This window comes from Massilia oculi, assembly GCF_017582745.1.
Classification (GTDB): domain Bacteria; phylum Pseudomonadota; class Gammaproteobacteria; order Burkholderiales; family Burkholderiaceae_D; genus Telluria; species Telluria oculi_A.
Map to the genome: position 1 here is coordinate 56,921 of NZ_JAFVIM010000019.1, position 57,671 is coordinate 114,591.

The 57,671-nt window shown below is 67.5% G+C and carries 44 protein-coding genes (3 of these 44 only partly in view); 25 read left to right on the plus strand and 19 right to left on the minus strand.

The genetic code is table 11. The features are described from left to right. On the plus strand, nucleotides 1-3 hold the final stretch of the coding sequence (locus J3U95_RS20025; protein WP_208280414.1) for a c-type cytochrome. 1,419 nt of this gene lie to the left of the window's left edge; the window shows 3 of its 1,422 coding nt (coding positions 1,420-1,422); its start codon lies beyond the left edge, outside the window; it ends in the stop codon at nucleotides 1-3. Then, nucleotides 1-506, plus strand: the 3' portion of a protein-coding gene (locus J3U95_RS20030) for a sugar dehydrogenase complex small subunit (RefSeq protein WP_208280415.1). Its footprint begins 1 nt before the window's first position; the window shows 506 of its 507 coding nt (coding positions 2-507); only part of the start codon is in view: it crosses the left edge, with 2 bases visible at nucleotides 1-2; the stop codon is at nucleotides 504-506. The genes J3U95_RS20025 and J3U95_RS20030 overlap by 4 nt, the downstream gene beginning before the upstream one ends. 25 nt (nucleotides 507-531) lie before the next feature. After that, entirely contained in the window at nucleotides 532-2,136 is a 1,605-nt protein-coding gene (locus tag J3U95_RS20035) for a GMC family oxidoreductase (protein ID WP_208280416.1), read from the plus strand. Next, on the plus strand, nucleotides 2,129-3,484 hold the full coding sequence (locus J3U95_RS20040; protein ID WP_208280417.1) for a cytochrome c: 1,356 nt from the start codon (nucleotides 2,129-2,131) through the stop codon (nucleotides 3,482-3,484). Before J3U95_RS20035 ends, J3U95_RS20040 begins: the two co-directional genes overlap by 8 nt. A 407-nt stretch (nucleotides 3,485-3,891) precedes the next feature. Beyond that, complete coding sequence (locus J3U95_RS20045) at nucleotides 3,892-7,080, plus strand: TonB-dependent receptor (RefSeq protein ID WP_208280418.1); 3,189 nt, start codon at nucleotides 3,892-3,894, stop codon at nucleotides 7,078-7,080. A gap of 142 nt (nucleotides 7,081-7,222) precedes the next feature. After that, on the plus strand, nucleotides 7,223-9,907 hold the full coding sequence (locus J3U95_RS20050; RefSeq protein ID WP_229519971.1) for a beta-mannosidase: 2,685 nt from the start codon (nucleotides 7,223-7,225) through the stop codon (nucleotides 9,905-9,907). Next, complete coding sequence (locus J3U95_RS20055) at nucleotides 9,904-13,374, plus strand: GH92 family glycosyl hydrolase (RefSeq protein WP_208280420.1); 3,471 nt, start codon at nucleotides 9,904-9,906, stop codon at nucleotides 13,372-13,374. The genes J3U95_RS20050 and J3U95_RS20055 overlap by 4 nt, the downstream gene beginning before the upstream one ends. A gap of 274 nt (nucleotides 13,375-13,648) precedes the next feature. Next, a complete protein-coding gene (locus J3U95_RS20060; RefSeq protein WP_208280421.1) occupies nucleotides 13,649-14,635 on the plus strand; it encodes a LacI family DNA-binding transcriptional regulator in 987 nt (328 codons plus the stop codon). Between the two features lie 21 nt (nucleotides 14,636-14,656). Then, nucleotides 14,657-15,874: an AGE family epimerase/isomerase gene (locus J3U95_RS20065; RefSeq protein WP_208280422.1), complete on the plus strand. Its 1,218-nt coding sequence runs from the start codon at nucleotides 14,657-14,659 to the stop codon at nucleotides 15,872-15,874. A gap of 10 nt (nucleotides 15,875-15,884) precedes the next feature. Further along, nucleotides 15,885-16,790 carry a carbohydrate kinase family protein gene (locus J3U95_RS20070; protein WP_208280471.1) on the plus strand — a complete coding sequence of 302 codons (906 nt, stop codon included), beginning with the start codon at nucleotides 15,885-15,887 and terminating at the stop codon, nucleotides 16,788-16,790. Further along, entirely contained in the window at nucleotides 16,787-19,261 is a 2,475-nt protein-coding gene (locus tag J3U95_RS20075) for a GH92 family glycosyl hydrolase (protein WP_370662092.1), read from the plus strand. Before J3U95_RS20070 ends, J3U95_RS20075 begins: the two co-directional genes overlap by 4 nt. 31 nt (nucleotides 19,262-19,292) lie before the next feature. After that, a complete protein-coding gene (locus J3U95_RS20080) occupies nucleotides 19,293-20,567 on the plus strand; it encodes a sugar MFS transporter (RefSeq protein ID WP_370662093.1) in 1,275 nt (424 codons plus the stop codon). A gap of 27 nt (nucleotides 20,568-20,594) precedes the next feature. Here the strand turns inward: J3U95_RS20080 and J3U95_RS20085 are convergent, their stop codons facing one another. Then, nucleotides 20,595-20,957, minus strand: coding sequence for a hypothetical protein (locus J3U95_RS20085; RefSeq protein ID WP_208280423.1), 363 nt, complete (start codon nucleotides 20,955-20,957; stop codon nucleotides 20,595-20,597). Between the two features lie 20 nt (nucleotides 20,958-20,977). Beyond that, nucleotides 20,978-23,758: a TonB-dependent receptor gene (locus J3U95_RS20090; protein ID WP_208280424.1), complete on the minus strand. Its 2,781-nt coding sequence runs from the start codon at nucleotides 23,756-23,758 to the stop codon at nucleotides 20,978-20,980. Between the two features lie 248 nt (nucleotides 23,759-24,006). Here J3U95_RS20090 and J3U95_RS20095 point away from each other — a divergent pair, with 248 nt between their 5' ends. From J3U95_RS20095 to J3U95_RS20110, 4 genes are all read left to right on the plus strand, one after another. Further along, entirely contained in the window at nucleotides 24,007-24,942 is a 936-nt protein-coding gene (locus J3U95_RS20095) for a pyridoxamine 5'-phosphate oxidase family protein (RefSeq protein ID WP_208280425.1), read from the plus strand. Further along, entirely contained in the window at nucleotides 24,935-25,882 is a 948-nt protein-coding gene (locus J3U95_RS20100; RefSeq protein WP_208280426.1) for a PDR/VanB family oxidoreductase, read from the plus strand. The genes J3U95_RS20095 and J3U95_RS20100 overlap by 8 nt, the downstream gene beginning before the upstream one ends. Nucleotides 25,883-25,917: 35 nt before the next feature. Next, complete coding sequence (locus J3U95_RS20105) at nucleotides 25,918-26,397, plus strand: nuclear transport factor 2 family protein (protein WP_208280427.1); 480 nt, start codon at nucleotides 25,918-25,920, stop codon at nucleotides 26,395-26,397. Nucleotides 26,398-26,579: 182 nt separating this feature from the next. Beyond that, nucleotides 26,580-26,924, plus strand: a complete 345-nt coding sequence (locus J3U95_RS20110; protein ID WP_208280428.1) for a winged helix-turn-helix domain-containing protein — start codon at nucleotides 26,580-26,582, stop codon at nucleotides 26,922-26,924. Between the two features lie 3 nt (nucleotides 26,925-26,927). On the opposite strand, the gene J3U95_RS20115 is transcribed toward J3U95_RS20110, so the two are convergent. Beyond that, entirely contained in the window at nucleotides 26,928-27,278 is a 351-nt protein-coding gene (locus J3U95_RS20115; protein ID WP_208280429.1) for a hypothetical protein, read from the minus strand. A 128-nt stretch (nucleotides 27,279-27,406) separates the two neighbouring features. Here J3U95_RS20115 and J3U95_RS20120 point away from each other — a divergent pair, with 128 nt between their 5' ends. The 3 genes from J3U95_RS20120 to J3U95_RS20130 all read left to right on the plus strand — a co-directional run bounded on the left by J3U95_RS20120 (nucleotide 27,407) and on the right by J3U95_RS20130 (nucleotide 30,246). Next, nucleotides 27,407-28,306 (plus strand): LysR family transcriptional regulator, encoded by a 900-nt coding sequence (locus J3U95_RS20120; RefSeq protein WP_208280430.1) that lies wholly within the window; start codon nucleotides 27,407-27,409, stop codon nucleotides 28,304-28,306. Between the two features lie 140 nt (nucleotides 28,307-28,446). Next, nucleotides 28,447-28,818 carry a DsrE family protein gene (locus J3U95_RS20125; RefSeq protein ID WP_208280431.1) on the plus strand — a complete coding sequence of 124 codons (372 nt, stop codon included), beginning with the start codon at nucleotides 28,447-28,449 and terminating at the stop codon, nucleotides 28,816-28,818. A gap of 93 nt (nucleotides 28,819-28,911) precedes the next feature. Then, the gene (locus J3U95_RS20130; protein WP_229519972.1) at nucleotides 28,912-30,246 is read left to right on the plus strand and encodes an MFS transporter; all 1,335 of its coding nucleotides are present in this window, start codon (nucleotides 28,912-28,914) and stop codon (nucleotides 30,244-30,246) included. Between the two features lie 3 nt (nucleotides 30,247-30,249). On the opposite strand, the gene J3U95_RS20135 is transcribed toward J3U95_RS20130, so the two are convergent. Then, a complete protein-coding gene (locus tag J3U95_RS20135; RefSeq protein WP_208280432.1) occupies nucleotides 30,250-31,410 on the minus strand; it encodes a sugar diacid recognition domain-containing protein in 1,161 nt (386 codons plus the stop codon). Nucleotides 31,411-31,625: 215 nt separating this feature from the next. Between J3U95_RS20135 and J3U95_RS20140 the strand changes: the two genes are divergently transcribed. Next, on the plus strand, nucleotides 31,626-32,960 hold the full coding sequence (locus J3U95_RS20140) for an MFS transporter (RefSeq protein ID WP_208280433.1): 1,335 nt from the start codon (nucleotides 31,626-31,628) through the stop codon (nucleotides 32,958-32,960). A gap of 11 nt (nucleotides 32,961-32,971) precedes the next feature. Further along, the gene (locus J3U95_RS20145; RefSeq protein ID WP_208280434.1) at nucleotides 32,972-34,117 is read left to right on the plus strand and encodes a glycerate kinase; all 1,146 of its coding nucleotides are present in this window, start codon (nucleotides 32,972-32,974) and stop codon (nucleotides 34,115-34,117) included. Here J3U95_RS20145 and J3U95_RS20150 read toward each other — a convergent pair. Next, nucleotides 34,114-34,590 (minus strand): Lrp/AsnC family transcriptional regulator, encoded by a 477-nt coding sequence (locus J3U95_RS20150; RefSeq protein ID WP_208280435.1) that lies wholly within the window; start codon nucleotides 34,588-34,590, stop codon nucleotides 34,114-34,116. The genes J3U95_RS20145 and J3U95_RS20150 overlap by 4 nt on opposite strands. An 86-nt stretch (nucleotides 34,591-34,676) precedes the next feature. Here J3U95_RS20150 and ilvB point away from each other — a divergent pair, with 86 nt between their 5' ends. The 3 genes from ilvB to J3U95_RS20165 all read left to right on the plus strand — a co-directional run bounded on the left by ilvB (nucleotide 34,677) and on the right by J3U95_RS20165 (nucleotide 41,010). Beyond that, the gene (gene ilvB, locus J3U95_RS20155; RefSeq protein WP_208280436.1) at nucleotides 34,677-36,434 is read left to right on the plus strand and encodes a biosynthetic-type acetolactate synthase large subunit; all 1,758 of its coding nucleotides are present in this window, start codon (nucleotides 34,677-34,679) and stop codon (nucleotides 36,432-36,434) included. 167 nt (nucleotides 36,435-36,601) lie between these two features. Continuing rightward, nucleotides 36,602-38,608, plus strand: a complete 2,007-nt coding sequence (locus tag J3U95_RS20160; RefSeq protein ID WP_229519973.1) for a TonB-dependent siderophore receptor — start codon at nucleotides 36,602-36,604, stop codon at nucleotides 38,606-38,608. After that, complete coding sequence (locus J3U95_RS20165) at nucleotides 38,605-41,010, plus strand: PepSY domain-containing protein (RefSeq protein WP_370662094.1); 2,406 nt, start codon at nucleotides 38,605-38,607, stop codon at nucleotides 41,008-41,010. The genes J3U95_RS20160 and J3U95_RS20165 overlap by 4 nt, the downstream gene beginning before the upstream one ends. A 7-nt stretch (nucleotides 41,011-41,017) precedes the next feature. Here J3U95_RS20165 and J3U95_RS20170 read toward each other — a convergent pair whose 3' ends face one another. Next, nucleotides 41,018-41,815 (minus strand): cysteine hydrolase family protein, encoded by a 798-nt coding sequence (locus J3U95_RS20170; RefSeq protein ID WP_208280438.1) that lies wholly within the window; start codon nucleotides 41,813-41,815, stop codon nucleotides 41,018-41,020. Between the two features lie 266 nt (nucleotides 41,816-42,081). Between J3U95_RS20170 and J3U95_RS20175 the strand changes: the two genes are divergently transcribed. Beyond that, nucleotides 42,082-42,672 carry a nitroreductase family protein gene (locus J3U95_RS20175; protein ID WP_208280439.1) on the plus strand — a complete coding sequence of 197 codons (591 nt, stop codon included), beginning with the start codon at nucleotides 42,082-42,084 and terminating at the stop codon, nucleotides 42,670-42,672. 12 nt (nucleotides 42,673-42,684) lie between these two features. Here the strand turns inward: J3U95_RS20175 and J3U95_RS20180 are convergent, their stop codons facing one another. The 13 genes from J3U95_RS20180 to J3U95_RS20240 form a co-directional block, all read right to left on the minus strand. After that, on the minus strand, nucleotides 42,685-42,930 hold the full coding sequence (locus J3U95_RS20180) for a hypothetical protein (protein ID WP_208280440.1): 246 nt from the start codon (nucleotides 42,928-42,930) through the stop codon (nucleotides 42,685-42,687). A gap of 29 nt (nucleotides 42,931-42,959) precedes the next feature. Continuing rightward, on the minus strand, nucleotides 42,960-45,446 hold the full coding sequence (locus J3U95_RS20185; RefSeq protein WP_208280441.1) for an adenosylcobalamin-dependent ribonucleoside-diphosphate reductase: 2,487 nt from the start codon (nucleotides 45,444-45,446) through the stop codon (nucleotides 42,960-42,962). A 98-nt stretch (nucleotides 45,447-45,544) separates the two neighbouring features. Continuing rightward, nucleotides 45,545-46,000: a ubiquinone anaerobic biosynthesis accessory factor UbiT gene (ubiT, locus tag J3U95_RS20190; protein WP_208280442.1), complete on the minus strand. Its 456-nt coding sequence runs from the start codon at nucleotides 45,998-46,000 to the stop codon at nucleotides 45,545-45,547. A gap of 20 nt (nucleotides 46,001-46,020) precedes the next feature. Further along, complete coding sequence (locus tag J3U95_RS20195; protein ID WP_208280443.1) at nucleotides 46,021-46,908, minus strand: U32 family peptidase; 888 nt, start codon at nucleotides 46,906-46,908, stop codon at nucleotides 46,021-46,023. A gap of 5 nt (nucleotides 46,909-46,913) precedes the next feature. Then, nucleotides 46,914-47,906, minus strand: coding sequence for a ubiquinone anaerobic biosynthesis protein UbiU (gene ubiU, locus J3U95_RS20200; RefSeq protein ID WP_441295266.1), 993 nt, complete (start codon nucleotides 47,904-47,906; stop codon nucleotides 46,914-46,916). 143 nt (nucleotides 47,907-48,049) lie between these two features. Next, nucleotides 48,050-48,454: a ribonucleotide reductase subunit alpha gene (locus J3U95_RS20205; protein WP_208280445.1), complete on the minus strand. Its 405-nt coding sequence runs from the start codon at nucleotides 48,452-48,454 to the stop codon at nucleotides 48,050-48,052. 30 nt (nucleotides 48,455-48,484) lie between these two features. Continuing rightward, nucleotides 48,485-49,063 carry a DUF6198 family protein gene (locus J3U95_RS20210; RefSeq protein WP_229519974.1) on the minus strand — a complete coding sequence of 193 codons (579 nt, stop codon included), beginning with the start codon at nucleotides 49,061-49,063 and terminating at the stop codon, nucleotides 48,485-48,487. A gap of 131 nt (nucleotides 49,064-49,194) precedes the next feature. Beyond that, nucleotides 49,195-49,947 carry a peptidylprolyl isomerase gene (locus J3U95_RS20215; protein WP_208280447.1) on the minus strand — a complete coding sequence of 251 codons (753 nt, stop codon included), beginning with the start codon at nucleotides 49,945-49,947 and terminating at the stop codon, nucleotides 49,195-49,197. 11 nt (nucleotides 49,948-49,958) lie between these two features. After that, the gene (narI, locus tag J3U95_RS20220; protein ID WP_208280448.1) at nucleotides 49,959-50,642 is read right to left on the minus strand and encodes a respiratory nitrate reductase subunit gamma; all 684 of its coding nucleotides are present in this window, start codon (nucleotides 50,640-50,642) and stop codon (nucleotides 49,959-49,961) included. A 20-nt stretch (nucleotides 50,643-50,662) separates the two neighbouring features. Further along, nucleotides 50,663-51,316, minus strand: coding sequence for a nitrate reductase molybdenum cofactor assembly chaperone (gene narJ / locus J3U95_RS20225; protein WP_208280449.1), 654 nt, complete (start codon nucleotides 51,314-51,316; stop codon nucleotides 50,663-50,665). Nucleotides 51,317-51,330: 14 nt separating this feature from the next. Then, on the minus strand, nucleotides 51,331-52,887 hold the full coding sequence (gene narH, locus J3U95_RS20230; RefSeq protein WP_208280450.1) for a nitrate reductase subunit beta: 1,557 nt from the start codon (nucleotides 52,885-52,887) through the stop codon (nucleotides 51,331-51,333). Nucleotides 52,888-52,905: 18 nt separating this feature from the next. Beyond that, complete coding sequence (locus J3U95_RS20235) at nucleotides 52,906-56,610, minus strand: nitrate reductase subunit alpha (RefSeq protein ID WP_208280451.1); 3,705 nt, start codon at nucleotides 56,608-56,610, stop codon at nucleotides 52,906-52,908. A 129-nt stretch (nucleotides 56,611-56,739) separates the two neighbouring features. Continuing rightward, nucleotides 56,740-57,671 carry the 3' portion of a NarK family nitrate/nitrite MFS transporter gene (locus J3U95_RS20240; protein ID WP_208280452.1) on the minus strand. It continues 445 nt past the right edge of the window, so 932 of the gene's 1,377 nt are visible here — the last part of the coding sequence; its start codon lies off the right edge, out of view; the stop codon is at nucleotides 56,740-56,742.

Below are 57,671 nucleotides of genomic sequence, written 5' to 3' on the forward strand. Positions count from 1 at the left end.
TGAAGCGCGCGTCATTCCCGCGCCGGCGCGCGCTGCAGGTGCTGGGCACTGCCGTGCTGGCCGGTTCGGCTGGCCGCCTGCTGTCGGCGACCCGCAACCAGGCCCTGATCGAAAACGGCGGTCCCGTGCTGGCCGACTTCACGGCCGTCTCGAGCATCCTGACCGGCAAGGCCGGCGCCGATCCGGCCCTGGCGCTGGCCCTGTACCACGCGCTGCGCCGGGCGACGCCCGGCTTCGACGTCGCTTTGCCTGCCCTCAGGGCTGCGCTGGAACAAGGCACGGCCCCCGGCATGGACGGCAAGCTGGCGTTCGGGGAGGAGGGCAAGCCGCAGCTGGCGCTGAGCCAGGCCATCCTGCAAGCCTGGTTCCTGGGCGTGGCCGGCAAGGGCGCCAAGGCGACCTGCGTCGCCTACGTCGATGCCCTGGCCAACCGCGCCGTCGGCGCCACGCTGGTGCCGCCGAGTTACTCCTATGGCGCGCTGGGCACCTGGCAAGCCAGGCCCTGAATCACAAAGAGAACCTATTCATTCCATGACTACCAACCTTTCTGCCGACATCGTCGTGATCGGCGCGGGCATCTGCGGCTCGCTCCTGGCGCGCAAGCTGGCCCTGGGCGGCCATTCGGTGCTGATGCTGGAATCCGGCCCGCGCGTCAAGCGCGCCGAGCTGGTCGAGCGCTACCGCCATTCTCCGTTCAAGTCCGATTTCATGTCGCCGTATCCGTATTCGGACAAGGCGCCGCATCCCACCTTCACCCCGGAACCGAACCGCTATATCGAGCAGGCCGGCCCGCATCCGTTCGCGGCCCAGTACATCCGCATGCTGGGCGGCACCAGCTGGCACTGGGCGGCCCAGATGTGGCGCTACCTGCCGAGCGACTTCCGCACCCGGACCCTGTACGGTGTGGGCAAGGACTGGCCGCTCGGTTACGACGAGCTCGAACCCTATTACTACGAGGCCGAGGCGATCACCGGCGTGGGCGGCTCGATGGAGACCGGCTCTCCGCGCGCCAAGCCGTATCCGATGGAGCGCGTCCCGGCCTCGTGGTTCCAGCAGCGCATCACCGAGCGCCTGGCGCCGCAGTTCAAGGTGATCGACGACTCCACCGCGCGCAACAGCCGCAGCTTCGACGGCCGCCCGGCCTGCTGCGGCAACAACAACTGCATGCCGGTGTGCCCGATCGACGCCCAGTACCACGGCGGCATCGCCGCCGCCAGCGCCGAACAGGCCGGGGTGCAGGTGATCACCGAGGCCGTGGTCTACCGGCTCGAGCACGATGCGCGCGGCGCCATCGTCGCCGCCCACTACTATGACTGGAACAAAGTGTCCCACCGCGTCAGCGGCAAGACCTTCGTGCTGGCGGCGAACGCGATCGAATCGAGCCGGCTGCTGCTGCTCTCGAGCAGCAGCGCCTTCCCCACCGGGCTGGCCAACCGCAGCGACCAGGTGGGCCGCAATCTGTGCGACCACCCGGCGATCGGCGTCACCTTCGACGTCGACGAGCCGGTCTGGCCCGGCCGCGGCCCGGTCAGCCCGTGCTCGATCGGTCAGTTCCGCGACGGCGACTTCCGCGCCGACCATGCGCCGTTCCGGATCGACATCTCGAACGCCTCGCAGGTGGCGGCGGTGACCAGGGAACTGATCCAGGACGGCTATTACGGCGTCAAGCTCGAAGGGGCGATCCGCGACCGCGCGGCGCGCCGGGTGAGCATCAAGAACGCGCTCGAGCAGCTGCCGGACCCGGACAATCGCGTCACGCTCGGCGACGGCAAGGACGCGCTCGGGCTGCCGGTGCCGCGCATCTACTGGAATGTCGACGACTACGTGATCAAGGGCACCGCGGCCACGCGCCGGCGCTACGACGGGATCGCGGCGCGCCTGGGCGCGACCAACGTCAAGCACAGCAAGCCGGGCGTGTTCGGCAACCGCCAGCACATCACCGGCACGCTGTCGATGGGCAGCGATCCCGCCGCCAGCGTGACCGATCCCTACGGCCGTGCGCACGACCACCCGAACCTGTACATGGCGGGCACCGGCGTGATGCCGACGGTCGGGACCTGCAACGTTACCCTGACCGCGCTGGCGCTGGCACTGCGCACGGCGGACCGGATCGACGCGGAGATGCGCCATGCGTGACGCACTGCGAACCCTGTTGCGCCGCTTCGTCGGCGCCGGCGCCGCGCTGGCGCTGTCGAGCGGCCTGGCCCTGGCAACCGACGCGGCCAACGACGCCGCCCTGGTCGAGCGCGGCCGCTACCTGGCCGTGGCCGGCGATTGCGCGGCCTGCCATACGGCGCACGGCAAGGCCCCGTTCAGTGGCGGCCTCGCCATCGCCAGCCCGCTCGGCGCGATCTACTCGACCAATATCACGCCGTCGCGCAGCCACGGCATCGGCGCCTATACGCTGGAGCAGTTCAGCCGCGCCGTGCGCGCCGGCGTACGCGCCGACGGCAGTCACCTGTATCCTGCCATGCCGTACACCGCCTATGCGAAAGTAAGCGACGCGGATACGGCCGCGCTGTACGCGTACTTCATGCGCGGCGTGCAGGCGGTCGACACGGCGCCGCCGCCGACCCGCCTGCCGTTCCCGTTCAACGTCCGGCTGTCGATGGGGCTGTGGAACTGGCTGTACCTCGACAGCCGGCCGTTCGTGGCCGACCCGGCCCGCTCGGCCGAGTGGAACCGCGGCGCCTACCTGGCCCAGGGCCTGGCCCATTGCACCACCTGCCATACGCCGCGCAACTTCCTGATGGCCGAAAAGCCGGCGCTGTACCTGCAGGGCGCCTCGCTCGGGACCTGGTATGCGCCGGACATCACGCCGGGCAAGCCGGGCTGGGACCACGCTGCCATGGCGAGCTATCTGCGCACCGGGCACGCCGCCAATGGCGCCACCGCGGGCGGCCCGATGCGCGAAGCGATCGACCTGAGCTTCTCGAAGATGGCGCCAGCGGACCTGGCGGCGATCGCGACCTACCTGCAGGAGCTGCCGGCGCCTTCGATGCCAGCCGCGCCAGCCGCGGTGAGCAAGGTCGTCACCAGCGACGTCACGGAAATGGCGGGCGGCCTCGCGGATGGCGAGCGGCTGTACCGCAACAACTGCGCTTCCTGCCACCAGGTCGATGGCGACGGGCTGCGCGGCCTGCCCGCGCTGCGCAACCACCCGATGCTGCGCCACCAGAGCGCCGACAACGTCGGCATGGCCATCCTGGACGGCGTCTGGCCGGAACACGGACAGGGCATGCCCGGATTCAGGGAAGAGCTCGACGACCGGGAGGTTGCGGCGATCGGCAACTACGTGATGACGGCGTTTGGGGGCAGCGCGGTCGGCATCACGCAGCAGCGCGTGGCAGTGTTGCGCGCGGGCGGCGAGTCGTCGCCCCTGTTGTTGCTGGCGCGGGTGGGCATCGTGCTCGCAATCGGGCTCGTCTGCATACTGGCCGGGTTGCTGTGGCGGCGCTGGCGGCGCCGTCGCGGGCTGGCATGATCCCTTGCCCGGGAACGCGTAAGCGCCTCGGGCAACTCTGCATTCCGCGCAGAAAATCTCGTGACTGTCGTTTACTAAACATCGCTAAACTTCACGTAAATATGTGAACTTTGTTGAGTGCTTGTAATTTCCTTTGTATAAATTCGCTTTGTTGGAATGCGAAGTGTCCGATATGCAAGCGGCATCAGGCGTTTAGTAAATTCTGTGAACGCTATCATTTCCGGTCTTGCAGGCATGTGGCCACTTCGCATCGAAAAGGTGGATCGTCGTCGCCGGTGGAAGCAACGGACGGTGCGGCATCCAGGCCACTTCGCGGCGCAGCGCGGGGGGCCGGCGTCCATGGGCGTCCGGAACCTGCTGCCGTCATAAAAGAAAGCCCGCCACAGGGCACGACCAGGAGACACACGATGACTTCAAGAACCCAATCCGCTTCCCGGCAGCAGCGCTGCCGCGTTACGCCCATCGCCATGGCGGTCGGCGTTGCGCTGATGTCGCTTTCCAGCGCCTATGCGCAAACCGAGACCGCGCCGGCGCCGCCGGCCGACCAGCCGGTCCAGCCCGCGGTCCAGTCGCCGGCCGATACCGCACTGCCGACCCCGGCCCAGCAGAATGCCGCCAGCCCGGCGGCGACCGTCCAGGTGACCGGCTATCGCTACGCGATCGAGAAAAGCCTCGACCAGAAACGCGACGCCAATTCGATCGTCGAGGTGGTCACCGCCGAAGACGTCGGCAAATTCCCGGACAAGAACGTGGCCGACGCCCTGCAGCGGGTGCCGGGCGTGGTGGTCACCCGCAGCGGCGGTGAGGGCAAGAACGTCTCGGTACGGGGCCTGTCGTCGGAACTGACGCTGACCCAGTTGAACGGCAACTACGTCGCCACCGCCGAATCGAACGGCGACCCGTCCCGTTCGTTCAACTACACGCTGATGCCGTCGAATATGCTGGCCAGCGCCGAACTGTACAAGACGTCGGAAGCACGCTTCGACGAAGGCGGCATCGGCGGCACCGTGATCCTGCGCACCCGCCGTCCGCTCGACGTGAAATCGGGTTCCGGTTTCCTGAACGCCGAAGGCACCTGGTCCGACACCACCAAGAAGACCGACCCGCAGATCTCGGGCCAGTATGCCTGGCACGACGAGAGCAACCGCATCGGCGTCCTGATCGGCTACACCCAGCAGAAGCGCACCATTCGCACCATGGGCGGCAGCACCTCGAACTGGCAGTGGTACAGCGACAGCCGCGCCACCAATCCGTCGGTCGACGTCAACGGCCAGCCGAACGGCCTGAACTCGTACTGGTGGGGCGAATCGGGCTTCTACACCCAGGATGGCGATTACTACACCAACTTCGCGCTGCCGACCTCGGTCAACCTGGACGTGGTGAACAATGAACGCGAGCGCAAGGGCGGCCAGCTGACGCTGCAGTTCAAGCCCCTGCGCAACCTGAACATGACGGCCAACTATTTCCGCTTCGACTTGAAGCAGAATACGCAGACCAATTCGCTGAAGATCCCGGAATGGAGCATCGCCCGCTACAACGGCGACGGCAATTATCCGGGCGGCCGCATGCTCGACGGGTTCACCTTCGACCCGAGCGGCACCATCGTCACCGGCGCCCAGTACAGCGCGCGTCCGGGCAAGGACTATTACTGCAGCTCGGCGCAGGCCGGGGCGGCAGGGCTGACCAATACCGGCGGCTTCGGTCCCGACGACTGCACTATTCCGACGCCTCAGATCGCCGGCAACATCAGCCGCGAAAAAGCCTTGTCGCAGACCGCCGACTTCGAACTCGAATGGAAGGGCGAATCGCTCGACGCCAACATCAAGCTTGGCCGTACCTGGGCCGAGGGCGGTCCCGAAATGACGCTCGGCATGCCGATCAAGCCGCGCCGCCAGAACGCCGACGGCAGCTGGAGCCTGGGCAACCACTATTCGGCGTGGGACCTGACCGGGACCCCGACCATGAACTTCTCGCCGGAACTGATGGCCAACCTGCGCAACGGCGTCGGCGAGATCGACCTCGGCTCGACCAGCTCGTCGTGGACCCGCAACAAGACCGACCAGAACTACGCCCAGGCCGACCTGACCTGGCACGTCGACAACAGCAGCTGGCTCGATACGGTCCAGTTCGGCGCCAAGTACCGCGACGGCGGCACCAACCGCCGTACCGGCAACAACTACTGGGTTTGCCAGGGCGCCGATCCGGGCGACTACGACAGCCGCTTCCAGAACGGTTGCGACGTCAATGCCAACAAGTTCCGTCCCGACTTCCTCTACAGCGAAGAGCTGGGCAACCTGACCAACGGGCTGAAAGCCAGCGCCTTCCCGGCCATTAATTACCCGGCCTATATCGCGCACCTGAACAGCACCTACGGCCCGATGCAGACCCGTAACGAGGATAACTTCGTCTACAACGTCGACGAGAAAATCACGTCGATGTACGTCCAGGCCAATATCAAGACCGACCGCCTGCGCGGCAATCTCGGCATGCGCGTGGTGCGCACCCGCCAGCACGCCGATTCGACGGATCAGGTCGATTACTACAACGATTACTTCTTCGACGGTCCCGACGGCAACCCGGCGCCATGCCTGCCGGGCGGCGCGCCGGCCGCCGGTGCACCGGCCGGTTCGGGCTGCACCAGCGGCTTCACTGTGCTGCCGGACAGCCAGACCAATCCGGCCAGCGGCCACATCTCGACCTTCGTGGTGAGCGCGCTCGACCGCACCTACACCGATTACCTGCCGAGCCTGAACCTGGCCTTCGACCTCACCGACACCCTGCTGCTGCGCGGCGCGGCGTCGAAGGTGGTGGCGCGTCCGAGCTACAACTCGATCGCCGCACCGGGCAGCCTGCGCAACTTCGGCCAGGAATACGTCGACGACCGCCGCCTGATCGGCGGCGGCGACCAGGTCGGCTGGTTCGGTTCGGGCAGCAACAAGGAACTGGACGCCTACAAGGCCGCCCAGTACGACCTGGGCCTCGAGTGGTACTTCACGCGCGGTTCGGTGCTGGGCGCGGCCGTGTTCCGCAAGAACGTGAGCAACTTCGCGGTGCCGGTGGTGCGTGACGTGACGCTGGACATCGGCGGATCGCCAGTCGCGGTGCAGAACTACAGCACCAGCGCCGGCGGCCGCGATGCGGTGTCCAAGGGCATCGAACTGTACGCCCAGCACACCTTCAGCTCGGGCTTCGGCTTCCAGGCCAACTACACCTACAACAAGACCAACCAGGCTGCGATCACGCTGTCGGACGGCACCGAGATCGGCACCTCGCCGCTGGTGGGCAGCGCCAAGAACCAGGCCAACCTGACCGTGTTCTACTCGGACGACAAGATGATGCTGCGTGCGTCGTACAACCGCCGCGGCGAAGTGGTCAACGGCCTGGTCAACGGCTTGAACGTGTATGACGAGCCGTACAGCCAGGTCGACCTGAACGCCGCCTACAACTTCACCAAGGAACTCAGCCTGACCGCGTCGGTGCTGAACCTGACCGAGGAAGAGTCGCGTTCCCGCCTGGGCAACGACACCAAGGCGCGCTACTACTCGAGCGGCTACGCCGGCCGCGTGGCATACGTGGGCCTGAACTACAAGTTCTGAGTCCCGGCGTCGCGCCTCCCCGCACCTCGACCAGGAGGCGGGGAGGCGTTCATACGGCCTTGTCCGCGTGCCGGACAGGGCCGCCAGGAATGGATTGCCGTTGCTGGAAGGCTCACCTCCCATGATTTCCATGTATTCACTCATGTCGTCCACGCGTCTGCTGCTCGGACTGGTCATGGCGCTGTTCGCCGGCGCCGTCCAGGCCGAGGCGCCGCTGCAGTTCACCATCGACCAGGGCTGGACCTTCCGCATGGTGCCGGGCGACGCCCAGGCCGGCGCCTATCCGGAAGCGGCGCCGTCGCGCGCGGCCACGGTGCCGGGCACCGTGCACACCGACCTGATGGCGCACGGCTTGATTCCCGATCCGTACGTCGGCGCGCCCGAGGCGGGCCTGCAATGGATCGGCCTGGCCGACTGGGAATACCGCGTCGAATTCGATGCCCCGCGCGCGGCCCTGCGCAACGCGCGCAGCGACCTGTTGTTCGAAGGACTGGACACCTTCGCCGAAGTCTGGCTGAACGGCCACAAGGTGCTCGACGCCGACAACGCCCACCGCACCTGGCGGGTGCCGGTCGAGGGCCGGTTGCGCGCGAGCGGCAATATCCTGCGCATCGTGCTGCGTTCGCCGATCGCGCGGATGCTGCCGCAGGTCGCGGCGATGCCGCACAAAATCGCCGGCAACTATCCGTCGCCCTACGGCGACGAGCCGAAGGACGCCATGACCGCCAACTTCGTGCGCAAACCCGGCTATCACTACGGTTGGGACTGGGGGCCGCGCTACGTCGGCGCCGGCATCACGAAGCCGGTCGTGCTGCAAAGCTGGGACGTGCTGCGCATCGACGACCTGCAACTGCGCCAGGACCGCGTCGATGCCACGCGCGCTGAGCTGGCCGCGATCGCCTCGCTCGACGCGGTGCGCGCCGGCGCGGTCGAGCTGCGCCTGTGGCAGACCGCGCCCGATGGCGCGCGCACGCTGGCTGTCCGCCAGCGCGCCGATCTGCGCGCCGGCGCCAACCGCATCGCGCTGCCGGTGACGGTCGACGGGCCGCAGCGCTGGTTCCCGAACGGCTACGGCAAGCAGCCGCTGTACCGCTATGAGCTCGAGGTGATCGACACGGCTGGCGACAATGCCCGGCTGGCGAGCGTGTCCGCCCGCACCGGGCTGCGCAGCGTCGAACTGCGCCGCGACCGCGACCGGCGCGGCACGGCCTTCTATTTCGTCGTCAACGGCATCCCGGTGTTCGCCAAGGGCGCCAACACGATCCCGTTCGACATGTTCCAACCGCGCGTCAAGAAGGCGCAGCTGCGCCGCGCGCTGCAACTGGCGCGCGATGCCAATATGAACATGCTGCGCAGCTGGGGCGGCGGCTACTACGAAGGGCGCGACTTCTATGACCTGGCCGACGAGCTGGGCCTGCTGGTCTGGCAGGACTTCATGTTCGGCGGCGGCATGCAGCCGGCCTATGACCCGGCCTTCCGCGCGAACGTCGTGCACGAGGCGCGCGACCAGGTGCGGCGCCTGCGCAACCATCCCAGCGTGGTGCTCTGGTGCGGCAATAATGAGCAAGAGATCGCCTGGAAATACTGGGGCCACGGCAAGACGCTGAAGGCGGCCGATCCGGCTTTCGCCGACCAGGTGTGGAAGGGCTATGTGCAGCTGTTCGGCGCCGACCTGCGCCAGGTGGTGCGGGAAGAGGGCGGCGGTATCGGCTATTGGTCCAGCTCACCGGGCGAAGACTTGCAGGAAGTCGCCAACACCGAAGCCAGCGGCGACATGCATTACTGGGAAGTGTGGGGCAATCCGGCTCATCCGGTCACCAAATACCTGGAGATCACGCCGCGTTTCATGTCCGAATATGGCCTGCAGGCTTGGCCGGTCCAGCGCACCATCGACGCATTCGCCCGGCGCGACCAGCAGCAGCTCGGCTCGCCCGTGATCGACGCCCATCAGAAATTCATGGCCGGCAAGGGCAACGAGCGCCTGATGAAGTACATCAATGACGAGTTCGGCGAGCCGCGCGACTTCGCCGGCTTTGTATACCTGAGCCAGGCGATGCAGGCCGAAGGCATCGCGCTGGCGGCGCTGCATCACCGGCGCAGCCGACCTTATACGATGGGCTCGCTGTACTGGCAGCTCAACGACGTCTGGCCGGGCGCTTCTTGGTCCAGCATCGACTGGTATGGCCGCCCGAAGGCGCTGCACTTCCACGCGCGCCGCTTCTTCGCGCCGGTGGCGCTGGCCGCGCTGCGCGACGCCAGGGGCGCGACCGGGGTCAGCCTGCTCAATGACCGCACCCGCCGCGTGCGCGGCGAGCTGCGTACCCGCGTGATGACGCTGGACGGCAAGGTGCTGCGCGACGAACGCAAGGCGGTCGAGATGGCGCCGCTGTCGGCGACCAGGGTGGCCGGTTACCGCGACGCCGAGCTGCTCGGCAAGGCCGATCCCGCGTCCACCGTCGCCGTGTTCGAGCTGCGGGCCGAGGGCGAACCGGCCGCGCGCGCGGTGGTGTACTTCGCGCCGGCCAAGCGCATTACGTGGAAAGACGCCGGCCTGCGCGCCGAACTGCGCCGCGATCCCAATCTGGCCGGTGTCTACCTGCTCGACGTCTCCGCCTCCAGCCTAGCGCGCGCGGTGTGGATCGATTTCGGCGACCTCGATGCCGACCTGTCCGACAACGCCTTGACCCTGCTGCCCGGCGAGCGCATCACGCTGGGCTTGACGTCCGACGCCAGCGAAGACGCCTTGCGCGCCGCCCTTCAACTCCGCACGCTGGCCGATGTCGTGCCAGCCACCCTTCCACAGACCAGGAGCCCTTCCGCACCATGACGCAGAAAGCAACCGCTCACGATTCCCGCAGCGCCGCCTTGCTGTCCGACCAACCACGCAGCGCTGGCCCGCGCCTGCGCGCCATCGCCGCCCAGGTCGCCGCCGCCGCGCTGCTGCTCGGCTGCGCCAGCGCCACGCCCGACACCCTGGGCCCCGCCAATGGAGCGACCCGGTTCTCGAGCTCGTTCGAGGCCAACGACCCCATGCCCGCAGGCCAGTCCGCTGCCGGCGCCGGCGTGCGCGTCGAACCCGGTGCGGGCCCGGAGCGTCCCTACACCGCCAAAGCCAAGGCCGGCTACACGGGTCTGCGCGCGCTGCGCTACCAGGCCGAAGGCAGCGGCGGCAGCATGCAGCTGTTCCCGGTCGACATCGCCATCGATGCCGACACCACGCTGTCCTGGAAAGTGCTGCCCGAAATCGTCGACGGCGACACGATCGCCTCGACCGGCGTGTCGCTCGACCTGGTGCTGGACGACGGCAGCCGTCTCTCCAGCCTGGGCATCCTCGACCACCACGGCGTACGCGTCGGCGCCGCCTCCCAGGCCGAATCGAACACCCTGTACCCGCAGCAGTGGGCGAACAAGTCGGTGCGCCTGGGCCAGCTGAAGGGCCGCCGCATCAAATCGATCGAACTCGAAGTGCGGCCGGCCGGTGGCAATGCAGGCAAGGCCGTCGGCTGGCTGGACGACATCGTCATCGCCGATCAGGCCCCGCTGGCCGTTACGCGCGTGTCGGACTACGTGCGGGCCACGCGTGGTACCCAGGCCAATGGCACCTTCTCACGCGGCAACAACATCCCGGCCACGGCGATGCCGCACGGCTTCAACTTCTGGACTCCGGTCACCGACGCCGGCACGCTCAGCTTCATGTACAGCTGGAACGAGAAGAACGGTCCCGACAACCGGCCGCGCCTGCAGGCGCTGTCGCTCAGCCACCAGCCTAGCCCGTGGATGGGAGACCGCCAGACCTTCCAGGTGATGCCGTCGGCCGCCAGCGGCCAGCCCGACCCCGACCGCCAGCGCCGCGCGTTGTCGTTCTCGCACGAGCAGGAAGAGGCGCGCGCGCATGGCTACCGCGTCGACTTCGACAACGGCATCCGCGCCGAGATCGCGCCGACCGAGCGCGCTGCCGTATTCCGCTTCCGTTTCCCTCGCGACGGCGACGCCAATCTCCTGTTCGACAACGTCGACGCGCGTGGCGGCCTGACGCTGGACGCGGCGACCCAGACCCTGCGCGGCTATACCGACACCCGCAGCGGCCTGTCGAACGGCGCCTCGCGCATGTTCGTGTTCGCGCGCTTCGACCAGCCATGGACCTCCAGCGGCGCGCTCGAGACCGGACGCCCGACCGGCTACGTCAAGTTCAAGCCCGATGCCAACGGCGAGGTGCGCATGCGCATCGCCACCTCGCTGATCTCGCTCGAGCAGGCGCGGCGCAACCTGGAGATGGAAGTCGGCGACGCCGGTTTCGAGGCCGTGCGCGAGCGCGCCCAGGTCGCATGGGACGCGGAACTGGGCCGGGTCAACGTGCAGGGCGCCAGCGAAGACCAGCTGGTGACCGTGTACTCGAACCTGTACCGCCTGTTCCTGTATCCGAACATGGCCCACGAAAACGTCGGCACGGCCGAGCGGCCGGACTGGCGCCATGCCGACCAGAGCGGCTGGTCCAAGGACAATGCCGGCGGCGACGCCGCCAGCACCTCGGCCCGGATCATCCCGGGCAAGAACTACGTCAACAACGGCTTCTGGGACACCTTCCGCACCACCTGGCCGGCCTATGCGCTGCTCACGCCGACGCGCGCCGGCGAGCTGGTCGACGGTTTCCTGCAGCAGTACCGCGACGGCGGCTGGATGGCGCGCTGGTCGTCGCCGGGCTATGCCGACCTGATGGTCGGCACCAGCTCGGACGTCGCGTTCGCCGACGCCTGGCTCAAGGGCGTGCGCGGTTTCGACGTGCACCAGGTCTACGAGGCGGGCCTGAAGAACGCGACGGTGGCGCCGCCGGTCTCGAACGTGGGCCGCAAGGGCCTGGGCAAGTCGATGTACCGCGGCTATGCCGACACCTCGGTGCACGAGGGCATGTCGTGGACGCTGGAAGGGGCGCTGAACGACTTCGGCCTGGCCAGGATGGGGCAGGCGCTGGCGATTGAAGAGGCCGGCAAGGGCAATTCGGCGCGCGCGCGCCGCTACCGTGAGGAGAGCGAATACTTCGCCTCCCGCGCCACCGACTACGTGCACCTGTTCGACCCGGCGACGAACTTCTTCCGCGGTCGTGACGCCAAGGGCCAGTGGCGCCAGCCGGCGGCCAGCTTCGAGCCGCGCCTGTGGGCGGCGGACTACACCGAAGCCAACGCCTGGACCTTCGCCTTCACCACGCCGCATGATGTCGAGGGGCTGGCCAGCCTGATGGGCGGACGCGACAAGCTGGCGGCGCGCCTGGACCAATTCTTCGCCACCCCGGAGACGGGCGAGGAAAAATTCTCGGGCCGTTACAAGCGGGTGATCCACGAGATGACCGAGGCGCGCGACGTGCGCATGGGCATGTATGCGCACAGCAACCAGCCCTCGCATCACATTCCGTGGCTGTACGCCTCGGTCGGCCAGCCGTGGAAGACCCAGGCGCTGACCCGGGAAGCGCTGCGCCGCCTGTACCTGGGCAGCGAGATCGGCCAGGGCTATGCCGGCGACGAGGACAACGGCGAGATGTCGGCCTGGTATACCTTTGCCATGATGGGCCTGTATCCGATGCGCATGGGGTCTCCCGAGTACGTGATCGGTTCGCCGGCCTTTGCGCGCACCGACGTGCGGCTGGAAAACGGGCGCATGCTGAGCGTGATCGCGCACAACAACAGCCCGCAGAACGTGTACGTGCAGTCGCTCAAGGTCAACGGCAAGCCGTGGAACCAGGCCTGGATCAAGCACGCCGACATCGCCAACGGCGCCACCCTGGAATTCACCATGGGCAGTACGCCATCGGCCTGGGGCAGCGACGCATCGAACCTGCCGGCCTCGCTCACGGCGCCAGGCGCGCAGCCGGAGGGCCTGACTGATCGCAGCGGCGGCGCGCGCAGCGTGACACTGGACGGCAAGCGCACCGCCGGCGCGCTGGTGGACGACGACGCGGCGACCGCGCTGTCGCTGCCGCCGCGCGCCAGCGTGGCGTTCGCATTCGCGGCGCCGACCCGGATCAGCCACTACACGATCACCGCAGGCGCATCTGCGCCCAAGGGCCTGGGCTGGACGCTGGAAGGCCGCGCCGGCAAGGGTGGCTGGACCGCGCTCGACCAGCGCAGCGGCGAGCGCTTCGACTGGGAGCGCCAGTTGCGGCCGTTCGGTATCGCCAAACCGGGCGCCTACCGCGAATACCGTTTGCGCTTCGACAACGGCAGCATGGTCGAGCTGGCCGAACTCGAACTGCTGGAGCAGGGCGTGCGCAAGCCATCAACCGGTGTGTTGAGCGCCAGGTAAACACAGAGTAAGTACGTTCTGCCGAGGTAAGACATGCCTCGGCAGAGCCAGGTTTTAGGCGGCGGCAGGCTTGTTTACTAAAAACCGCTAAAAAGAACCGGAGCAGCTTCTCTTCGATTGACGCGTCGAAAGTGCGACTGTTATAAAACCTGCTGGATATACGCATATTCGACGGCCCGGTGCGAGACCAGGAAACACGGTGTCGGGCGTTTAATAAAACAGCTTTGAATAATAAATTACGGAGACACAGCATGCTGTCGATTTTGGTGCTGCCATGAGCCAGGTGACCCTGCGCGACATCGCGGGCGAGACCGGCCTGTCGATCGGCACCGTCTCGCGCGCACTGAAAAACCAGGGCGGCATGACCGAGGCGACCCGGTCGATCGTGCGCGAGGCCGCCATCCGGCTGGGCTACGACTTTTCCTTGCTCAAGAAGGGCCGCATCCGCCGCATCGCCTTCCTGCTGCACAGCCAGCACAACACGCTCACTTCGAGCCCGTTCTTCACGCCGGTGCTGCACGGCGCCGAGGAAGCCTGCCGGCGCGAAGGCATCGCCCTGTCGCTGATCGTGGTCGGCCCGGCCGAGCCGGTGCTGGAACAGATCCGCCTGCACCAGCCGGACGCGATCCTGTGCGCCGGCTTCTTCGAGCCCGAGATCCTGAGCGCGCTGCAGCAGACCGGCAAGCCGATGGTGCTCGTGGACATGCACCGGCGCGGCTTCACCTCGATCAATCCGGACAATATGGGCGGCGGCTACCTCGCCACCCAGCACCTGCTGCGCTGCGGCCGCAAGCGCATCGCCATGCTGTCCGGCTCCCTGGCCCACTACAGCATCCAGCAGCGCAACCGGGGCTTCCGCCAGGCGCTGTTCGACGCCAAGGTGCATGCCGACCCGAGCCTGGAAGTGAGCGTGCCCACGATGGGCGAGGGCGAGGAGGGCGTGATCGAGGCCATGCGCAGCCTGCTGGCCCTGCCCAAGCGCCCGGACGCGCTGTTCTGCTACAACGACAGCACCGCCCTGGTCGCCATGAAGTACTGCCTGGCCGAGGGACTCAAGATTCCCTACGACCTCGCGATCGTCGGTTTCGACGATATCGCCGCCTCGGCCGCCGCCATTCCGCCGCTGTCCACCGTCCACGTGGACAAGGAAGCGCTGGGGCGGGCCGGGGTCGACTCCCTGCTGCACAAACCCGAAGAAAACCCATCCCAGATAACCCTGCCAGTCGAGATGATCGTGCGCGAGAGCAGCTACGACGACTAGCGCACACCACCCTTAGCCACCATGACCACTTTCCCGAACTTCCGCAGCCCGGACGTGCTGCTCGACCATGCGCGCCACACGATGCGCTTCTACCATCCGCGCGCGATCGATCCCGCCGGGGGCATGTACCACTACTTCAAGGACGACGGCGCGGTCTACGATGCCAGCCATCGGCACCTGGTCAGCAGCACGCGCTTCGTGTTCACCTATGCCATGGCGTACCGCCATTTCGGGGATCCGGCCTATCGCGAAGGCCTGGAGCACGCGGTGCGCTTCCTGCGCGAGGCGCACCGGGCGCCGGACGGCGACGGCTATGCCTGGACGCTGGACGGCCGCGCGATCGAGGACGGCACCCAGCATGCCTATGGCGAAGCCTTCGTGCTGCTGGCCTATGCGCATGCCACGATGGGCGGCATGGAGGAAGCGCGTCCCTGGATCGCCGAAGCCTTCGACTTGATGGAAAAGCGCTTCTGGAACGCGGCGGACGGGCTGTATGCCGACGAGGCGAGCCAGGACTGGAGGGAGCTGTCGACCTACCGCGGCCAGAACGCGAACATGCACGCCTGCGAGGCGCTGCTGGCGGCCCATGCGGCGACCGGCGAACGGCGCTACCTCGAGCGCGCCTACACGGTGGCCTACAACATCACCCAGCGCCAGGCCGAGCGCTGCGGTGGCCTGATCTGGGAACACTACGACACGAACTGGCAGCCCGACTGGAAGTTCAATATCGACGACCCGGAAAACCTGTTCCGTCCCTGGGGCTACCAGCCGGGCCACTTCACCGAATGGGCCAAGCTGCTGCTGCAGCTGGAAGCGCGCGGCAAGGACGTGCTGGAACAGGATTTGGGCTGGCTGCTGCCGACCGCGGAAAAGCTGTTCAAGGTGGCGGTGGAGAAGGGCTGGGACCCGGAATACGGTGGCCTGTGCTACTCGCTGGCGCCGGACCTGACCGTGTGCGACTTCCACAAATACTTCTGGGTGCAGGCCGAAAGCGCCGCGGCGGCGGCCATGCTGGCCGCGCGCACCGGCAATGCCGACTACTGGACCTGGTACGACCGCCTGTGGGAATACAGCTGGACCCATTTCGTCGACCACCAGCACGGCGCCTGGTACCGCATCCTCGACCGCGAGAACCGCAAGCTCTCCGACGAGAAGAGCCCGGCCGGCAAGGTCGACTATCACACCATGGGCGCCGCCTACGACATCGTGGCCGTGCTGAAGGGTGGCGCGCGTGCTTAATCCTCCCCGCATGCTGTGCGCCGGCGAGGCGCTGACCGACATGATCCACCAGGGCGACGAACAATGGGTGAGCCGCGTGGGCGGATCGACCTGGAACGTGGCGCGCGCGCTGGCGGCGCTGGGCGAACCGACCGCCTTCGCGGGCGCCATCAGCCTGGACCGCTTCGGCGACGCGCTGTGGACTGCCAGCGAGGCCGTCGGCCTGGATACGCGGCTGCTGCAGCGGGTCGACCGTTCGCCGCTGCTGGCCGTGGTGGAGCAGGGCGAGCCGCCGCGCTACTTCTTCATCGGTGACGATTCCGCCGACCTGCACTTCGAGCCGGCGCTGCTCCCGGCCGGCTGGGCCGAGAGCCTCTGCTGGGCCCACTTCGGCGGCATCAGCCTGGCGCGCGAGCCGCTGGCCTCGAAACTGGTTGGGCTGGCGCGCCAGCTCAAGGCCCAGGGCGTGGCCATCAGCTTCGATCCCAACTACCGCAACCTGATGGACGAGCGCTATGCGCCCACGCTCGAAGCCATGGCCGCTATCGCCGACCTGGTGAAGGTGTCGGACGACGACTTGCGCGGCCTGTTCCCCGGCCTCGAACTGGACGCAGCGCTGGCGCGCCTGCGCGCCTTCAATCCGGCGGCGTATTGCCTGCTGACGCGTGGAGGACAGGGCGCGAGCCTGTTCCACGGCGCCGAGCGCTGCGATGCGCAGGCCCCAAAAGTTTCGGTGGTGGACACCGTCGGCGCCGGCGACGCCAGCGCCGCCGGCCTGCTGACCAGCCTGATGCGCCACCCGGAGCGCCGCCTGCAATCGCATCTGCACGCGGCCCTGGCCGCCGGTTCCGCCGCCTGCCTGCAAGCCGGCGCCACGCCACCGCCGCCCGCGGCCATGCAACAACTATTCGAACAACTCGAAGGAGACGCAGCGTGACGATTCATCCTCGCACCAACCCATTCCAGCCCATCCTGCGCGGCGTCTGCCTCGCCCTGGCCGCCTGCCTGCTGCCGCTGTCCGCGTTTGACGCGACCGCGGCCGGTGCACCTGCCAAAGCCGCCGTCGCTGTCGGCACGCTGCCAGTGAACACCTTCATCGGCACCCAGGACGAAGGCAATACCTTCCCCGGCGCGTCGGCCCCGTTCGGCATGATCCAGGTCAGCCCGATCGCCGATCACTACGCCGGCTACCGCTATACCGACAAGAAGATCCGCGGCTTCGGCCATTCCTTCCTGTCCGGCGCCGGCTGCTGGGAGCAGGGCGGCCAGCTGTCGGTTTTGCCGGTCACCGGCACCATCGGCCCCGGCGGCGACTTCGACACCGCCAAGAAGGGCGCGTTCGACCACAAGCAATACGCCGCCGAGTACACGCATGACGGCGAAGTCGGCCAGGCCGGCTACTACAAGGTCAAGCTGACCAGCTATGGCGGCATCACGGCCGAGGCAACCGCGCTGACCCGTGCCGCCGCCGAGCGCTATACCTATGCGCCGGGCACCAAGACCGGCCACGTGCTGCTCAACCTGGGCCAGGCCAACGAGCGCCATTCCGTGATCGGCAGCACAGTGAACATCGTGGGCGACCGCAGCGTCGAGGGCCAGATCGTCACGAAGAGCTTCTGTGGCGGCGCCAAGTACACGACCTGGTTCCGCATGGAGTTCGACCAACCCTTCGCCAAGCGCGGCATCTGGGACGACCGCGCTGGCTGGCCGGACGTCGACGGCCCGAGCCAGCAGGGCGAGGCCAAGCCGCACGGCGTGTGGCTGAGCTTCGACCTCAAGGACGGCCAGGCGGTGACCGCCGTCAGCGCGATCTCGCACGTCGATGCGGAAGGCGCGCGCATCAACCTGAAGGCCGAGGGCATGGAAGGTGGCAAGCCGATGACCTTCGACGCCATGAAGGCCAAGGCCCAGGCCAACTGGCAGCGCGAGCTGGCCAGCGTGCGCATCGAGGGCGGCAGCGTCGACGACCGCACCGTGTTCTACACCGCGCTCTATCACACCTTGCTGCAGCCATTGACCGGCAACGACGCCGACGGCCGCTACCGCGGCTACGACGACGCGATCCACACCGCCAAGGACTGGACCTATTACGAGTTCTTCTCGCTGTGGGACACCTATCGCGCGCAGAACCAGATGCTGGCGCTGCTGCGTCCGGAGCGCGCGAGCGACATCGCGACCTCGGTGCTCAAGATCCGCGAACAGGGCGGCTGGCTGCCGCGTTGGGGCTATGCCAACTTCGAGACCAATATCATGACCGGCGACCCGGTGACGCCGTTCCTGGTCGACCTGTGGCGCTTCGGCGCCTTGCAGGGCCGCGAGGCCGAGGCCTATGCCGCGCTGCGCGAGAACGCCTTCGGCGTGCCGGCCCACGGCATCCGTCCGCAAGGCCGTTCGGGCAACCCGAGCTACCTGAAGCAGGGCTTCGTGCAATACGACCGCAGCTTCATCTCGAAGGGCATGGACACCGACCCGCACCACGGCGCTTCGGCGACGCTCGAATACGCGGCGGCCGACGGCGCGCTGGCCGGCATGGCCCAGGCGCTCGGCCACGCCGACGATGCCAAAGTGCTGGCGCAGCGCGCCCAGAACTGGAAGGCGATCTGGGACCCGAGCGTGGTCGACGCCGAGACCGGCCAGAAAGGCTTCCCGCGTCCGCGCCTGCTGGACGGCAGCTGGTTCGGCGACGTCGGCAGCGGCTACGATCCGCGCGGCGACCACGGCTTCCATGAAGGCACGGCATGGCAATACCAGTGGCTGGTGCCGCAGGACGTGCCCGGCCTGGCCGCCGCCATGGGCGGCGTGACGCCGGCACTTGGCCGCCTGGACCAGTTCTTCGACTATCCTGCGGTGCTGGCCGACCCGAACGCGGTGCGCAAGTCGTGGGTGGTGGGACCGTACAGCTATTACGCCCAGTTCCGCTACAACCCGAACAACGAGCCCGACCTGCACGCGCCGTGGATGTACACCCTGATGGGCCAGCCGTGGAAGACCACCACCGTGGTGCGCGCGGCCGAGACGCTGTTCACCAACGGTCCCGGCGGCGTGACCGGCAACGACGACCTGGGCACGATGTCGTCCTGGTACCTGTTCAGCGCATTGGGCATCTATCCGGACATGCCGGGCAGCGGCCGCTTCCTGCTGCATGCGCCGCGCTTCGCCAAGGCCGAGATCGACCTGCCGCAAGGCCGCATCCTGCGCATCGAGGCGCAGGGCGCCAAGCCGGGCGAGCGCCGCTTCGTCAAGTCGGTGAACTACGGCGGCCGTGCGGTGGAGCGCGTGTGGCTGGACTGGGAGCAGCTGCAGTCGGCGGGCACGCTGAAGTACCAGCTCACGACGCAGCCGGATAAGAAAGGGTGGGGCACGCGGGCGCGTGATCTGCCGCGCCCACCGGCAGGTGTTGCCAACTAAGCGTTCGTCGCGAAAATAATCAGGAGACAGCATGGCCAATATGCCATACAAGGCGGCGCCAGCCGCCCAGAACCAGGGCGCGACGACGCAGCTGGACAGCAACACGAGCGCGCTCGTCATCGTGACGATCCTGTTCTTCATGTGGGGACTGATCACGTCGCTCAACGACGTCCTGATCCCGCACCTGAAGGCGGTCTACACCCTGACCTATGTGCAGGCGATGCTGGTGCAGTTCTGCTTCTTCGGGGCCTACGCCATCGTGTCGCTGCCGGCCGGCGCCCTGATCCGCCGTATCGGCTACCAGAAGGGAGCGGTGGCCGGCCTGCTGGTGGCCGCCGCCGGCTGCACGCTGTTCTATCCGGCCTCGTTCGGCGGCTACGCTTTGTTCCTGCTGGCGCTGTTCGTGCTGGCCTCTGGCATCACGGTGCTGCAGGTGGCGGCGAACCCCTATGTGGCGGTGCTCGGCCCGGCGCGCACGGCGTCGAGCCGCCTTACGCTCACCCAGGCCTTCAATTCGTTGGGCACCACGATCGGGCCGGCCGTCGGCGGCCTGTTGATCCTGTCGGCCGCGGGAGCGGTTGCGGTGACGGGTAGCGATGCAGCGGCCGAGGCGGCGTCGGTGCGCGGCCCCTACCTGGTGCTGGCCGGCGTGCTGGTCGTCCTGGCCGTGCTGTTCTGGCTGGCGCGCCTGCCGGAGATCGCCGACACCGAGGACGTGCCGCTGGCAGGGGAAGCCCAGGGCTCGGCGCTGTCGCACCGCCATCTGGTACTGGGCGCGATCGGCATCTTCTTGTACGTGGGCGCGGAGGTGAGCATCGGCAGCTTCCTGATCAACTTCATCGGCGAGCCGCACATCGCCGGCCTGTCGCATGCCGACGCCGCGCACTATGTCAGCATCTACTGGGGCGGTGCGATGATCGGACGCTTCATCGGCTTCGCCGTGATGCGCGTAGTCAGCCCGGGCAAGACGCTGGCCTTCAATTCGTTGGCCGCGATCGTGCTGGTGCTGGTGGGGACCTTCGCCCAGGGCGACCTGGCGATGTGGGCGATCCTGGCCGTGGGCCTGTGCAATTCGATCATGTTCCCGACCATCTTCAGCATGGCGCTGCATGGCCTGGGAAGGCACACGGGCCAGGCCTCGGGCATCCTGTGCATGGCGATCGTGGGTGGCGCGCTGGTGCCGTTCGCGCAAGGGGCGCTGGCCGATTCCTTCAATGTGCAGGTGTCGTTCCTGCTGCCGGCCGCCTGCTACGCCTTCGTCCTGTACTTCGGCGCCAAATATGCGTCGATGTACACGGCAAAATAAGCTTCAAGACATGCCGATCGCCGACTGCTAGTCGGCGATCGGCACGACGATGTCGTTCCTCGGGATGGCGACCCATTTGCCCTTGATCTCGACCCAGGCTTCCTCGTAGTCCAGCCGTATCCGGACTTTGCTGCCCGGGCAGCCGGCTCCCGCATTCAGGACGGCGTCGGTCCTGCGGCCCTTGAAACTGGTGAGCGTGCCGAATTCCGGCTTGCCGTCCGTGAAGCACTGGAAGAAGAATTGTTGTCCCTCCGCCGTCGCCGTCACGACCAGGTTGAACATGCCGTCCGGCGAATGGCTGCGGGCGCTGCTGAACGTGCCCGATGCCGGCGGATCGGAGGCCTGGGCAAGGGACGACAGGAACAACATGAGCAATGCCAGGTGTTTCACGCGTCCCTCCACGGGTTGGCCTAGTTGAACGAGTAGTTTACGCTGGCATAGAACCGCCGCCCGCGCGGATCGGTATAGCTCGGATCGTAGCCGGACAGGAAGAAGTAGGCCTGGTTCGAATACGGCGGGCTCTCGTCGAACAGGTTCTGCACGCCCGCGCGCAGCTTCAGGCGCGGCGTGGCCTGATACGCCGCCGACAGATCCCACAGCGAGTACGACTTGACCTTGTTGGCTTCCACCACCGAACCGTCGTCGATATTGATCGCCGTGTTCTGGTCGTCGTAGCCGCTCGACCAGGTGTTCTGCAGGCTGGCCGACACTGGCCCGCGCTCCCAATCGAAGCTCACCGTATGGCGCCAGCGCTGCACCACGCCGTCGGTCACGAACTTGTTCAGGTTACTCACGAAGGCATCGCCCGGCGCGTTCTGGATCTCGGACGACAACACATAGGTGCCGTTCAGGCGGCCGCCGAAGCGCCCCAAAGGCGTGTCGACGCCGCGCACGGTGACCGCCAGGTCCAGGCCCTTGGCCACCTGGGCGCCGCGGTTTTCCTTGCGCAGTTCGATGTAGTCGATCACGTCGTCCTCGTCGCGGTGCACCAGGTCGCCGTACTTGGCCAGGTTGCCCAGGATGATGTCGTCGCCGATCTCGCTGATCAAGTCGGTGCGCTTGATGTTCCAGTAGTCGAGCGAGGCGCTGACGTTGCGGCCGGCCGCGAACACGGCGCCGAAGGAGAACTGGCGGCTGCGCTCCGGCTGCAGGTCGGCGTTGCTGTAGCGGCGCGTATCCCAGTTGTCGGCGCAGTCGGCGTAGTTGTTCTCGACCGTGGCGCAATAGACCGGATCGGGCAGGGTGGCGGTGCTGCTGTAGACGGTGGGGCGGAACAGCTCCGTCATGGTCGGCGCACGGAAGCCGCGGCCGGCCGAGGCGCGTACCAGCAGCGCGTCCGTCGGGCGGTAGGAGAGGCCGATCTTGGGGCTGGCCGCGCCGCCGACCTGCTCGTAATGGTCGTAGCGCGCCGACAGCTGCGCCTCCCACTGCTTCGCGAACGGCACCAGCACTTCGCCGTACAGGCCGGCGACGTCGCGCTTGTCGCTGGTGGCGCGGCCGCCTTCCGGCGCGGCGTCGTTGTTGATGTTGTCGGAGAGGAGCAGGGCGGACGGCGTGAAGTTGTTCTTCTCGCGCCGCACTTCGCCGCCGATGGCCACCGCCAGCTCGCCGCCGGCCAGCGGCATGAGCGCGCGCGAGAACTTGAAGTCCAGCGCATCGAGGGTGCCGCGCGCACGGCGCACGACGTCGTCGACCTGGATGCTGTCGAGCAGGGCGCGGCCCTCTGGGCTGGATGGGCCGAACGGATTGATGCGGCCGTCCAGGATCCCTTCCATCAGCTCGTTGTACAGCACGTAGCCGTGGGTGTCGCGGTCCTTGACCGTGTTGACGCTGTGGTTGTAGGCGGTGTCGTAGTCCCAGCCGCCCACGGTGCCGCTCACGCCGACCACGAAGCGCATGCCTTCGCTGGTCAGTTCGCTGGTGCGCTGGCCGGCTTCGGACAGGCGCATGCGCAGTTCCAGCTCGCCCGGATAGTCGTCGTCCAGTTCCTCCAGGCCGGTGCCCACCAGCTGCGGCACCAGGCGGTAGTCGATATAGCCGGTCACGCGCGCCGACGAACCGGTGTAGTACGATTTGGCGCGGCTGAGCGCGACCTCGGCATAGGCCTGGTGGCCTCCGCCGAGCCTCAAGACGCCGCGGCTGAGCAGGCTCGCCTTTTCCGTCTTCGGATACAGCTCGGTGTCGCCCATGTAGTTATAGGTGCAGGCATCCACGCCGCCGGTGCCGTCGGGCAGGTAGACATTGGCCGGCGGCGCGCAGTCGGGCGCCGACAGGTTGATCAGGCGGTTGGTGATCGGGCGGCCGTTGATGGTGAAGCCCAGTTCCTGCAGGTGGTCGCGCTGGTTCGAGGTCAGGCGGATGTTGGCCGGGCCGGTATAGCCCGACAGCAGGTGGCCCAGGCGTTCCTCGACCCGCAGGCCGGGGATGAAGCTGCGCTGCGAGGTATTGAGCGCATTGGTGCGCTGGAAGTCGGCCACCGCGAACACATTGTAGCCGTCGCGTTCGAGGTCGCCCTTGCCGGCGCTGATGCTGGCGGTGCGCTTGCCGGCGCCGCCTTCGTCGGTGGTGCTGCCGTAGGCGTTCAGTTCCAGGCCCTGGAAGTCCTTGCGGGTGATGAAGTTGATAACGCCGCCGATCGCATCGGTGCCGTACAGCGCCGACGCGCCGTCCAGCAGCACCTCGACCCGCTCCAGCGCGGCGGCCGGGATGTTGTTCAAGTCGACGCCGCTGTCGTCGCCGGGGGAGGCGAAGTTGGCCATGCGCCGCCCATTGAGCAGGACCAGGGTCGACGAGGTGCCGATGCCGCGCAGATTGGCGCTGTTGAAGCCGCGCTGGTCGCCGCCGACATTGATGCTGGCGCCGTCGGTCAGGCCGCCCACGTTGGCCGAGACACGGGCCATGAGTTCGGAGGCGGTGGTCACGCCGGCCTTCTCGATCTCGGCGCGCGAGACGATCTGCACCGGCAGGGCGGTTTCCGCCTGCACCCGGCGGATGGCGGAACCGGTGACTTCGACCTTCGGCATGTCGGCCGGCGCCGTCGCCGGCGCAGGCGCAGGCGCAGTCGTCACCGCCGGTGCTTCCTGCGCCAGTGCATTGCCCGATACCCCGGCCGACACTCCTGCCGCCATCCAGGCGCCTGCCAGCAACGCACCGCGCACGGCGCGCGCCGCCGCCTTCAACTTCATATTCATCAATTGTCCCTATGAAACTACGTAAATATCGAGGAGTGTAAACGCGCGGCGAGCAGTAATGACAACAATCGCCGCCGGAAACGAGGGATGTTGCGAATCTGATACGCGGACGTTGCCGATCCGGCTCGGTATTCCCTTTGGAGAAATAATGAATTGCGGCTTGCACCGATTCCCTGCGTTTGCATAATTCATGAAAATGCTCCCATGACGAACGCGGCCAGACAGCCGCCAGCCCGGGAGAACGCAGCATGACGACTTCTGTTTACCATGACGGCGAACGCGCCGTGCAGCACAGCGCCGGGGAGGTCGGCATCGCCGACCGCAATGGCGTGGTCATCGCCGACACCATCCTGGGCGGCGCCCGGCCCTTCATCGGGAAGCAGTCGATGGTGGTGCTGGCCAGCGTGGACGCCGACGGCGCGCCCTGGTCCACCGTCCTGTTCGGCCAGCCCGGTTTCGCCCATGCCGACAGCGCGGCCCAGGTGACGGTCGACCTGCCGGCGGCGCTGCGCGACCCCCAGGAGCCGTTCTGGCGCAACGTCGCCACCAATCCGGCGATCGGCAGCCTGTTCATCGAACTCGGCTCGCGCCGCCGCTACCGCATCAATGGGGGCCTGCAGCGGCTGGACGATGCGGGCTTCGACCTGGCCGTGCGCGAGGCCTATCCGAACTGCCCCAAATACATCCAGCGCCGCCAGCTGCGCCGCATCGATGGGGAGGCGGCGCCGGCCTTGCTGGGCGAGGGCCGCGCGCTGGACGAGACCGCGCGCGCCATCGTGCGCCGCGCCGACACCATTTTTGTCGCCAGCAACCACCAGGAGCGCGGCGCCGACGCCTCGCATCGCGGCGGCAGTCCCGGCTTCGTCCAGGTGGTGGACGACACCCTGCTGCGCATTCCCGACTACAGCGGCAACAGACTGTTCAACACCTTCGGCAACCTGACGGTCGATCCGCGGGTGGGCCTGTGCATTCCCGACTTCGAGGGCCAGCGCCTGCTGCAGCTGAGCGGCCGCGCACGCATCCTGCATGGCCAGGACGATCCGCACGGCCTGACCGGCGGCACCGGGCGCTTCTGGGAAATCGCGATCGACCGCTGGCTGCTGCGCCGCGCGCCGCAGCGCCTGGACTGGGAGTACCTGGACTCTTCGCCCTTCAACCCGGCGGTGGAGGTGGGCCATGCCTGACTTGATGCGCTACCGGATCGCGGCCATCGTCCGCCACGGCCCCGCGGTCAAGGAATTCCGCCTGGCGCCGGAGGACGGCGCGCCGCTGCCGCCCTGGCAGCCAGGAGCCCACGTCGAACTGGAATTCACCTCGCGCGCCGGCGTCCGCCACCGCAACGCCTATTCGGTGGTGGGTGAACAGGGCGGCATGCTGCGCATCGCCGTCCAGCGCGAGGAAGGCGGCCGTGGCGGATCGCGCGTGCTGCACGACGAATTCGAGCCCGGCATGACGCTCGAGGCCAGAGCGCCGCTGGACGCGTTCAAGCTGCATGCGGGCCGCACGCGCACGGTGCTGATCGCGGGCGGGATCGGCATCACGCCGATGCTGCCGATGGCGCGCGCGCTCGACGCGGCCGGCGCGAGCTACCGGCTTCACTACCTGGCGCGCGAGGCCGAACGCCTGGTCCTGACCGACGACTGGAGCGCACTTGGCCCGGAGCGCGTCCAGACCCACGTCACCGCCACCCAGGGCCGTCCCGACCTGGCAGGCCTGATCGGGCCGTGGGAAGAAGGCTGCGAGCTGCACGCCTGCGGGCCGTCGCTGCTGCTGGAAGCGATCCGCGCCGCCGCCACGGCGCAGGGCTGGCCGCAGCAGCACGTGCGCTTTGAGAGCTTCGGCGCGCGCGCCCACGATGAAGATGGTCCGCTGCAGGTCGTCCTGCGGCAGACGGGGATGACCCTCGACGTCGCGCCGGGCAAGTCGATCCTCGATGCGATGATCGAGGCCGATGTATTCGTCTCCTACGAGTGCAAGCGCGGCGAATGCGGCAACTGCTATGCTGGCGTGGTGTCGGGCGAGCCGCTGCACCGCGACGTCTGCCTGAACGCGCAGCAGCGGGCAGTCGGCATGACGCCCTGCGTCTCCTGGGCCAGGGGCCCGCTGCTGGAACTCGATCTATAAGCTGTTTTCACCACCACCAACCGAAAGGTCTCACGATGACAACGCCCTCCGCAGTGCGTCCGCCGCTGCCGCCGTTCACCCGCGAATCCGCGATCGAAAAAGTGCGCCTGGCCGAAGACGGCTGGAATACGCGCGACGCCGCCAAGGTGTCGCTGGCCTACAGCCTGGACACCCGCTGGCGCAACCGCGCCGAATTCGCCAACGGCCGCATTGAAGCGCGCGCCTTCCTCGAGCGCAAATGGAACAAGGAGCTCGAGTACCGCCTGATCAAGGAGCTGTGGGCCTTCACCGACAACCGCATCGCGGTGCGCTATGCCTACGAGAGCCGCGACGACTCGGGCAACTGGTACCGCTCGTACGGCAACGAGAACTGGGAATTCGGCCCGGACGGCCTGATGATCAACCGCTACGCCAGCATCAACGACATGCCGATCACGGAAGAAGAACGCAAGTTCCGCTGGCCGCTGGGACGTCGCCCTGACGACCACCCGGGCCTGTCCGACCTGGGACTGTAACGGCGCACCTGGCAGGATTCCGGCCCGCGTAGGAATGCGCGGGCGAGCTGCGTGAGTGTTGCCTTTAGCGAAACAATGAATTTCTAGCGGTATCCATTCCCTAAATGGTCAGTATTTACGACAATGATGACGTGCGCCTGGCTGGCCGGGGGGCTGGCGGCGCCGCGCACTATCGGTGAACCATGATGGGAACTACGACCAGGGACGAACGCGCCAGCTACACGCTGTCGTTCGCAGACTTCGACATCGAGCCGCGCCTGCGCCGCCTCAGCCGCGGCGGCGCCGTCGTGAACATCGGCGCGCGCGCCTTCGACATCCTGTGGCTGCTGGCCGAGGCGCCCGGCCAGGTGCTCGAGCATCGCTACCTGCTCGAACGGGCCTGGGCCGGGCGCGTCGTCGGCGAGGCCAACCTGCGGGTGCAGATCGCCGCCCTGCGCCGCGCCCTCGACATCGAAGGGGTGGAACGCTACATCCTGAACGTGCCGGGACGCGGCTACCTCCTGACTGCGCCGGTGGTTCGCCGCTGAACGTCAGCCGGCCTCCCGCCTGACCCGGGCAATCGCCGCGTCGATGCCGTCCGGCCCGTAGCCGGCGTCGTGCATGCGCCGCAGCGCCTCCGGCGAGGGCGCGCCCGGTCGCGCCAGCAGCGTCGCGACGAAGGCGAGGCAGGCGGTCGCCCTGGCCTCATGGCTGCTGCCTTCCTCGTTGGCCATCATTTCGGCGGTGTTCAAGCCGGCCGCCCGGCCGCGCTCGCGCAGGCGCAGGATCCTCGGCGTGGTCGCTCCCGTCCCGGCGCGGCGGCGCGCCAGAAACAGGTCGATGCGGATTCGGGTGCGCAGGTCGAGTCCCGTGGCGGCAGGGCGCTCGTCAGGCGAATTCATACGAACTGGTGGTCCATCATAGTGGGGATTGCGGCGGCAGATAATTGCTGAGACTGCCATTCTGCGAAATAATGAAGCCCATTGGAATCCGCGTGCTACGCAAGGCACTATTTCGCAGGGAGTAATGAGTGGACCAGATCCATCTGATGAACGTCTTCGTGGCCGTCGGCGAAGAAGAAGGTTTCGCCGCGGCGGCGCGGCGCCTCGACCTGTCGCCGGCCGCCGTCACGCGCGCCATCGCCGGTCTCGAGGAAAGGCTGGGCGTCAAGCTGCTGCTGCGTACCACGCGCAATGTGCGCCTGACCGAAGCAGGGCGGCGCTACCTGGACGACACGCGCGCCATCCTGGCCAGCATCGATGAAGCCAACGAGGCGGCGGCCGGGGTCAACGCGGCGCCCAAGGGCCATCTGTCGGTGACGGCCTCGGTCCTGTTCGGCAAGGCCTTCGTCATGCCCTGCATCGTGCGGTTCCTGAACGAGTATCCGGAAGTCGAGGTGTCGGCGCTGTTCCTGGACCGGATCGTGAACCTGGTCGACGAGGGCATCGACGTTGCCGTGCGCATCGGCCACCTGCCCGATTCGAGCCTCAGGGCGCTGCGCGTGGGCCAGGTGCGGCGCGTGCTGTGCGCCTCGCCAGAGTACCTGGCGCGGCAGCCCTTGCCGCAGCATCCGGCCGACCTGCTGCGCCATACGATCATCGCCGCCACCGGCATCTCGCCGCGGGTCGAGTGGAAGTTCGGCGCGGTCGACGATCCGACCATGGTGCGCCTGCGGCCGCGCCTGACGGTGACCAGCAACGACGCCGCCATCGAGGCCGCCTGCGCCGGCCTGGGGATCTGCCGGCTGCTGTCCTACCAGATCGCCGAGCACCTGACCGCCGGCCGCCTGAAGATCGTCCTGTCCGAGTACGAGGAAGCGCCATGGCCGGTGCACCTGGTGCACCGCGAGAGCAAGTTCGGCTCGTCCAAGGTGCGCAACTTCATCGACCTGCTGGCCGACCACCTGCGCGCCGACCCGCACCTTAACTAGCCTACTGTCCGGCATTTCGGCAGGCGCAACGATGTATTGTCCTGCGCGGGATTTCTCTTGGCGTCTCCGCTTTCTAGAATGGCTTCATTCGCTGCATGGCGCGGCGGACACAAGCCCACCAACGACACCAGGAGAACTCCATGAAAGCAGCCATCATCATCCTGTCCGATCCCAAAGCCGGCGAAGACGCGCTGGGACGCATGTTCAACGGCCTGGCCGCCGCCTACGACTTCAAGCAGAAAGAGACCGAAGTCGGCATCTACTTCCAGGGCACCGGCACCCGCTGGCCGGGCGTGCTGGCCGACGACAAGCATCCGATCCACGCCCTGTACAAGGCGGTCGAAGACAAGGTGGTCGGCATTTCCTGCGGCTGCGCCGACGTGTTCGGGGCGCGTGAAGAAGCGGAGAAGGCCGGCTTCGACCTGATCACCGATAACAGCGTGCCGGGCACCTCGGGCCTGCCGAGCATCGCGCAGATCTCGGCCGACGGCTATACCGTGTTCACCTTCTGAAAGGTCGGCGGGGCGCGCCGTGCACACGGGCTCCCCCGTTGTCTCCGGTTCAGACGATAATGTCAGGGTTTATCAAAAAAACTCGGAGACAGCATGTTCGACAACGCAAGCCGGCCCGGCACGCTCGCTGCAGGGACCGGCCCGGCCACGTTGGAAGGAGCGTACCGCAAGGCCACCTGGCGCCTGATCCCCTTTATCTTCGTCTGTTACCTGTTCAACTACCTGGACCGGGTCAACGTCGGTTTCGCCAAGCTCGAGATGCTCGACGCCCTGCAGTTCAGCGAAACCATCTATGGCCTGGGCGCCGGCATCTTCTTCATCGGCTACGTGAGCTTCGGGGTGCCGGGAAATCTGATCCTGCACCGGCTCGGCGCGCGGCGCTGGATCGCCATCATGATGATGGCCTGGGGTTCGCTGTCGGCCTGCATGCTGTTCGTGACCACGCCGCTGGAGTTCTACCTGCTGCGCTTCTTCACCGGCGTGGCCGAAGCCGGCTTCTTCCCCGGCATGGTCCTGTACTTCACCAAGTGGTTCCCGTCCCACAAGCGCGGCCAGGTGATGGCCTTGTTCATGTCGGCGATCCCCGTCTCGGGCCTGGTCGGCGGCCCGCTCTCGGGCTGGATGCTGAGCCACTTCGCCGACGGCCAGGGCGGCATGGCTGCCTGGCAGTGGCTGTTCCTGCTGCAAGGGCTGCCCACCGTGTTCCTGGGCCTGGCGGCGCTGTTCTACCTGAACGACGGCGTGGCCCAGGCCAGCTGGCTCGGCGCCGATGAAAAGGCCGCCCTGCGGGAGGAACTCGCGCGCGACGAGCGCGAACGTCCGCCCGGCGTGGCCGTCGTGCATTCGCTGCGCGCCTTGCTGCTCGACCGCCATGTGTGGATGCTCGGCTTTATCTATTTCAGCATCAAGATGGGGGCGTATGCGATCAACTTCTGGCTGCCGTCGATCATCCGCGAACTCGGTTTCGAGGACGTCGGCACGGTCGGCTGGCTGAGCGCCATTCCCTACCTGTTCGCCTGCGTATTCATGGTCATGGTGGGCCGCTCGGCCGACCGCCGGCGCGAGCGCCGCTGGCACCTGTCGGCGCCGCTCCTGATGGCGCTGGCCGGCCTGGCGATGGCCGCGCACTTTTCGGACAATGCCATCGTCGCCATGATCGGCCTGTGCCTGGCGACGATGGGCGCGCTCGCCGGCCTGCCGATGTTCTGGCCCCTGCCGGCCGCTTTCCTGAGCAGCGCGGCGGCGGCCGGCGGCCTGGCCCTGATCAATTCGATGGGGCAGGTGGCCGGCTTCGCCAGCCCCTTCCTGGTCGGCTGGATCAAGGATCTCACCGGCAGCACCGACGTCGCGCTGTACATCCTGTCGAGCGTGATGCTGGTCGGGGCCTTGCTGGTGCTGACCGTGCCGGCGCGGCTGGTCAACCGTTGATCATCAGGCGGTCGCAGGACTGAGCAGCGCCGACACGTACAGCAGCAGCTTGTCTTCGCTGCGCGCCAGGTCGAGCCCCGTCAGCTCGCCGATGCGGCGCAGCCGGTAGTCAAGCGTGTTGCGGTGGATGCCGAGCGTCGCCGCGGTGGCGGCCGAGTTCTCGTCCTGGGCGAACCAGGTGTCGAGCGTGGTGCGCAGCATGGCGCGGCTCTTGTCGTGGGCCAGGCGCGCGATCGGCATGCGCAGCTGGTGCGCCTGCCAGCCGCTGTCCAGGCCGGACAGCAGCACCGGCAGGGCCAGGTCGTCATAGCTGAACACCTGCTGCTGCGGCGTGCGCAGGCGCCCCAGCCGGCTGGCGCTGCGCGCGCTCTGGTAAGAGACGGCGGCGCCTTCCAGGCCGGGCAAGGCGATGCCCATCGCCAGCGTGAAGGGCAGCTCGCATTCCTCGCGCACTAGCTGGGCCAGCAGGTCCAGGCGCCGCTGCGGCGTCGTCTCGTAGCCCTTGCGCGCCGGGTCCCAGGAATCGAGCAGCACCATCTCGGACGGGCCGACGGTGGCGGTCAGCGCATCCTCGCGCCGCGCCAGGAGGCGCATCTGCAGGCGCTGGATGTCGTGCAGGGCGGCCCCGGCGTCGGCGCCGTCCGGCCGCGGCTGCAGCTCGAGCAGGAATACCAGCTGCATGCGCTCGAGGTCCAGGCCCAGGCGCCGCGCCCAGCCTTCGAGCTCCGGCCGCTGGGCGCTGTCGTTGCGGATCAGGTTCAGCACGAAGGCTTCGCGATAGCGCGCGTTGTCCTGCAACTGGTTCGCCAGCGCCGCCTGTTCCAGGATCATCTCGGCCGTCAGGCGCACCAGTTCGCCGAACTGGCGAACCTCGTCCGGCGCGCCGGAGAGGCCCACCGCGCCGCACGGCTGGCCGCCCACGGAGAGGGGCAGGTTGGTGCCCGGCTGCGCGCCATGCAGCTTGCGCGCGGCAGCCGCGTCGATCTCCACGGTCAGCTTCTTGGCCAGCGCGAGCAGGGCGCCCGCATGCAGTTCGCCGACCCGCTCGGGATTGCCGCTGGCGAGGATCACGCCGTTGGCATCCATCACATTGACGTTGAACGGGATGATCCGCATGGTGCGGGTGACGATTTCCTGGGCGAGCCGGGTGTCGAGGATGTGCATTGGGTAGGGCCTGGAAGGTGGAACGGTCCTTGTGATTATGCACAAAACTCTTTGCGTCGATGGGGCTATTTTCGGCAGATGATGGTGAATATTGTGAGGTTGCACGAAAAATGCCGACTATTTCCCTCTCCGTTTTGTGCGTGTCGCCGACGCCCGATATCCCTTGTTTGGCCGATAATCTTGCAGATCACCCTTATTAGAAATTCGGAGACAGCATGAGCATCACCGCAAGCACATCCGGCGTCCAGGGCGGCGGCGGCGGCGCGGCCCTGTTGGATGGCGCCTACCGCAAGGCCACCTGGCGCCTGATCCCCTTCATTTTCGTCTGCTACCTGTTCAACTACCTGGACCGCGTCAACGTAGGTTTCGCCAAGCTCGAGATGCTCGACGCGCTCCAGCTCAGCGAAACCGTGTACGGCCTGGGCGCCGGCATCTTCTTCATCGGCTACGTGACCTTCGGGGTGCCGAGCAACCTGATCCTGCACCGGCTCGGCGCGCGGCGCTGGATCGCGATCATGATGATGGCCTGGGGCTCGCTGTCGGCCTGCATGCTGTTCGTGACCACGCCGATGGAATTCTATGTGCTGCGCTTCTTCACCGGCGTGGCCGAAGCCGGCTTCTTCCCCGGCATGGTCCTGTACTTCACCAAGTGGTTCCCGTCGCACAAGCGCGGCCAGGTGATGGCGCTGTTCATGTCGGCGATCCCCGTCTCGGGCCTGATCGGCGGCCCATTGTCGGGCTGGATGCTGAGCCACTTCGCGCATGGCCAGGGCGGCATGGACGGCTGGCAGTGGCTGTTCCTGCTGCAAGGCCTGCCGACCGTGCTGCTCGGCGTGGCGGTGTTCTTCTACCTCAACGATGGGATCAGGCAGGCCGGCTGGCTGAGCGATGCCGAGAAAGCGGCGATGCAGGATGCGCTCGACCAGGACGAGCAGCAGCGCTCGAAGGGCGTGCACGCGGTGCACTCCTTCGGCGCGGTGCTGCGCGACTGGCATGTGTGGATGCTGGGCTTCATCTACTTCAGCATCCAGATGGGCGTCTACGCGATCAACTTCTGGCTGCCCTCGATCATCAAGTCGCTGGGCTTCGAGAACGCGACCACGGTCGGCTGGCTGAGCGCCATTCCCTACCTGTTCGCCGGCGTGTTCATGGTGCTGGTGGGCCGCTCGGCCGACCGCCGGCGCGAGCGCCGCTGGCACCTGTCGGCGCCCCTGCTGATGGCCCTGGTCGGCTTGCTGATGGCTGCGAATTTCTCTGACAACGCCGTGATCGTGCTGGTGGGCCTCTCCCTGGCGACGATGGGCGCGCTGACCGGCCTGCCGATGTTCTGGCCCCTGCCGGCGGCCTTTCTCGGCAGCGCGGCGGCGGCCGGCGGCCTGGCCCTGATCAATTCGATGGGGCAGGTGGCAGGCTTCGTCAGCCCCTTCCTGGTCGGATGGATCAAGGACGCCACCGGCAGCACCGATGTCGCCTTGTACATCCTGTCCACCGTCCTGTTCATCGGCGCCATGCTGGTCCTGGTGGTGCCGGCACGTCTCGTCAATCGCTAAAGGAGAGGTCCATGAAAATCGTCATCGCTCCAGATTCGTTCAAGGAAAGCCTGTCGGCGCTGGAAGCCGCCAGCGCCATCGAGGCCGGCTTTCGGGAGGTCTTCCCCGACGCGGACTACGTGAAGGTGCCGGTGGCCGACGGCGGCGAAGGCACGGTCGAGGCCATGGTCGCGGCCACCGGCGGCCGCCAGGTCGTGCTGCAGGCCACCGGTCCGCTGGGGCGGCCGGTCGAGGCCTTCTATGGCCTGACCGGCGACGAATCGACAGCCGTGATCGAGATGGCCGCCGCCAGCGGCCTCGAACTGGTGGCGCCCGACGAGCGCGATCCGCTGGTGGCCACCAGCCGCGGCACCGGTGAACTGATCCGCGCCGCGCTGGACGCTGGTGCGCGCCGCTTCATCCTGGGCGTGGGCGGCAGCGCCACCAACGATGGCGGGGCCGGCATGCTGCAGGCGCTGGGCGTCGGCCTGCTCGATGCAAGCGGCGCCGAGCTGGCGCCGGGCGGCGGCGCGCTGGCCCTGCTCGATCGCATCGACGTATCAAGGCTGGACCCGCGCGTCAACGAATGCGTGTTCGAGGTGGCCTGCGACGTCAGCAATCCCCTGGTGGGCCCCAAGGGCGCCTCCGCGATCTTCGGGCCGCAGAAGGGCGCCACGCCCGGGATGGTCGAGCAGCTCGACGCCAACCTGCGCCACTACGCTGGCGTGATCGCGCGCGACCTGGGCCAGGAGGTGGCCGACATTCCAGGCGCCGGTGCCGGCGGCGGCATCGCCGCGGCGATGCTGGTGTTCCTGAAAGGGCGCCTGCGTCCCGGCAGCGAGATCGTCGCCGACGCGGTAGGCCTCGACGCGGTCGTGCGCGACGCCGACCTGGTCGTCACCGGCGAGGGGCGCATCGACAGCCAGACCGTCAACGGCAAGACGCCGATCGGCGTCGCGCGCGTGGCCGGACGCCACGGCAAGCCGGTGATCGCCATCGGAGGGTGCCTGGCGAACGACGCCAGTGCGGTGCATGCGCACGGCATCGCGGCGACCTTCAGCACCGTCATGAGGGCGGGGACGGTGGCCGAGGTGCTGGCGGGCGCGCAGTTCAACCTGCAGTGCACGGCGCGCAATATCGCGGCCGCGCTCGAGCTGGGCATGAACCTGCAGCGCTAAGCGATCAGCGGCGTATCGACTTTCTTCAAGGTGCGCAGCACGAAGCTCGACTTGCTGTGGCGGATGCCGGGGATCTTGTACAGGCGTTCGCGCAGCAGGCGCTCGTAGTCGCGCGTGTCCTTCACCGCGATGCGCAGGAAATAATCGTAGTCGCCAGAGATCAGCGAGGCTTCCAGTACCTCGGGAATCGATTCGAGCGCGCGCCCGAATTCATACAGCGTCTCTTCGCTGTGGCTGTCCAGCGTGACCTGCACGATCAGCTGGTCGTGGTAGCCGAGGCTGGGCAGGTCGACCTTGACCGTGTAGCCCTGCAGGGCCCCGCAATCCGTCATCCGCTTGATGCGGTTCCAGCACGAGGTAGTCGACAGGCCGACAGTGGCGCTGATCTCCTGCAGCGGCGTGCGCGAGTCGCGCAGCAGGATGCCCAGGATGGTCAAATCGGTCGCATCGAAAGATTTTCTTTCTTGGCTCATAAGGGATGAAAATTATTCAGGTTAGATGCCAATTCTAGCGGAAAATATGAAGCACTTTCATGTCCTGAGTCGATAGACTTCAAGGCATGAAACCACATCCCGAATTCCTCCCGCCGCCAGCCGGCAAAGTCGCGCTGACCGGCGCCGGCCTGTTGCTCGACACCCTGGTCGCCTGCGGCGTCGACACCGTGTTCGGCTATCCAGGCGGCGCCGTGCTGCCGCTATACGATGCGCTGGCCCAGGACGGGCGCCTGCGCCACGTGCTGGTGCGCCACGAGCAGGCCGCCGTCCATGCGGCCCAGGGCTATGCGCGCTCGACCGGCCGGCTGGGCGTCGTGTTCGTGACGTCCGGGCCGGGCATCGCCAACACCACCTCCGGCCTGCTTGACGCCCTGAGCGATTCGATCCCCATCCTGTGCATCAGCGGCCAGGTCGCGACCATGTCGATCGGCACCGATGCCTTCCAGGAGTGCGATGCGCTGGGCATCTCGCGCACGGTCACCAAATGGAATACGCAGGTCCGCGCCACGCGCGACATCGTCGCCACGGTCCGGCGCGCGGTGCTGGAGGCCACCGAGGGGCGGCCCGGCCCGGTGCTGGTGGACGTGCCCAAGGACATCCAGGCGCGTGCGGTGGACGCGGCCGACTTCGGAAGGCAAGTTAAACCGGCCCCGCAGCTGCGCGCCGCGCGCGACGACCTGGAAGGCCTGGAGGCGGCGGCGCTTCTCATCCGCCAGGCGCGGCGCCCGGTGTTCTACGGCGGGGGCGGATTGATCAACGCGGGGCTCGACGCCTGCGCCGCCTTCACGCGCCTGGTGCGCTGGAAGGACGCGCCGTGCACGCTGACCCTGATGGGTCTCGGCGCCTTCCCGGCCTCGGACCGGCGCTGGCTGGGCATGCTTGGCATGCACGGCACGCTGGAGGCGAACCTGGCGATGCACCACGCCGACCTGGTCGTGTGCGTCGGCGCGCGCTTCGACGATCGGGTGACGGGACGGCTGGCCGACTTCTGCCCGGGCGCGAAGATCGTCCACGTCGACATCGACCCGCGCTCGATCGGCAAGGTGGTGCCGGCCGACGTCGGCCTGCGCGGCGATTGCGGCGCGGTGCTGCGCGGCCTGCTGGACCGCCTTGACGGCCTGCGCGCCGATCCGGTCCTGCTCGAAGCCTGGTGGCGCACGATCGGCGACTGGCGCGCCGAACGCTGCCTGGACTTCGCCGCGCAGGATGCCGAGATTGTCCCGCAGCAGCTGATGTCCACCCTGGCCAAACGCCTGGCGGGCAGGAACGCGATCGTCTCGACCGACGTCGGCCAGCACCAGATGTGGGCCGCGCAATACCTGGGCTTCGAGACGCCGCGCCGCTGGCTGACCTCGGGCGGCGCCGGCACCATGGGCTATGGCTTGCCGGCGGCGATCGGCGCCCAGGTCGCCCATCCCGATGCGCTGGTCGTGTGCGTCAGCGGCGATGCCTCGGTGCTGATGAATATCCAGGAGCTGTCGACCGCGGTGCAGCACCGCTGTCCGGTCAAGCTGGTCCTGTCGAACAACGGCTGCATGGGCATGGTGCGCCAGTGGCAGGAGCTGCATCATGGCGGGCGCTATAGCCATAGTTATACCGAAGCCTTGCCCGACTTCGTGGCGCTGGCGCGCGCCTTCGGATGGGAAGCGAGGAAGGTAGAGGATGCCGGCGAGCTGGAAGAGGGGATGGATGCCTGCCTGGCGTCGAACCGGCCATTCCTGCTCGATGTGAGGGTGGCGCAGGCCGAGAACTGCTTCCCATTGACCCCGTCCGGGCGTGGGCACCACGAGATCATGCTGGGCAAGGATCGCTGGTATCGCTAAGTAATTGCGCTTATTGAAAATGATTCTCATTCGCGCTAGGATGCCGGCATCATTCATGAATCTTGCATGCCATGCCTCTCGCGCCCCGTCGTCCGCTGTTGATCGTCCTTGCCCTTTCTCACGCTTTCCCTGTTCTCGCAGCGCCGCAGGAGACTGACGAACAGGACATGCAGGCCGTGCGCGTCACCGCCACCCGCGCACAGGGCTTCATGCCGAATACCGTGGAGGCGGGCAGCTTCCGTGGTTCCGACGTCATGGACGTGCCCTCGACCGTCAACGTGATCACGCGCGAAGTGCTCGAGCTGCAGGCCGCCGCCGGCCTGTACGACGCGCTGCGCAACACCGCCGGCGTCACCCGCCAGCAGAATGGCGGCGACACCTGGGACCAGCTGGTCATCCGCGGCATCGCGGTCGAGAACCGCACCAACTACCGCCTCAATGGCTCGCTGCCGTTGATGAATTTCGGCCAGGTCTCGATGGAGAATAAGGAGCGGGTCGAGGTGCTCAAGGGCGCCACCGCCCTGTACTACGGCTTCACCTCGCCGGCCGGCGTCGTCAACTTCGTCACCAAGCGCGCCGGCAGCGCGCCTGTCAACGCGATCGGGCTGGCGCTGGATGACAACGGCTCCGCCATCGCCAGCGCCGACGTGGCGCGTCGCTTCGGGCAGCGCCAGGAATTCGGCGTGCGCGTCAATGCCGCCGGCGGCACGCTCGGCTCGCACCTCGACGGCGTCGGCAACGACAACCGCGGCTTCGCCTCGGCCGCCCTCGACTGGCGCGTGAACGAGCGCCTGCGTCTGCGCGCCGACCTCGAATACGACAAGCGCCGCGTGACCGAGCAGGCCGGCGTCAACCTGCCGCCGGTGGTCGGCGGCGCCATCCAGTTGCCGCGGCCGGTCGATCCGCGCCGCCTGGTGGGCCCGGACTGGGCGCGCTTCGAAACGCATGCGCGCAACGTCCAGCTGCGCGCCGACATCGCGCTGAACCAGGACTGGGCCCTGACCCTGGAAGCCGGCCACGCCGAGACCAAACGCGAGCGCAACCTGCCGATCTTCCGCTTCGACAGCGCGGCCAGCGTCGCCACCGGCGCCGGCCGGATCACCGGCAACTCCCAGTTCGCCGACGTCGACTCCGACATGCTGCGCGCCGAGCTGGCCGGGCGCTTCGCCACCGGCGCGCTGAGCCACGACCTGACGCTCGGCGTGAGCGGCACCGACAAGGGCCAGGCGCCGGTCTACCAGTCCAACTACACGATTCCCTCCCAGAACCTGTACGACCCGGTCCCGATCCGCACCGCCAGCTTCGGCGCCGTGCCGACGCGGCCCACCACGGCCGCATTGGACAGCCGCGACAAGGGTCTTTACCTGGTCGACCGCATCCAGTTGGGCAAGTGGCAGCTGATCGGCGGCGTGCGCCGGGTCGACTACCAGAGCACCCAGGGCGCCAACCGCTACGACGTGAGCGAGACCACGCCCATGGCGGCGGTGATCTGGCGCGCCCGCGACGACTTCTCGCTGTATGCCTCGATGGCCGAAGGGCTCGAGGAAGGCGAGGCCGCACCCGCCGGCAGCGCCAACGAGGGCACCCGCATGGCGCCGGGCGTGAGCAAGCAGAAGGAAATCGGCGCGCGCTGGAGGAGCAGCGGCGGCTTCCTGACCCAGCTGGCGCTATTCGACATCGACCGTCCCGGCTACTACACCAATGCCGCCAACGTGTTCACCGCCGACGGCGAGCAGCGCTATCGCGGCATCGAGCTGTCGGCGCAGGGGCGTCTCACGCGCCGCCTGTCCTGGCAGGGTTCGGCCCAGGTGCTCGATCCGGAATTTCGCGACATCGGCGCCGCCTATGACGGCAAGCTGCCCGAGAATGCGTCGCGCCGCACCGCCAGCAGTTACCTGGCCTACGACCTGGACGCGGTGCCCGGATTGTCGCTGACCCTGGGCGCTTATTACACGGGAGAGCGCCCGGTGAATGACCTGAACCAGGCCTGGCTGGGCGGCGTCACGCTGTTCAGCGTGGGCGGGCGCTATGCCACGCAGGCGTTCGGCAAGCGCACCACCTGGCAGCTCAATGTCGACAACGCGGGCGACAAGCAGTACTGGGCCGGCGCCGGCACGCGCCTCTCGGCCGGCCTGCCGCGCCTGGTCAAGCTGTCGGTGAAGGTGGACCTGTGAAAGGTACACCCGTGAAGGCGGCGCCGGATGCGCCACCGCGCTGGCGCCTGCCGACGATGCGCGAGGTCTGGTTCCAGCTGCACTGGTTCGTCGGTATCACGGCCGGCACTTTGCTGGCGGTGATCGGCCTGACCGGCGCCATCCTCGCTTTCGAGGACGAGATCCTGGAAAGCATCAACCCCGGCGTGTTCGCCGTGCCGGTGCAGGAGCAGCCGCGGCTGGAACCGGAACAGATCCTGCGCGTGGCCCGCCAGGCCCATCCCGGTGAACGGGTCGCCAGTCTCACGTTCGAGGCGCAGCCCGGCCGCACCGTCGGCGTACGCTTCGCCCCGCCGCGCGGGGAGCGGCATGGCCTGGAGATCCACGTCCATCCCTATGACGGCAGCGTGCTGCCCGCCGCGCGCGGCGTGGCCTTTTTCCAGTTCGTCGATTCGCTACACCGCTGGCTGCTGCTGCCGCGCGCGCCGGGCCGCATCGTGCTCGGCATCCTGGCACTGTGCCTGGTCGGGCTGGCGCTCAGCGGCCTGTACCTGCGCTGGCCGCGCAACAAGGATTGGCGCAGCTGGCTGACCTTCAACACCTCGCTGCGCGGCCGATCCTTCCTGTGGGCGCTGCATGCGATCGCCGGCACCTGGGCCCTGGTCGCCTACCTGGTGGTGGCAGGCACCGGGCTTTACTGGAGTTTCGATATCGTGCGCGGCACCTTGCAGGATTGGGCCGGCGCACCAATGGCACAGCCGCGCGAGGCCAGGCCCGCTGCCACGACGGGTGGCGACGCAAGCCTGGCGCCGGCGTGGCGCACCTTCGTGTCGATGGCGCCCGACTGGTCGAGCGCCACCATCCGCTTGCCGGAGCGCGGGAGCGGCGCCTATCAACTGACCTGGCTTGCACAGGATGCGCCGCACGACCGCGCGCGCAACCGGATGACCCTCGGCGGCGACGGTGCGGTGCGCCAGGACGAGCGCCATGCCGACAAGGACGCCGGGCAGCGCGCCTTGACCACCATCCGTCCGCTGCACACCGGCACCTATTTCGGCCTGCCGGGCCGGCTCGTCATGATGCTGGCCAGCCTGGCCTTGCCGGGCTTCGCGATCACCGGCTGGATGCTCTACCTCGGCCGCCGGCGCCAGAAGCGTGCGCTGGCGCGCGAGCGCAGCCTGGCGGCGCAGGCCGGCGCGAACACCAGCGGCGCGCCGGTCCTGGTGGCCTTCGCGACCCAGGGCGGCCAGGCCGAGCGGATCGCGCTGCACAGCGCCGGCGCCCTGCGCGCCGGCGGCCGCGCGGTCGACCTGCGCGCCGTGTCGGCGCTGGCGCCGGGAGACCTGGCCGGCTACGGGCAGGCGCTGTTCGTGGCCAGTACCTTCGGCGAAGGCGAGGCTCCCGATTCCGCACGGCGCTTCAGCCGCGAACTGGAGGCGTGGCAGTCGATGTTTGAGGGCTGCCGCTTCGCCGTGCTGGCGCTGGGCGACCGCAACTACGCGCGCTTCTGCGGCTACGGCCATGCACTGGACCGCCGCCTGCAGGCGCTGGGCGGCAAGCCGCTGTTCCCGCTGATCGAGGTGGACCAGGGCGACGAAACGGCGCTCGGACGCTGGATGCATGCGCTGGGCGGGCTTGGCGCCGCCAAGGGAAAAATGCCGCCAGCCGGAGAGGCCGCACCGTTTTCGGACTGGGTACTTCATTCGAGGCGCCTGCTCAACCCGGGCAGCCTGGGCGCGCCGCTGTACGAAATCGCCCTGCGGCCAGGCCGCGAGGCCAGCTGGCAGGCGGGCGATTTGCTCGAGATCGCCGTTCCCGCGGCGCCGTTGGCGCCGCGCCGCTATTCGATCGCCAGCGTGCAGGAGGACGGCGCGGTGGAACTGCTGGTGCGCCAGCAGCGCCACGAACACGGCCTCGGCCTGGCCTCCGGCTGGCTGACCGAGCACCTGGCCATCGACGGGTCGGTGCGCGCCCGCCTGGTCGCCAATCCGGGCTTTCATGCACCTGGCGACGACCGCCCCTGCATCTATATCGGCAACGGCTCGGGCATGGCCGGCTTGCGCGGTCACCTGCGCGGCCGCGCCGCCATGGGACGGGGCCGCAACTGGCTGCTGTTCGGCGAGCGCCAGCGCGCCTTCGACAGCCTGTGCGACGCCGAGCTGGCGGTCCTGCGGGCGGCGGGCATGCTGCCCGAACTGGACCTGGCGTTCTCGCGCGACCCGCAGCCCGAGTATGTCCAGGACCGCCTGCATGCGCGCGCCGACCTGCTGCGCCAGTGGATCGACGACGGGGCCACGATCCACGTCTGCGGCAGCCTGCAGGGCATGGCCGGTGCGGTGCACGAGGCGCTGGCCGCGATCCTGGGACAGGCGGAACTGGAACGCCTGATGGACACGGGGCGCTACCGGCGCGACGTCTACTAAGCTGCGTTCACTTGCCGCCCTGGAGCCGCTGCACGGTCTGGTCGGTGGTCCACAGCGCGTTGGCGATGTAGCGGTAGTTGACCAGCGCGCTGGCGTAGCCGTCGCCTTCCGGGGTCTTGGGGCCGGCCACCGCATCGCGCACCACGGCTACCTCAAAGCCGCGCTCGAGGAATTCGCGCAGGTGCGACTCCACGCACAGGTTCGACAGCATGCCGGCCAGGATGATCTTGTCCACGCCCTGCTTGCGCAGCTGGAGCATCAGGTCGTTCGATTGCGGGCCGTACAGCTTGTGCGGCGAGGCGACGACGGTCTTGCCGTCCTCGATGTACTGCTTGAATTCGGGCATGAAGTCGGCGCCGGAGCCGCGAAAGCCCTCCAGGCTCAGGGCGCTGGGGCGGTCGAAGATCTTGATCTTGTGCTGGAAGATCTCGGCCGGGCCGCCGTGCTTCCAGGCGTGGTCGTGCGGATAGTAATAGTGGGGCGAGATCGACACCACGATGCCGGCCGCCTTCGAAGCCTTGAACAGCTTGGTCAGGTTGGGCACCAGGTTCTGCTCGGTGACGCTTTCGCCGACCACGCCCCATGCCGCGCCCTTGGCGCTCATGAAGTCGATCTGCGGATCGATCACGACCAGCGCCGTGCGCTTGAGGTCGAGCTGCATGCCCGGATCGGGCAGGGCCGGCTTGGCGGGATCGGCATACTTCGATGGAATCTGGGCGGCGGCGCCGGTGGCCAGGACCGCGCCAAGAATGCAGGCCAAAGCGCAGGCCAGTGCGTGGCCGATAGGGAAGGGTTGGGTGCTCATCAGGGTTCTCCTCGTGGATGGGATTCCATTACATCGCTGCGGCGCATGGCTCGCCAGCCTACATTTGGCGAGTCCGGAGTCCCCCTGATTCCGGATAGCATCAATGGCTGAGAACGTGGTAAATTGGTGTCTTAGGCCCTTGATCAGGGTGGCGCCCTAAAAAGACGCCGGCTCGAGCCTCGGGCAGTGGCGCGCCCCGCCGCCGGCCTTACTGACTACGCCGTACGGTGCCTGCAGGGCGGCACCGCTCTCGTTATACTGCGCGCATGAACATTCCCCAATCCGACGCCGGCGGCGATTTCCAGGCCCTCGTGGCGGCGCGCCGCAATTTCACCTTGCGGCGTCTGCACGCACCGGGACCCGACGCGCACGCGCTGGAACGCATGGTCGAAGCGGCCGCGCATGCACCCGACCATGGCCTGCTGCGGCCATGGCGCTTCGTGCTCATCCCGCAAGAGCGGCGCGCCGACCTGGGCGAGGTGTTCGCACAAGCGCTGGCCGCGCGCGACCCCGGATGCGGCGAAGAAGCGCTGGCCACCGCGCGCGACAAGGCCCAGCGTGCGCCCTGCCTGCTGGTGGCGGTGCTGCGCGACGATACGGCGGCCAAGGCGATTCCGGTGGCCGAGAAGCTGGTTTCGCTCGGCTGCGCCTTGCAAAACCTGCTGCTCGCGGCCGGCGCTGCCGGCTTCGCGACCGGACTGGCCAGCGGCGCCGCGATGGACGCGCCGGGCATGCGCCGCCTGCTGCGCCTGGAGGTGCACGAGCGCGCGATCTGCTTCATCGGCCTCGGCACGGCGGCGATGGAAAAACCGCCGCGCCCGAGGCCGGACGCGGCGGATTACCTGAGCAGCATCTAGATTCCTGCGGCGCTAGGCCCCGCCACAGGCGCCGCAGCAACCGCCGGCGCGCGCCTGGCGCACCGGAAATCCCGCGCGCGTGGCCGTGATGTCGATCTCGCGCGACGTGGTCAGGTCGCCGTCGTACAGCACCCTGACGTGGCTGGCGCCGGCATTGGCCTCGACGGCGTTGACGCCGGGGATGGCGCGCAGCCAGTACAGGATGTGGTCGGCGCCGGGCTGGTCCAGCGCGGCGTCCAGTTGCAGTCGGTGTTCCATGGTTGGATCCTTTCGGTAGTGGTGAACGGTCAGCCGCAGCTGCCGATGTAGTGGCATTCGGCGCAGCGCGCGCAGCCATCGACCTTGTGCAGGGCGCGGGCGCCGCATTCCGGGCACTTGGCGGCGGACGTGCGCGGCTCGGCGGAGATGCTTTCCGCAACTGGTGCGGGCATGGCTTCGTCGTGCTCCGCCCCGCGCGCCGCCAGCACACGGTCGAGCCGGTCGACCGGCACCTGGTTGCCCCAGGTGTCCAGGAAGCCGCGCCGGATCAGCATCCGCTGCAGCATGAAGGCGATCGCCGCCACCTCGGAATCGTGGTAGACCGGCACCTGCACGCCGTCCTCGCGGGTCAGGTGGCCGCAGCGCACCGGACCTTTTTCCCACACCACCTCGCGCATGTCGGCCAGGGCCTTGGCCACCGGGCTGCCGGCGCGCGCCGCCAGCGACAGCAGGCGCATGGTCGAAGTGATCCACTGGTGGCCGTCGCTGCGCTGGTTGGCCGGCATGAAGAATTCGAACGGACGCTCGATGGTGACCGGGCGTCCTTCGTGCAGGCCCTCGACGCGCAGGAAGCTGATGGTCAGATAGACCGCCTTCTTGCCTTCCTGGGTCGTGTACTCGACCTTCGAGGTGAGCGACTCCAGCTCGCCCAGCGGTCGCGATTCGAAGCGCTTGCGCAGCGGATCGTCTTCGGACGGCGCGGGCGAGGTCGATGCCGGGGCCGGATCAGCTGCGACGCTCAGCACGCTGCCGGTGACGCTGTTCGGGCGGTAGGTGGCCAGGCCCTTGAGGCCGGCGCGCCAGGCCTCGGTGTACAGGTCCTTGAACTCGGCATACGGATAATCGGCCGGCACGTTGACGGTCTTCGAGATCGCCGTGTCGACGTAGGGCTGCACCGCCTCCATCATGCGCAGGTGGTCGAGCGCCGACATCTCGAGCGCGGTGACGAATTGCGGGGGCAGCGGCTCTCTTTCCTCCTGGAGGCCGAGGTGGCGGTACAGGCGCCAGGCGTGGTCCGCGACCTCATAGGTGCGGATGGAATCGTCCGGCATGCGCTTCCTGCGCTGGTAGACCCACGAGAAGGCCGGCTCGATGCCGTTCGAGGCATTGTCGGCGAAGGCCAGCGAGATGGTGCCGGTCGGCGCGATCGACAGAAGGTGCGAATTGCGGATGCCGTGGCGCGCGATGTCCTCTCGGAGCGCATCCGGCAGGCGGCCGACGAACTGGCCGGCCAGGTAGCGCTCGGCGTCGAACAGCGGGAACGGGCCCTTCTCGCGGGCCAGCGCGATCGAGGCCGCATAGGCGGCGTTGCGCAGCTCGCGCGCGATGCAGGCCGCCATGGCGCGGCCTTCCGGTGCGTCGTAGCGCAGGCCGAGCATGACCAGGGCGCTGCCCAGGCCCATGAAGCCAAGCCCGATGCGGCGCTTGCTGGCGCCTTCCTCGGCCTGCTGCGGCAGCGGCCACTGGTTGGCGTCGAGCGCCAGGTCGAGCATGCGCACGCCGATCGCGGCGACTTCGCGCATGGTGTCGAAGTCGAAGGCGGCGCCGGGCGTGAACGGCTGGCTGATGAAGCGGGTCAGGTTGAGCGAGCCGAGGTCGCAGCAGCCATACGGCGGCAGCGGCTGCTCGCCGCAGGGATTGGTGGCTGCCAGCCGCTCGCACCAGTACAGGTTGTTCTCGGCGTTCATGCGGTCGATGAACAGCACGCCCGGCTCGGCATGGTCGTAGGTCGAGCCGATCACCTTGTCCCATAGCGCCCTGGCGGGCACGCTGTGGTAGACCCACAGGCCGTCGTCGCGCTGGAAGGCCCCGGTCTCGATGGCTTCCTGGGCCGGCGGGGCGCGGTGCACCAGTTCGACGGCCTCGTCGGCCAGCACCGCCTCCATGAAGGCGTCGCTGACGCCGACCGACAGGTTGAAATTGCTGAAGGCGCCGCCGTCCTTGGCGGCGATGAAGCGCTCGATGTCGGGATGGTCGATGCGCAGCACGCCCATCTGGGCGCCGCGTCGCGCTCCGGCCGATTCGACGGTGCGGCAGGAGGCGTCGAACACTTCCATGTACGACACCGGGCCCGAGGCGCGGGAATGGGTGCCTTTGACGGCGCTGCCGGCCGGTCGGATCGGGCTGAAGTCGTAGCCGACGCCGCCGCCGCGGCGCATCGTCTCGGCCGCCTCGGCCACCGCCGTGTAGATGCCGGGCAGGCCGTCGGCGTCGCCGGTGATCGAGTCGCCCACCGGCTGCACGAAGCAGTTCATCAGCGTGGCCTTGATGCCGAGGCCGGCGGCGGAGTTGATGCGGCCGGCCGGCACGAAGCCGTGCTCCTGGGCCCACAGGAAGCGCTGCTCCATCTCGGCGCGCACGGCTTGCGGCTCGTGGCTGGCCAGCGCATGCGCCACGCGGGCGCGCACTTCCTCGATCGTGGTTTCCAGGCCGCGCGCGTATTTCTCGCGCAGGACGTCGGTCGACACCTCTTGTGGAGGCATGGCGGCGGTGAACAGGTGGTCTTTGGCGTTCATCTGGTTCTTCGAAGGTGGGGGAAATCCGGTATCCATCCACTATCCGCGCATCAATCGTCCGGCGCCTTAAACCGGTTCAAGAATCCTGGACCGGGGCCTCACCCATGCCGTCGGCCCGGGCGCCGGGGGACGAGCGAAGCCAGCTCGAACACCGGGCCGTCGATCGCGTCGAGGGTGTTCTTGATCGTCAGCCCGAGCTCGGTGTCGCCTTCCATCAGCAGGCGGCGGCTGAAGAACAGGGTATCCGGGTCTTCCTTGCGCGCCGCCAGCTGGGCGAAGTCGCGCAGGCTGGCGCTGATCGTGAGATCGGGCGTCTGGCTGTGCGCGGCCGTGCCGAAGGCGCTGCCGTTCCAGGTGAAGTCGAAGGCGACGCCGGCATCCGGCGCGCACAGGCGCAAGCGCTTGCCGCGCAAGGCGGCGCGCACATCGTCGGGCAGGTGGTGCGCCAGGGCCAGGTTGAGCGCGGTGGCGAACAGGCGCGAGCCGGGAGCTGCCGGCAGCAGGGACAGCAGGCGCTTGACGGGAGCGGGCAGGGGATGCGATTCAGGGTGCATGGTGGATCCTTGTCGTGTGGTCAGGCGGCGATGCGTTCGAGTCCCGGCAGGCCATACCAGAAACCGTCGCAGGCCTCGGCCGGCATCAGGGGCGCCATGCGCGCGGCCGCTTCGCCTGGCGCGACGGCGCCGTCCAGGGCGGCGCGCACCAGGGCCAGGATGGCGGGCATATTGCTGGACTGCGGGCTGAGACGCACCACGTCCACGCCCATGGCGCGCATCGCATCGAGCTCGCCCAGCAGGTTGTAGACCAGCGCGGACTGGGTCTGGATGCCGTTCAGGACCAGGAAAGGCTGTTGTTCGCGGGTCTGCATCACCAGCCCGTCAGGATGCTCGATGCAGCTGAAGCGGCAGTCGTCCTTCGGCAGGTTGCGGTGGCGCGCGGTGAAGCAGCGCGCCGAGAACGCGAGCGGCAGGCGGCCGTAGGCGAAGACCTCGGTCTCCAGGCCGGCGGGACGGTCGGCCAGCAGCGCGGCCAGGCCGGTCTTCGACATCTCGAGCGGCATCACCCAGCGCGTCGCGCCCAGGCGCGCCACGATGCCCAGCGACTGGGCGCTGTACAGGTTCAAGTGCGGGCCGGCCACGAAGGGCTGGCCGCTCATGCAGTTGACGGCGCCCATGTCGTTGGCCTCGACCAGGAAGCGGCCGTTGGCGGCGACGCGGCGCATGGCGCCGAGGTCGGAATGGGATTCGATCAGCACCTGGGTCGACAGCACCACCTGCTTGCCGGCGCCCTGCAGCAGTTCGGCCACGGCCAGCCAGTCGGGCAGGCGCAGCTCGTGGCGGCGCGAGCACACGGCCTCGCCGAGATGGACGATGTCGACCGGGCTGTTCGCCACCGCCTCGTAGAAGGCGAGGACGGTGGCGCGCGGCCAGTAGTACTGGATGGGGCCAAGGGAGATTTTCATGATGTTCACTTCCAGGGACGGTGATAGGCGCCAAGCGTGTGCTGCCGGCCTTCGGCCACCTTGTCGAGTTCCGCCATCCAGGCCGGCTTGGGCGAGAAGCGCTGCCCTGCCAGGCAGGTGTCGATCGCCTCGCGCCAGACCCGCGTCACCTGGGCCACATAGGCCGGGCTGCGCTGGCGGCCCTCGATCTTGATCGCGCGCGCGCCGAGGGCTGCCAGCTGGGGCAGCAGTTCGAGCGTGTTCAGGCTGGTCGGCTCCTCGACCGCATAGTAAGTCTCGTCGCCGATGTCGAAGCGGCCCTTGCACAGGGTCGGATAGCCGGCGTGTTCGCCATCGGCGTAGCGGTCGATCAGCACCTCGTTCAGGCGCGCTTCCAGCCCCTTGGGCGTGTGCTGCCAGCGCACCGCCTTGGCCGGCGAGCAGACGCCGTGGGTATTCGGCGATTCGCCCGTCACGTAGGACGACAGCTGGCAGCGGCCTTCGACCATCACGCACAGGCTGCCGAAGCCGAACACTTCGATCTCGACCGGCGTGCGCCCGATCAGGTGCTCGACCTGGCTCAGCGACAGCACGCGCGGCAGCACCGCGCGCACGATGCCGAAGTGGCGGTGATAGAAGTCGATGGCTTCCAGGTTGGTGGCCGAGCCCTGCACCGACAGGTGCAGGCGCAGCCCGGGATGCACGCGCGCCGCATACTCCATCAGGCCGGGATCGGCCAGGATGACGGCGTCGATGCCGAATTCGGCGGCGCGGTCGATGGCGGCGCGCCAGGCATCCCAGCCGGCCGGCTGGGGATAGGTGTTCAGGGCCAGGAAGACCTTGCGGCCGCGCCGGTGGGCATAGTCTATCCCGGCGCGGATGGCCTCCTCGCCGAAGTTCAGGCCGGCGAAGTTGCGGGCATTGGTGGCGTCGCGAAAGCCGAGGTAGACGCAGTCGGCGCCGTTGTCGACGGCGGCCTTGAGGGCGGGCAGGCTGCCGGCGGGGCAGACCAGTTCCATGGGTGGGCGGGTGGCGGGTGAAGTTGTTTCGATTGGCGATGGGGACATGGGTGGCAGGACGGTTGTTACGTGCCCTGACTATAGCCATGCCCCCTTGGAGTCGCCATGAACTGGTTCAAGGAAGCCGCCGGACACCGCGCGCTTCAGGTAAATCGCATGGCCTGGCCCTGCGCGCCGAAGGCGATGAAGCGCTCGATGGCGCCACGGTGCACGGCATCGACCATCATGCGCAAGGCGCGCTCGACTTCGGGCGCTCGGGGGGCGGCGCCGTCCTGGCCGGTCAGGGCAGCGGCAAACACCACGTCCCAGGGCTGGCCGGTGGCGGCCGACTCGCGCGCCAGTGCGGCGAAGTCTGCCAATTCGCCGGGCTCCTTGTCGACGCACATCACCGGCGTGAGCGCGCCGCCCTGGCCGGCGTCGAATCGCTTCTTCTGGCCCGGCGTGTGGTTGACAGGCAGTTCGCGCACCGCGAACAGGAACAATAGCCGCTGCGGCGCGCCTTGCGCACGGGCGGCATCGAGCAAGTCGGAAAAATTCGTGATCTGCATGAAGGGTAGAAAAGTTGGCGGGCCGCCGGTTCAGTGCGCGAAATAGCGTCCCGGGCGGTGGTTGACGGCCAGCGTGAGGTTGAGGACAACGGTGCCGAGCAGCGACAACAGCCAGGCAGTGGGCGCGACCAGCGCCAGCGACAGCAGCAGGATCAGCGCGTCGAGCGCCAGCTGCACCAGGCCGGCGCGCCAACCGAAGCGTTCCTGCAGATAGACGCACAGGATATTGAAGCCGCCCAGGCTGGCGCGGTGGCGGAACAGCATCAGCAGGCCGACGCCCACCAGGATCCCGCCCATCAACGCGGCATACAGCGGATGCACGCTTTCCAGGCGCAGCATGCGCGGCAGGTATTCGGCCGACAGGGAAAACAGCAGCACTGCGCCGAGGGTCTTGAAGGTGAACATTGGGCCGAGCCGGCGTAGCGCGAAGGCATAGAAGGGCAGGCTCAGGACGAAGAAGATCTGGCCGAAGCCGATGCCGCTGGCGTAATGCAGCAGCAGGCATAGCCCGGCGATCCCGCCGGTCACCAGGCCGGCCTCGCCCATCAGGGAGACGCCAAGCGACACCAGCATGGCGCCGCCGACCAGGGCCTGCAGGTCGTCCAGCATGCTGTGTGCGGCCGGTGCTGCGATGCGTTGGGGCGAAGGAGGCGGCATGGGCGGGAAGAGGGTTTGAAAGGTGCCGCGACTATATCCTTTGGCAGAGCGCGGCGCCTTGAACCCGTTCAAGAATGGGGATCCTACTGTACCAGCGGCGTGGTCGCGCCTTCGAGCGTGACGCCCTGGACGTCGGCGCGGCCCACCAGCAATTGCAGGTACTGGTGCACGCCGCGCTGCCAGGCCGCCATGGCCAGGTAGTCGGCGATCCTCTCGCGCACCGCATCGAGCGGCAGCAGGTGGCCGTCGACCCGGCGCTGCACCTGCACGATGTGCAGGCCGAAGCGGGTCTCGACCGGGCGCTCGGCCAGTTGGCCCTGCTCCAGGCGGAACACGACGGCGTCGAACTCGGGCACGCACTGGCCGCGCGCCAGCTGGCCCAGCCTGCCGCCAACGGCGCCAGAGGGACAATTCGAATACTGGCGCGCCAGCTCGTCGAAGCGCTCGGGCGCCGCCTTGAGCGCCGCCAGCACCGACTCGGCCGTCTCGCGCAGCAGTTCAAGCGGCGCGTTGGGCGTCACCTGGAACAGGATGTGGCGCGCCTCGACCAGCTCGCCGCTGGTGAACTGCTGCGGATTGGCCTTGTAGTAGCGGGCGCAGGCTGCGTCGTCGGCCTGCGGCACTTTCACTTCGCTGGCCAGCAGCGCCTCGATGCATTCATCTTCATCTTCTCCCAACATGCACAGGCCGAGGCGGTCGGCTTCCTGCAGCAGCAGGGTGCGCAGCACTACCTCGTGCACCGACTGCTTGAGGGGATTGGCGGCATGCTGGTGGTGCGCCAGCTCGCGTTCTATGGCCGCGTCGTCGATGTCGACGCCGTTGACGGACAGTCCCATGATGACACTCCTCAGCGTGGACGGACCAGCTGGAAGGCGCGGCCCAGGTAAGCCAGGGCGCCGAAGCCGCTCCACACGTGCACCAGGCGGGTGAACGGGAAGATCACGAACAGCGACATGCCCATGAACAGGTGCAGCTTGAAGACGATTGGCGCATCAATCACGTAGGAGGCGGCGTCGCCGCGGAAGGTCACGATGTGCTGGGCCCAGCGCATCAGGCTGACCATGGTCTCGCCGTCGAGGTGGTCGAAGGAAGTGAAGATCGAGCCCAGGCCCAGCAGCAGGGTGGCCAGGATCCACAGCAGCACGATCTTGTCCTTGAAGGTGGTGACGCGGCGCAGGCGGTCGGAGGTAAAGCGGCGCACCAGCAGCATCGTGATGCCCACCAGGCAGATCGTGCCCATCACGCCGCCGGCGGCCATGGCGAAGATCTGCTTGGCGCCATGGGCGATGCCCATGGCGTCCCATACCCAGACCGGGGTGAGCAGGCCGACGGCGTGGCCGAACAGCAGGCCGATGACGCCGATGTGGAACAGCGCCGAGCCCCAGCGCAGGCTGCCGCGATGCAGCACCTGGGTCGATTCGGACTTCCAGCTGTATTGTTCGCGGTCGAAGCGTATCAGACTGCCGAGCAGGAAGATCGCCAGCGCGATATAGGGATAGATCCCGAACAGGAATTGGTTCAAGTAGTCCATGGTGGTTCTCCTGGGTCGTCTCAGGCGACGGCGCGCGCCGGGGCCTTGGGATAGAAGTTGATCGGTTGCGCCCCGCCGGAGGCGTGCTTGAGGAGCGGTTCGACGCCATCGGCACCAGGGCCGAAGGTCTCGAGCGCCTCGTCCATGTCCTTGACCGGCGGTTCGCTGAGCTCTTCCGCCAGCACGGGGCTGAGCTGTTCCAGCACGTCGAACACGCAGGCGTAGACGTTGCCGTTGGCCGAGAGCTTGTTGCCGATATGGGCCAGCACGTGGACGGCATCGCCCAGCAGCGGGCCGGCGTCAAGCTCGCCCTCGAGCTGGGACAGGAATTCGAGGAACAGCGGCACGAAGTCGGGCAGCTCGTCGCCCTCCATCTGCAGACCATGCTTCTTGTATTCCTCCATCAGGTCGACCATGGCCTGGCCGCGGTCGCGCGACTCGCCGTGGATGTGCTCGAACAGGTGCAGTGAATGCGAGGGCGTGCGATCGAAGGTCTGCACGTAGTACTGCTGCAGCGTGATCAGGTCTTCCTGCGCCAGGTGGGCCAGCAGCGGGCGCAGGGCGGCGCGCATGCCGGGCCTGGCGTCGAGACCCGCTTCCAGCTCGGGCAATGCGGCCACCAGTTCCGGCTCGGGGTAGAGCAGCAGGGCGGAAAGAATGCGGTAGTGTTTCATTACGTTCTCCTGTATCACGCCTGTTCGGTTTCTTTTTTCTTGCGCGACTTCGGCATCGAGACGAAGTGGGTCGAGCCTTGCTTCTTCTTGCCGAACAGCGAGGCGTCGCTGACGCCGTCCGAGCAGCCGTTGCCGAACGAGAAGCCGCACGAACCCTTGTCGTTGAAGCTGTCTTCGGCCATCTCCTTATGGCTGCTCGGGATCACGAAGCGGTCTTCGTAGTTGGCGATCGCCATGATGTGGTACATGTCTTCGACCACGTCCTGGGACAGGCCCACCTGGCCCAGCACTTTCAGGTCGGGTTGGCCATCGACCGTCTTGGCGCGCATATAGGCGCGCATCGCCAGCATGCGGTCCAGCGCGTGGACGATCGGCGCTTCCTTGCCGGCGGTGAGCAGGTTGGCGAGATAGCGCACGGGGATGCGCAGGCTGCGGGTGTCGGGCAGGATGCCGTTCATGCCCATCTTGCCGCTTTCGGCCGCGGCCTGGATCGGCGACAGCGGCGGGATGTACCACACCATCGGCAGGGTGCGGTATTCGGGATGCAGCGGGAAGGCGATCTTCCATTCGACCGCCATCTTGTAGACCGGCGAACGTTGCGCGGATTCGAGCCAGGCATCCGGGATGCCCTGGCGCCGCGCCTCCGCGATCACGTCGGGATCGTGTGGATCGAGGAACAGGCCGAGCTGCGATTCGTACAGGTCCTGTTCGTCGCCCACCGAGGCGGCGGCCTCGATCTTGTCGGCGTCGTACAGCAGCACGCCCAGGTAGCGGATGCGGCCCACGCAGGTTTCGGAGCACACGGTCGGCTGGCCGGCTTCGATGCGGGGGTAGCAGAAGGTGCACTTCTCGGCCTTGCCTGACGACCAGTTGTAGTAGATCTTCTTGTACGGGCAACCCGAGATGCACATGCGCCAACCGCGGCACTTGTCCTGGTCGATCAGCACGATGCCGTCGTCCTCGCGCTTGTAGACCGAGCCCGATGGGCAGGACGCCACGCAGGCCGGATTGAGGCAATGCTCGCACAGGCGCGGCAGGTACATCATGAAGGTGTTTTCAAAAGTGGAGTACATCTCCTTCTGCACATTGTCGAACAGCTTGTCCTTGCTGCGCTTGGCGAACTCGCCGCCCAGGTCATCTTCCCAGTTCGGGCCCCACTCGATCTTGTCCATCTTCTTGCCGGTGAGGACCGAGACCGGACGCGCGGTGGGCGGTGTCTCGCTCAAGGGCGCGTTCTGCAGGCGCTCGTAGTCGTAGGTGAACGGCTCGTAGTATTCGTCGATGGCCGGCAGATTGGGGTTGGCGAAGATATTGGCCAGGATTTTCAGGCGCGAGCCCTGGCGCGGCTCGATCCTGCCCGCCGCATTGCGTTTCCAGCCGCCGTTCCATTTGTCCTGGTTTTCCCATTCCTTCGGATAGCCGATGCCCGGCTTGGTCTCGACGTTGTTGAACCAGGCGTATTCCACGCCGTCGCGGCTGGTCCAGACATTCTTGCAGGTCACCGAGCAGGTGTGGCAACCGATGCATTTGTCCAGGTTCAGCACCATCCCGATTTGTGCTCTGATCTTCATGTTTGGCTCCTGTTGTTCTCAAGCGTGCGCAGGGCTCGTATCCGCCAGCGCACCTTCCATCCACTCCACGTCGCGCATCTTGCGCACCAGGACGAATTCGTCGCGGTTCGAGCCGACCGTGCCGTAGTAGTTGAAGCCGTACGACAGCTGGGCATAGCCGCCGATCATGTGGGTCGGCTTGGTGACGGCGCGGGTGACCGAGTTGTGGATGCCGCCGCGCTTCTTCGACATTTCGGCGCCCGGCACGTTGACGATCTTTTCCTGGGCGTGGTACATCAATGTCATGCCCTCGGGGACGCGCTGGCTCACCACGGCGCGCGCGGTCAGCGTGCCGTTGACGTTGAACACCTCGATCCAGTCGTTGTCCTCGATCCCGGCCGCTTTTGCGTCGACTTCCGACAGCCATACGTGGGGGCCGCCGCGCGACAGCGTCAGCATCCGCATATTGTCCGAATAGGTCGAGTGGATGCCCCATTTCTGGTGTGGCGTGATGAAGTTCAGCGCAATCTCCTTGTTGCCGTTCGGGCGGGCGTTCAGTAGCGCGTCGGTGGTCTTGGTGTCGATCGCGGCCTTGTACACGCACAGTCCCTCGCCGAAGTCGCGCATCCATGCGTGGTCCTGGTAGAACTGCTGGCGGCCGGTGAGGGTGCGCCATGGGATCAGTTCATGGACGTTGGTGTAGCAGGCGTTGTAGCTGACTTCTTCGCTTTCCAGGCCCGACCAGGTGGGCGACGAGATGATCTTGCGCGGCTGCGCCTGGATGTCGCGGAAGCGGATGCCGTCATGCTCGCGCGGGATCGCCAGGTGAGTGTGATCGCGCCCGGTCATCTTCGACAATGCATCCCAGGCTTTCACGGCCACGTGGCCATTGGTCTCGGGCGCCAGCGACAGGATCATCTCGGCGGCGTCGATCGCGGTGTCCAGGCGCGGCTGGCCTTTCGAGACGCCGTCCGCCAGCACCGTGCGGTTGATGCCGCGCAGGACGTCGACTTCGTGGCCGGTCTTCCAGCCGATGCCCTTGCCGCCGTTGCCCACTTTCTCGAGCAGCGGGCCGACCGAGGTGAATTTCTTATGGACGTCCGCGTAGTTGCGCTCGACCACCGTCATGCTGGGCATGGTCTTGCCCGGGATCGGTTCGCACTCGCCGGCGCGCCAGTCCTTCGGGTCAAACGGCTGGCCCAGTTCACCCGGGGTGTCGTGCATCAGCGGCGTGAGCACCAGGTCTTTCCGGGTGCCCAGGTGGGCGCCGCCGATCTCGGAGAACTTGGCGGCCAGGCCCTTGTAGATCTCCCAGTCCGACTTCGATTCCCACAGCGGCTGCACGGCTTCGGACAGCGGGTGGATGAAGGGGTGCATGTCCGAGGTGTTCAGGTCGTCCTTCTCGTACCAGGTGGCGGTGGGCAGCACGATGTCGCCGTACAGGCAGGTGGTGGACATGCGGAAGTCGAGCACCACCAGCAGGTCGAGTTTTCCTTCGGCGGCCGGGCGCACCTTGACGTCGCGCGGCTTGACGCAGTCGTCTTCGTCGCTCATCAGGGCGTTCTGGGTGCCGAGCAGGTATTTCAGGAAGTACTCGTGGCCCTTGCCCGAGCTGCCCAGGATATTGGAGCGCCACACGAACATATTGCGCGGGAAGTTCTTCGGATTGTCCGGATCGTCGCAGGACAGATTCAGCTTGCCGGCCTTGATCTGGTCGACGGCGTACTTGACCGGATCCTCGCCCGCGCTTTCGGCGGCCCTGACGATGTCCAGCGGATTGGTCTCGAGCTGCGGCGCCGACGGCAGCCAGCCCATGCGCTCGGCCTTGGCGTTGTAGTCGAGCAGGGACATCCCGGCCCGTTCGCCGTCGGCGGTCGGACACAGGATCTCGGACGTGCGCAGCTTCTCGTGGCGCCACTGGCTGGTGTGGGCATAGAAGAACGAGGTCGAATTCATCTGGCGCGACGGACGGTTCCAGTCCAGCGCGAAGGCGAGCGGGGTCCAGCCGGTCTGTGGACGCAGCTTTTCCTGGCCCACGTAGTGCGACCAGCCGCCGCCGCTCTGGCCAATGCAGCCGCACATCATCAGCATATTGATGATGCCGCGGTAGGTCATGTCCATGTGATACCAGTGGTTCAGGGCGGCGCCCACGATCACCATCGACTTGCCGCGGGTGCGGTCGGCATTGTCGGCGAACTCGCGCGCCACCGTGATCACGTCCTGGGCTTTCACGCCCGTGTGCTTGACCTGCCAGGCCGGGGTATAGGGCAGGTCGTCGTCGTAGCTCGTCGGGGTATTCGGGCAGATGCCGCGGTCGACGCCGTAGTTGGCCATCGACAGGTCGAACACGGTGGTGACCAGGGCTTGCGTGCCGTCGGCCAGGGTGACCTTCTTGACCGGCACCTTCCGCTCGAGGAGGTCGCCGGCATCCTTGCCGCCGAAGTAGGGGAAGCCGACGCTGACGATGTCGTCGTGCGCGCCCAGCAGCGACAGCTGCGGATCGATGGCGGCGCGCGAGCTGCCATCCTTCTGCTCCAGGTTCCACTTGCCGGTCTCGCCCCAGCGGAAGCCGATCGAACCGCTCGGGGCGACGATCTTGCCCGTAGCCCCGTCGAGCACCAGGGTTTTCCACTCGGGGTTATTGGTCTCGTCGAGGTTGTTGGCCAGGTGCGAGGCGCGCAGGAAGTAGTCGGGCACGAGCAGGCCGTCCTTTTCCTTGAGCAGTACCAGCATCGGGAAGTCGGTGTACTGCTTCGCGTATTCGTTGAAATAGCTTGACTTGCCGGTGGCGTGGTATTCCTTCATGATGACGTGGCCCATGGCCATCGCCAGCGCGGCGTCGGTGCCCTGTTTCGGGGCCAGCCAGATGTCGCCGAACTTGGCCATCTCGCCGAAATCGGACGACACGGCCACGGTCTTGGTGCCCTTGTAGCGCACCTCGGTATAGAAGTGGGCGTCCGGGGTGCGCGTCATCGGCACGTTCGATCCCCACACCATCAGGTAGGTCGAGTTGTACCAGTCGGCCGATTCCGGCACGTCGGTCTGCTCTCCCCAGACCTGCGGGCTGGCCGGCGGCAGGTCGCAGTACCAGTCATAGAAGCTCATGGCCACGCCGCCGATCAGGCTCAGGTAGCGGGTGCCGGCGGCGTAGCTCACCATCGACATCGCGGGGATCGGCGAGAAGCCGATGATGCGGTCCGGCCCATACTCCTTGATCGTGTAGGCGTTGGCGGCGGCGATCATCTCGTTGACCTCGTCCCATTTTGCGCGCACGAAGCCGCCCTGGCCGCGGATCGATTTATAGCTGCGCGCACGCTCCGGATCCTGGCTGACCCAGGCCCAGGCCTGGACCGGATCCATGGTCTTGCGCGCCTCGCGCCACATCTGCATCAGGCGGCCACGCACCATCGGGTGCTTGACGCGCTGGGCCGAGTACACGTACCACGAGTAGCTGGCGCCGCGCGGGCAGCCGCGCGGTTCGTGGTTGGGCAGGTCGGGGCGGGTGCGCGGGTAGTCGGTCTGCTGGGTTTCCCAGGTGATCAGGCCGTTCTTGACATAGACCTTCCAGCTGCACGAGCCGGTGCAGTTCACGCCATGCGTCGAGCGCACGATCTTGTCATGCTGCCAGCGCTGGCGATAGGCGTTTTCCCAGGTGCGGTCTTCCTCGACCACGGCGCCATGGCCGTTCGAGAAGGTTTGCTTCGGTTTGCCGAAAAAATTCAGGCGGTCCAGAAAGTGACTCATGATTTCTCCATTGGTGCGTACAGCCTGGAACCAGTGTAGGTTCGCGCTGCAACGCCGGGTATTCGCAGGAAGTCGGTCGCCGCCCCGCATCGGGACTAGACCGACTAGTCCTTTCGATCTAATGAAAAACTAGCAAGGCATCTCGGCGCCCTTGCGCGAGTAGTACCACCAGGTGATCGCGATGCAGGTCGCGTAGAAGCCGACGAAGCACCACAGGGCGGCGCCTGGGCTGCCGGTCAGGGCGATCGAGGTGCCGTAGCTCTTGGGGATGAAGAAGGCGCCATAGGCCGCCACCGCCGAGGTGAAGCCCAGCACCGCGGCCGCTTCCTTGTTGGCGTTGACGACCGCCTGCTGCTGCACGGCCTCGGGCTTGCCTTTGGCGGCGCGCTGGTGCAGAGTCAGGAAGATCACCGGGATCATGCGGAAGGTCGACGCGTTGCCGACGCCGGTGCAGGCGAACAACGCCATGAACATCCAGAAGAAGCCCCAGAAACTGCCGGCATTGCCCTGCAGCGGCAGGAATTGCAGCACGCCGATCACGGCGGCGATCATGGCCACGAAGGTCCACAGGGTGACGACGGCGCCGCCCAACTTATCGGAGATCCAGCCGCCGGCCACGCGCGCCAGGGCGCCGACCAGCGGGCCGAGGAAGGCGTACTGCAGCGGGTCGACTTGCGGGAACAGGGTCGTCGTCAGCAATGGGAAGGCGGCCGAGTAACCGATGAAGGAACCGAAGGTGCCGACGTATAGCCAGCACATCAGCCAGTTGTGCTTGCGCCGGAAAATCACGGCCTGCTCCGCGAACGATGCCTTGGCGGAGGCGAGATCGTTCATGCCGAACCAGGCCGCCAGCGCGGTCAGCGCGATGAAGGGAACCCAGATGAAACCGGCGTTCTGCAGCCACATCTCCTTGACCACGCCGGCCCTGGTCCAGGCCTGCGGCTCGCCGCCGAAGACGGCGGCGGTGATCACCAGCGGCACCACGAACTGCACCGCCGACACGCCCAGGTTGCCCAGGCCCGCGTTCATGCCGAGGGCGTAGCCCTTTTGCGCCTTGGGGA

Bases quoted from the DNA above. Each gene is read 5' to 3' on its own strand.
- J3U95_RS20035 (WP_208280416.1), top strand. From the start codon at position 532: ATGACTACCAACCTTTCTGCCGACATCGTCGTGATCGGCGCGGGCATC.
- J3U95_RS20040 (WP_208280417.1), top strand. From the start codon at position 2,129: ATGCGTGACGCACTGCGAACCCTGTTGCGCCGCTTCGTCGGCGCCGGC.
- J3U95_RS20045 (WP_208280418.1), top strand. From the start codon at position 3,892: ATGACTTCAAGAACCCAATCCGCTTCCCGGCAGCAGCGCTGCCGCGTT.
- J3U95_RS20050 (WP_229519971.1), top strand. From the start codon at position 7,223: ATGTCGTCCACGCGTCTGCTGCTCGGACTGGTCATGGCGCTGTTCGCC.
- J3U95_RS20055 (WP_208280420.1), top strand. From the start codon at position 9,904: ATGACGCAGAAAGCAACCGCTCACGATTCCCGCAGCGCCGCCTTGCTG.
- J3U95_RS20060 (WP_208280421.1), top strand. From the start codon at position 13,649: ATGAGCCAGGTGACCCTGCGCGACATCGCGGGCGAGACCGGCCTGTCG.
- J3U95_RS20065 (WP_208280422.1), top strand. From the start codon at position 14,657: ATGACCACTTTCCCGAACTTCCGCAGCCCGGACGTGCTGCTCGACCAT.
- J3U95_RS20070 (WP_208280471.1), top strand. From the start codon at position 15,885: ATGCTGTGCGCCGGCGAGGCGCTGACCGACATGATCCACCAGGGCGAC.
- J3U95_RS20080 (WP_370662093.1), top strand. From the start codon at position 19,293: ATGGCCAATATGCCATACAAGGCGGCGCCAGCCGCCCAGAACCAGGGC.
- J3U95_RS20090 (WP_208280424.1), bottom strand. From the start codon at position 23,758: ATGAATATGAAGTTGAAGGCGGCGGCGCGCGCCGTGCGCGGTGCGTTG.
- J3U95_RS20095 (WP_208280425.1), top strand. From the start codon at position 24,007: ATGACGACTTCTGTTTACCATGACGGCGAACGCGCCGTGCAGCACAGC.
- J3U95_RS20100 (WP_208280426.1), top strand. From the start codon at position 24,935: ATGCCTGACTTGATGCGCTACCGGATCGCGGCCATCGTCCGCCACGGC.
- J3U95_RS20105 (WP_208280427.1), top strand. From the start codon at position 25,918: ATGACAACGCCCTCCGCAGTGCGTCCGCCGCTGCCGCCGTTCACCCGC.
- J3U95_RS20110 (WP_208280428.1), top strand. From the start codon at position 26,580: ATGATGGGAACTACGACCAGGGACGAACGCGCCAGCTACACGCTGTCG.
- J3U95_RS20115 (WP_208280429.1), bottom strand. From the start codon at position 27,278: ATGAATTCGCCTGACGAGCGCCCTGCCGCCACGGGACTCGACCTGCGC.
- J3U95_RS20125 (WP_208280431.1), top strand. From the start codon at position 28,447: ATGAAAGCAGCCATCATCATCCTGTCCGATCCCAAAGCCGGCGAAGAC.
- J3U95_RS20130 (WP_229519972.1), top strand. From the start codon at position 28,912: ATGTTCGACAACGCAAGCCGGCCCGGCACGCTCGCTGCAGGGACCGGC.
- J3U95_RS20135 (WP_208280432.1), bottom strand. From the start codon at position 31,410: ATGCACATCCTCGACACCCGGCTCGCCCAGGAAATCGTCACCCGCACC.
- J3U95_RS20140 (WP_208280433.1), top strand. From the start codon at position 31,626: ATGAGCATCACCGCAAGCACATCCGGCGTCCAGGGCGGCGGCGGCGGC.
- J3U95_RS20145 (WP_208280434.1), top strand. From the start codon at position 32,972: ATGAAAATCGTCATCGCTCCAGATTCGTTCAAGGAAAGCCTGTCGGCG.
- J3U95_RS20150 (WP_208280435.1), bottom strand. From the start codon at position 34,590: ATGAGCCAAGAAAGAAAATCTTTCGATGCGACCGATTTGACCATCCTG.
- ilvB (WP_208280436.1), top strand. From the start codon at position 34,677: ATGAAACCACATCCCGAATTCCTCCCGCCGCCAGCCGGCAAAGTCGCG.
- J3U95_RS20160 (WP_229519973.1), top strand. From the start codon at position 36,602: ATGCAGGCCGTGCGCGTCACCGCCACCCGCGCACAGGGCTTCATGCCG.
- J3U95_RS20170 (WP_208280438.1), bottom strand. From the start codon at position 41,815: ATGAGCACCCAACCCTTCCCTATCGGCCACGCACTGGCCTGCGCTTTG.
- J3U95_RS20175 (WP_208280439.1), top strand. From the start codon at position 42,082: ATGAACATTCCCCAATCCGACGCCGGCGGCGATTTCCAGGCCCTCGTG.
- J3U95_RS20180 (WP_208280440.1), bottom strand. From the start codon at position 42,930: ATGGAACACCGACTGCAACTGGACGCCGCGCTGGACCAGCCCGGCGCC.
- J3U95_RS20185 (WP_208280441.1), bottom strand. From the start codon at position 45,446: ATGAACGCCAAAGACCACCTGTTCACCGCCGCCATGCCTCCACAAGAG.
- ubiT (WP_208280442.1), bottom strand. From the start codon at position 46,000: ATGCACCCTGAATCGCATCCCCTGCCCGCTCCCGTCAAGCGCCTGCTG.
- J3U95_RS20195 (WP_208280443.1), bottom strand. From the start codon at position 46,908: ATGAAAATCTCCCTTGGCCCCATCCAGTACTACTGGCCGCGCGCCACC.
- ubiU (WP_441295266.1), bottom strand. From the start codon at position 47,906: ATGGAACTGGTCTGCCCCGCCGGCAGCCTGCCCGCCCTCAAGGCCGCC.
- J3U95_RS20205 (WP_208280445.1), bottom strand. From the start codon at position 48,454: ATGCAGATCACGAATTTTTCCGACTTGCTCGATGCCGCCCGTGCGCAA.
- J3U95_RS20210 (WP_229519974.1), bottom strand. From the start codon at position 49,063: ATGCTGGACGACCTGCAGGCCCTGGTCGGCGGCGCCATGCTGGTGTCG.
- J3U95_RS20215 (WP_208280447.1), bottom strand. From the start codon at position 49,947: ATGGGACTGTCCGTCAACGGCGTCGACATCGACGACGCGGCCATAGAA.
- narI (WP_208280448.1), bottom strand. From the start codon at position 50,642: ATGGACTACTTGAACCAATTCCTGTTCGGGATCTATCCCTATATCGCG.
- narJ (WP_208280449.1), bottom strand. From the start codon at position 51,316: ATGAAACACTACCGCATTCTTTCCGCCCTGCTGCTCTACCCCGAGCCG.
- narH (WP_208280450.1), bottom strand. From the start codon at position 52,887: ATGAAGATCAGAGCACAAATCGGGATGGTGCTGAACCTGGACAAATGC.
- J3U95_RS20235 (WP_208280451.1), bottom strand. From the start codon at position 56,610: ATGAGTCACTTTCTGGACCGCCTGAATTTTTTCGGCAAACCGAAGCAA.